Origin of the sequence: Janthinobacterium sp. BJB401 (assembly GCF_013372745.1) — a bacterium.
GTDB classification, from domain to species: domain Bacteria; phylum Pseudomonadota; class Gammaproteobacteria; order Burkholderiales; family Burkholderiaceae_D; genus Janthinobacterium; species Janthinobacterium rivuli.
Genome location: NZ_JABXFH010000006.1, coordinates 1 through 55,832 on the forward strand (window position 1 = coordinate 1; position 55,832 = coordinate 55,832).

Below are 55,832 nucleotides of genomic sequence, written 5' to 3' on the forward strand. Positions count from 1 at the left end.
CCTGGTCGAAGTCGACCACGACCTTGTCTGTGAGAGGAAAACTCTGGCAACTGAGGACGAAACCGCGCGCCACTTCGTAGTCTTCCAGCGCGTAGTTGACGTCCATTTCGACTTTGCCGTCGAGGATCTTGCAGCGGCAAGTCGAGCATACGCCGCCCTTGCACGAATAGCGCATGTCCAGCCCGGCGCGCAGGCCCGCGTCGAGGAGGGATTCCTTGTCCTTGTCCATCGTGAAGGTGGTGTGGTTGCCGTCCATGATGACGGTCACTTCCGTTTCCTGCACAGTATCGGCGGCCAGCTGGGCGCGCGGCTTGTGGGCATTTTTCGGGATGCTGGCGGCGAACAGTTCGATCTTGATATTCTGCTTGGGCATGCCGGCCGCCTGCAGGGCGGCGGAGACGCCCAGCATCATGTCTTCCGGGCCGCAGATGAAGGCGTTGTCGTAGTCTTCGACCTTGATCCAGTGCTGCAGGAATTGCTCGCATTTTTCCTGCGTGATGCGGCCGTTGAACAATTCGATATCCTGCTGCTCGCGGCTCATCACGTAGACGAGGTTCAAACGCTCCAGGTACACATCCTTCAAGTCCGTCAATTCTTCCTTGAAGATGACGGATGACGAGGCGCGGTTACCGTAGAACAGGGTGAAGCGGCTCAGTGGTTCCGTCAGCAATGTTGTCTTGATGATGGAGAGGATGGGCGTGATACCGCTGCCGGCCGCGAACGCCAGGTAGTGCTTGCGGTTGACGCAGTCGAGCGGCACATTGAAGTGGCCCATGGGTGGCATCACTTCGATGGTGGCGCCGGCCTTCAGGGTGTCGTTCGCCCAGGTCGAAAATGCTCCGCCCGGCGTGCGCTTGATGGCCACGCGCAGGGTGCCGTCCTGCACCGCGGAACAGATGGAATACGAGCGGCGCACGTCTTCCGCATTGATATTGGCGCGCAGGGTCAGGTGCTGGCCCTGCTGGAAGCGGAACTGCTGCTGCAGCTCGGCAGGCACGTCGAACGTGACGGCGATGGTGTCGCGCGTTTCGTTGCGCACGTTGGCCACGCACAGCGGATAAAATTTACTCATGCTTCATCTCCAGTTTCTTCGGAACGTGTGCCTGATTTTTTTAGTGGCACTTGAAGTAGTCAAACGGTTCGCGGCAATCGATGCATTTGTACAGGGCCTTGCACGGTGTGGAGCCGAACTGGCTGGTCAGCTGCGTATGCGTCGAGCCGCAGTTCGGGCAGATCACGTCCAGCTTCGGCATGGGCTGACGCTTGACGCCACCCGCTGTTCCTCTACCAAGGCCGCTGATGTCGATCACCTGCTGCTGCGGCGGGGCGATGCCATAGCCTTTCAGCTTGGCCTTGCCTTCTTCGCTCATCCAGTCCGTGGTCCACGCGGGCGCCAGCTGGTTCACCAGGGTCACCTTGGCCACACCGTGGCTGCGCAGGGCTTCCGTGACGGCGTCGGCGATCACCTGCATGGCCGGGCAGCCCGAATACGTGGGCGTGATCGTCACGATGCACTCTTCGCTGCTGACCACGTCGACGGCGCGCACGATGCCCAGGTCCACCACCGAAATGACGGGGATTTCCGGGTCCGGCACGTCGCCGAGCCAGGCCCAGACCTGGGCGGCGTCCAGCGCCGCGGCGCCAGCGGCCGTGTTCATTACCACTCCGCCCCGGGATAGGCGCGCTGCAGGAACTGCATCTCGGCCAGGATAAAACCCAGGTGCTCCGTGTGCGTGCCCTGCTTGCCGCCCTTTTGCATCCAGGCGTCGGGCGCCGGCATGGTCAAGGTGGCTTCGGCGAAAATCTCGGCCACGTGTTCCAGGAAAGCGCGGCGCAGCACGTCCGATGGCGGCGCGATGCCGGCGGCGACCATGGCCTGGTCGACGGCGTCATACGTGAACATCTCGCCCGTGTACATCCACAGCTGGTCGGCGGCGGCCTGCGCTTTCGCGTGGCTGTCCGCCGTGCCATCGCCGAGGCGCACGATCAGGTCGCCGCTGCGGCGCAAGTGATAGGTCACTTCCTTGATCGATTTTTGCGCCACTTCGACGATGCGCGCATCCGTCGATTTCGTCAGTTCCAGCAGCTGGAAGTAGTGCCAGCTGTCGAAGAAGAACTGGCGCATCATGGTGTCGGCGTAATTGCCGTTCGGCTGTTCGACCAGCAGGCAGTTCTTGAAGTCGTGGGCGTCGCGCAAAAAGGCGATGTCGTCCTCGTCGCGGCCCGCGTTTTCCAGTTCGGCCGCATAGCTGAACCACAAACGCGTCTGACCCAGCAAGTCCAGCGCCACGTTGGTCAGCGCCATGTCTTCTTCCAGCGCCGGCCCCTTGCCGCACAGCTGCGACAGCTGCTGGCTGAGGATCAGGGCGTTGTCGCCCAGGCGAAAAAGATAATTGACCTTGTCGTCCATTGCAGGCGCTCCCATCACAGGTTCTTGACTTCTTCCGGCATCGGGAAGAAGGTGGGATGGCGGTACACCTTGCTGTTCGACGGCTCGAACAGGGCGCCCTTGTCGCCGGGGCTGCTGGCGACGATGTCGGCCGCGCGCACCACCCAGATGCTCACGCCTTCATTGCGGCGCGTGTAGACGTCGCGCGCATGGTTGACCGCCATGGTGGCGTCGGAAGCGTGCAGGCTGCCCACATGCTTGTGCGCCAGGCCGTGCTGGCTGCGGATGAAAACTTCCCACAATGGCCATTCTTTGCTCATGTTGCTATCCCCTATCTGTCTTATGTATTTACGCTGCCGCTTTGTTAGCAGCTTGCTTGTCTGCATACGCGACCAAGGCATCGCGGAACCATGCGCCGTCTTCGTACGCTTTGACGCGCGTTTGCAGGCGTTCGCGGTTGCACGGGCCATTGCCCTTCAAGACGTTGTTGAACTCGGACCAGTCGATCTCGCCGAATTCATAGTGGCCCGTTTCCGCATTGAATTTCAGGTCGGGATCGGGCACGGTCAAGCCCAGGTATTCGATTTGCGGCACGGTCTGGTCGACCATGCGCTGGCGCAATTCATCGTTCGAGAACAGCTTGATGCGCCATTGCGCCGACTGGGCGCTGTTGACGGAGGCGGCGTCGGACGGGCCGAACATCATCAGCGAAGGCCACCACCAGCGGTTCAAGGCATCCTGCGCCATGGCTTTTTGCGCGGGCGTGCCCTTGCACAGCGACATCATGATGTCGTAGCCCTGGCGCGCATGGAACGACTCTTCCTTGCAGACGCGAATCATGGCGCGCGCATACGGACCGTAGGAGCAGCGGCACAGGGGAATCTGGTTGATGATGGCCGAACCGTCGACCAGCCAGCCGATGGCGCCCATGTCGGCCCACGACAGGGTCGGATAGTTAAAGATGCTGGAATACTTGGCTTTGCCCGAGTGCAAGGCGGCCAGCAAGTCGTCGCGCGACACGCCCAGGGTTTCCGCAGCGCTGTACAGGTACAGGCCATGCCCCGCTTCGTCCTGGATCTTCGCCAGCAGGATGGACTTGCGTTTCAGGGTCGGCGCGCGCGTGACCCAGTTACCTTCGGGCAATTGGCCGACGATTTCCGAGTGCGCGTGCTGCGAAATCTGGCGGATCAGGGTCTTGCGGTAGGCGTCCGGCATCCAGTCCTTGGCCTCGATCTTGATGCCTTCGTCGATGCGCGCCTGGAAAGCGCGCTCTTCCTGGCCCATGTCGTCGAGGGAACGGACGTTCTTGAGGCCGGTTTCAACCATTTGTGCGTACATGATCTGTCTCCCATGTCTTTGATTTTGCGCAGCAACGCGGTGCGATGAACAGATAATACGATACAAAAAACGATTTGCATACACTTGATATGAATCATTTTAAAATTTCGTATCTTGTGCGGGGTTTTTGTGCGTATGATATTGCTTATGAGAAAACATTACGAAGCGCCACCCGCGCTTCCGGCAAATTATTGCCGCGCTACCCGCGCAGCCAAGTAAACTGCTGCTTTTATTGATTCGACCGCAACACGGCCAGACCGGAACCACATGAAGAACACCCGCTGCACGGCATGGATAGCCGATTTCCTGGAAAGCGACCCACCGCGCTCGAAGTCCCTGGTGATGACCATCTTTGGCGACGCCATCGTGCCGCGCGGCGGCGCCATCTGGCTGGGCAGCCTGATCGAACTGCTGGCGCCATTCGGCGTCAATGACCGGCTATTGCGCACCAGCGTGTTCCGCTTGGCGCAGGAAGGCTGGCTCAGCTCGCAGCGCGACGGCCGCCGCAGTGCCTATACGATACGCCCGGAAGCGCTGGCCCGCTTCGAACGCGCCTACCGCCGCATCTATGCGCCGCTGATCGTGCACTGGGATGGCAGCTGGACCCTGGTGATCGGGCCGGCCGGCAGCATCGGCGCCGCCGAGCGGGGGGCACTGCGCAAGGAATTATTGTGGGCCGGCTATGGTTTGATTTCTCCCGGCATCTTTGGCCACCCGGCCAGCAATGCGGAGGCGCTGGAAGATATCCTCGTGCGCAACGAGGTGCAGGGCAAGCTGTATGTTTGCCACACCACGGAATTGCCGGGCGTCAGCACGCGTCCCCTGCGCGACATGGTGGGCGATTGCTGGGACTTGTCGGAAGTGATGGCCGGCTACGCAAAATTCATCGCCAGCTTCCAGCCCCTGCTGACCCTGCTGCAGGAAGAACCCGTGTTCGATGCGGAGCAGGCGTTCGTCATCCGCTCCCTGCTGACGCACGCCTACCGCCGCGTGCAATTGCACGACCCGCAACTGCCCGTCGAGCTGCTGCCCGAACCGTGGCCCGGCACGCAAGCCTATGCACTGGCACGCGACCTGTACCGCATCACGTATGCGGCTGCCGAGGAACATATACTGGCCACATTGCGGCGCGAGGATGAGCAGGCGGCATCTGTCGAGCCGTGGTTCTACGAACGATTTGGCGGTCTGAACACCTGACAAAACGTCCATGGCGGCGTTGCAGGGCCTGGGCGTACGTTCGTACTGCCTGCGACCCTGCGCCTTGCCCTGAACATTTTTCAGGCGTTCAGGAATAAGTTACTGTCTGCTCACTGTTTCACCACTACTTGCTTGGCACCAGCCAGCAAATCCTGCCCCAGCTTTTCCAGCGCATTGGCCTGCACCAGCATGGTGTCGAGGATGGCGACGTTGAAGGTGTATTCGGCCGGCGTCGTATAGCCGGGGAAACGTATGATGCGCAGCAATTCCTGCAAGGTCGTGCCCTTGCCCAGGTGCGCCAGGGCGTCGCTGAGGGCGCTAACTTTCTTTTCCAGTTCGCGTATGTGTTTGCCGTTGTCGTCCATGATGATCTCCCGTGTCGGAGCTTCCACGTTAGCAAAGCACGTCCGCCGTCGTTTGCGCCAGCACAAAGGCGCCGCTAAAACGGGTATCATCGCGCCATTGCACACGATGCAAAACCCATACGTTTTTATCAGGAACACACATGACCATTAAAATCAGCCAGCAATTCGACGCCGGCGCGATCGAGGTGCTGCGCGCCGACGATGCCCACTCCATCGAGCTGAACATCCGCAAGGATTCCCACGCCGACATCACGCAGTGGTTTTACTTCCGCCTGCAAGGCGCGCAAGGCGAGGCGTGCACGATCCGCTTCATGAATGCCGGCAAGTCGGCCTACCCGGACGGCTGGAAAGATTACCAGGCTGTCGCCAGCTACGACCGCGAAACCTGGTTCCGCGTACCGACCAGCTTTGACGGCACCGTGATGACGATCGAACATACACCCGAAGAAGAAAGCGTGTACTACGCCTACTTCGAACCGTATCCATGGGACCGCCACCTGGCCCTGATCGACAGCGCGCAAGCGTCGCCGCTGGTGCGCCTGATCGACCTGGGCAGCACCGTGGAAGGCCGCGACATGAACCTGCTGGTGGTCGGCGACGCCGATGCCGAGAAAAAAGTCTGGGTCATCGCGCGTCAGCATCCAGGCGAGACGATGGCCGAATGGTTTGTCGAAGGCATGCTCGAAGCCTTGCTGGACCAGGCCAATCCGTTTGCCCGCCAATGCCTGCAAGACGCCGTCTTCTACGTGGTGCCGAACATGAACCCGGACGGTTCCGTGCATGGCAACCTGCGCACCAACGCGGCCGGCGCCAACCTGAACCGCGAATGGATGACGCCAACGATGGAACGCAGCCCGGAAGTGTTCCTGGTGAAACAGAAAATGCATGAAATCGGCTGCGACCTGTTCCTCGACGTGCATGGCGACGAAGGTCTGCCGTATGTATTCGTGGCTGGCAGCGATGCGCTGGAAAATTTCACGCCAGCACAAAAAGCCGAGCAAGACCGCTTCATCGCCGACTTCAAGGTGGCCAGCCCCGACTTCCAGGATGAGCACGGCTACGAAGACGGCCCGTTCACGCCGGAAGTGCTGACCATGGGTTCGCCCCACATCACGCACGCCTTCGGCTGCCTGTCGCTGACCCTGGAACTGCCGTTCAAGGACAATGCCAACGATCCCGACCCGCAAACGGGCTGGAGCGGCGCCCGCAGCGCCGCCCTGGGCGCGGCCGTGCTGCAGCCTATCCTGTCCACCTTGCGCGCCTGAGCGCCAGGGCCGAGCCGGCCCGCTTGATCCCATGCCCCGCTCGCCGGGGCATTTTTTTGCCCGCGCGGCCAGCGTTTGGGAAGCGTGCCGAGGCAGCAGCTGCCGTCTGGCATCGAACCGCTTGCGCCTCAGCCGCCCGCCACCACCATGCTCTCGATAAGGATGGAACCCGTCTCTTTGGTACCGCGGCGCAAGGCGTCGGCACCCACGGCCACGATGTTGCGCAGCATGTCCTTCATGTTGCCGGCGATGGTAATTTCTTCCACCGGGTATTGGATGACGCCATTTTCCACCCAGAAACCGGAGGCGCCGCGCGAATAGTCGCCCGTCACGTAATTGGTTCCTTGCCCCATCAATTCCGTCACCAGCAAGCCCGTGCCCAGCTTTCTCAGCATGGCGCTAAAATCGTCGCTGGCGGCCGTCAGCTTCGAGGTCAGGTACAGATTGTGCGAACCGCCCGCGTTGCCCGTCGTCTGCATGCCCAGCTTGCGGGCCGTGTAAGTCGACAGGAAATAGCCTTGCACCACGCCATCCTTGACGACGTCGCGGCTGACGGTCTTGACGCCCTCTTCATCGAACGGGGCCGAACCAACGCCGCCGATCACGTGCGGGTCCTCAAATATCTGCACGTGCGAGGGCAGCACTTGCGTGCCCAAGGAATCGTTCAGGAACGTGGACTTGCGGTACAGGGCGCCGCCCGAAGTCGCTTGCACATAAGTACCGAGCAAACCGGCCGCCAGCGGCGCTTCGAACAGCACGGGGCAAGTACGCGTGCCCAGTTTGCGCGCGTTCAGGCGCGACAGGGCGCGCTCGGCGGCGTAGCGGCCGATGGCTTCCGGGCTAGCCATTTTGGCGGCGTCGCGCACGGATGAATACCAGTCGTCGCGCTGCATCTTGGCGCCCTTGCCGGCGATGGGCGCCACGGACAGGGTGTGGCGAGAGAATGGGTAGCCGCCGATGAAGCCGCGCGAATTGGCGGATACAAAGTGCGATTGCTGCACGTGCACGCTGGCGCCCTCGCTGTTGGTGATGCGCGGGTCGACGGCGAACGCGGCCGCTTCGGCCCGCTGGGCCAGCACGACGGCTTCCTCGGTGGAAATGCGCCAAGGATAGAATAGTTGCAAGTCGCGGGGGGACATTTCCAGCATGTCGGCGTCGGCCAGGCCGGCGCAATCGTCCTCGGCCGTGAAGCGAGCGATGTTATAGGCGGCGTCCACCGTGGCGCGCAGGGCGGACGGCGAAAAGTCGGAAGTGCTGGCATTGCCGCGCTTCTTGCCGACAAACACGGTCACGCCCATGCCCTTGTCCTTGTTTTTCTCGATCGTCTCGATCTTGCCTTTTCGTACAGAAACGGACAGGCCACCGCCTTCGCTGACTTCGACGGCAGCGTCGGTGCCGCCCGCTTCTCGCGCAAAAGACAACACATCACGGGCCAGTTGCTGCAATTGCTCTTGACTATGGGTAAATACGGAGTCGTTCATGCGCTGTTTTCTTCGGAAAGCCGCTAAAAAGGTTATCATAGCAGTCGTTTACAGTTTACAGGTGCGGCCTACGCGGCCAATCCCGCCTTATCATGCCAAATCCAAACCGGGGAGCTTGCGGCTTCCAATCGACCGAATTCGAACAGGAATATGAACGTCCTTCGAAGTCGGAACTCAAACGCCAGATGACCGTCCTGCAAAAGCTGGGCGAAGAACTCGTCAATGAGGCACGTGACCGCGTCAAGCGCGTCCCGATGCCGGAAGACGTGCGCGACGCCATTCTCGAATGCCAGCAAATCAAGGATCACGAAGGCCGCCGCCGCCAGCTGCAATACGTGGGCAAGAAGATGCGCACCCTGGATGAGGAAGAAGTTGCCGCCATCCAACGCACCATCGATAGCTGGAAAGGCTTGTCGAAAGCCGACACGGCCAATATGCACGCGATGGAACGCCGCCGCGACAAGCTGTTGACGGATGACAAGGCGTTGACCGTCTTGCTGTCGGAAAACCCGGAACTGGACGTGCAGCACCTGCGCACCCTGATTCGCAATGCCCGCAAGGAGCAGGCCGAGAACAAGCCGCCAAAAGCCTACCGTGAAATCTTCCAGATCTTGAAAGAGATCGCCAAGAAGAAAAACGGCGGCAAGAAAGATGCCGACGAAGATGACGTTGAAGGCGAAGACGACGAGTAAAAAAACTGGGGTCAGACCCGGCGGGTCTGACCCCGAAAGTAGCTAAAAACCGGGATCAGCCCGGTTTTTTTACGACATAAACAGGTGCCCCATGACCACGATAGAAGACGAATTGATTATCGGCCTCGTGTCGATCTCGGACCGCGCCAGCGGCGGCGTGTATGAAGACCTGGGCATCCCGGCCCTGGAAAGCTGGCTGTCCGCCGCCATCCGCACGCCATTCCGCCTGGAAAAGCGTTTGATCCCGGACGAGCGCTCGCAGATTGAAAACACCCTGATCGACATGGTCGACCTGAGCCACTGCCATTTGATACTGACGACGGGCGGCACGGGCCCGGCGCGGCGCGATGTGACGCCGGACGCCACCTTGTCCGTGGGAACCAAGGAAATGCCCGGTTTCGGCGAACAGATGCGCCAGATCAGCCTGCAATTCGTGCCGACGGCGATCCTGTCGCGCCAGGTGGCCGTGATCCGCGAGACGCCCGAGCGCGCCGCCCTGATCATGAACTTGCCGGGCCAGCCGAAAGCCATCAAGGAAACCCTGGAAGGCTTGAAAGATGCCGACGGCGTGCAACTGGTCAACGGCATCTTTGCCGCCGTGCCATATTGCATCGACCTCATCGGCGGTCCCTACATGGAAACCGATCCGGCCATCTGCAAGGCCTTCCGTCCCAAATCGGCGCTGCGTCCGGCGCAACCTTTACCTGAGGAAAACACATGAGCACCTTGCTGGAAACCATAGAACTTGACAGCGCACCGAATCCCACCGTCTCCATCATCTGGATGCACGGCCTGGGCGCCGACGGCAACGACTTCGTGCCCCTGGTGAAAGAACTCGATTTGCGCGGCTGTCCCGCCATCCGTTTCATTTTCCCCAGCGCGGGCACCATGCCCGTCACCATCAACAACGGCTACGTGATGCGCGCCTGGTATGACATCCGCGAAAACGACCTGGTGCGACGCGAAGATGAGGGTGGACTGCGCGCCTCGCAAGCCCAAATTGAAGCGCTGATCGCGCGCGAAAAGGCGCGCGGCATTCTCGCCAGCCGCATCATCCTGGCCGGTTTCTCGCAAGGCTGCGCCATGACCTTGCAAACGGGCTTGCGCCACGCGGAACCGCTGGCTGGCCTGATGTGCCTGTCCGGCTATCTGCCGCTGGCCGACAAGACGGCGGCCGAACGCACCCCGGCCAGCCTGGAAACGCCGATCTTCATGGCGCACGGCACGGCCGACCCCGTGGTACCGGTCGGCCGCGCACAGCAGTCGCGCGACTTGCTCACCGGCATGGGTTACAAGGTGGAATGGCACGAGTACATGATGCAGCACTCGCTGTGCCAGGAAGAGATCGACGCCATCGGCGCGTGGCTGAAAAAAGTGCTGGCATAAAATAAAACAGGCGCGGTGTGCGCCGCGCCTGTTGCCTTGCGAAACGCCGGGAACGATCAGTTCGCCGGCGTTTTTTCGTTCCAGATTTTCAGCATGTCGGGCGACGCTTCCGAACGGATGCCATTGTCCGTCAGTATCGATTCCGTCGCCGCCAGCATGTCCTTGCGCGGCACGACGACCATTTCCGCATCGCGCTGCTGGAAGCGGAACGTCAGCAGCTCATCCGTCTGGTCGCGCAGCAAGGCCACCAGGTGCGCCAGGCTGCGCACGTGCACGCCATTGACGGAATCGACGACCGAGAAGAAACGGGTACTGTAGCCATTCATCAGCTTGTGCGGGAAGAAGGGTGCGGCGATCACCACCAGTTCGTCGCGCTCGCTATCGGGCGCATCGCCGCGCCGCGTAGCCAGCGGATTGCCGGCAAACGCCATGCCGCCCAGGATCGCCGGGTTGCCATTCGGCGCCGCCATGAATTCCGTCGTGGCGCGCGAAAACACCATCGGGCCAAAGATGAAATAGGATGGGTAATTGCCCTGCAGGCCGGCGATCAGCATCGGATGCGCGGCCGAGACGGGCACCTTGATTTTCAGGGGCGCGCCCTGGCGCACCACCGTCAGCGGCAGTTCGCCGTCTTTCGCCAGCTGCTGCACCCGGTACTGGAAGCGCACACGGCTGTTGGCATTCAGCTTGACCATGCCCTGGTTGTCGATGGGAAAATCGCCGATATGCGTGATGACATCCCACTCCTTGAGCGGATAGGCCGCATCCTTGCTGGCCGGCGACATCACAACGGCGCCCTCAACACCCTTGGCCAGCTTCAGATAGGTGCGCAGCGCCGGGTTTTCCAGCGTTTGCGTCACGTCGCGCATGGCCGGCTTGCCCTTGGGCGCGCCACTGTCCTGGTCGCGCAGGAACAGCTCGATTTCCTCGTTGGGGATGATGTAGCCGATGTTTTGCGCATTGAGCATGCCGGCAAAGGCCAGGCCAATCATCTTGTCGCCGGCAATCACGGGGCCGCCGCTATTGCCCGGGTTGATGGCCGCATCGATCTGGATGCGCAGGCCGGAGACGGGGAAGTTGTAGCGCACGAATTCGATGCGCGAGACGATGCCCTTGGTGATCGACAATGAGGTGCCGCCCGTCGGATAGCCATATGCCAGCACGGCATCGCGCACGTCGGGCAACACATTGGCGCGTGGCACGGCTTTGTGGCTGGCGAAAAAACTGTCGTCGTCGATTTTCAGCAAGGCCAGATCCATGCCGCGCGAGATGGCCAGCACGGTCGCCGGGATCTTGTCGCCGGCGCCATTGGCCTGGATCTGCACCTGGCTGGCATAGCCGACCACGTGCGCATTGGTGAGGATGCGGCGGCCTTCGATGACGACGCCGGAACCCGTCACCTCTTGCGGCGCGGCCTTGCTCCAGGGTTTATAGGGGTCCGGCCCGCGCAGGGTGGAAAACACCTTGACGACGGAGTTTTCCAGGGCGGAAGCACTGGCGCTGGCGGCCGTCTCGGCGGCAAGTGCACGCACCGTCATCAAGGGGCAAAAAGAAAGGGCCAGCGCCAGGAAGGCGCGGCCCATCAGGGTGGAACACGGACGAGTTTTCATTGAGCTTGTTGGCAATGGAAGGGAAGTAAAATTATATATTGAATAATTTCAACTTCATTACACTTTGTCCATCTTTGCCGAAGAAGTCCTCTAAACTCCTCTCGTCATGCGGGCAAGGGCGTCACGTCCAAGGCCGGCACGGCCGTCTGCGCGCCATTCATCACCATGGCCAGGAAGGTGTAATAGCCGTTGATGCCCATCAAGTCGACCACGCCGTGTTCGCCGAACAGCGCCAGCGCCCGCGCATACGTGGCATCGCTGACCCTTTTGTTCTGCTGCAACTCGATGCAAAAGTCGTGCACGGCTTGCTCGTCTTCTTTGAGGGCAAGCGGCACGCGCCGTTCAGCGATGGCGTCCACGGCCGCTTGCGCGATGCCGTTCTGCACGGCGAGCGGCGCGTGGATGGCCCACTCGACTTGCTGGTCCCACTGGCGCGCCGTCACGAGGATCGCCAGTTCCGACAGGCGCGTGCCGATGGCGCTGCGGTAGCGCAAATACTCTCCCATGCGCTGCGCCGTTTCCATCAGCTCGGGGCTGCGGATCAGCGGCACGAAGGGGCCGTACAGCGCCCCGCGCGGACCATCGATGATGGCTTGCGCGGCCGCGCGCTGCTGCTGGTCAAGCTGGTTCAACGGTAGCGGCGGCAAGCGGTCGATATCGCTACCGGCCATCAGGCAGTCCAGGCGACCACGTCCTGCTGCTGTTCGCCCAGGCCGGGGATGCCCAGGCGCATGCTGTCGCCTTTTTTGAGGAAGCGCTGCGGCTTGCGGCCCTGGCCCACACCCGGCGGCGTGCCCGTGGCGATGACGTCGCCCGGTTCCAGTGTCATGAATTGCGACAGGTAGCTGACGATCTGCGCCACCGTGAAGATCATGGTTTGCGTATTGCCAGTCTGCATGCGCTTGCCATTGACTTCCAGGTACAGGTCCAGGTCCTGCTCATCGATGATTTCATCGCGCGTCACCAGCCACGGGCCGATGGGGCCAAAGGTGTCGCAGCCCTTGCCTTTATCCCATTGGCCGCCCCGTTCCAGCTGGAACGAGCGTTCGGAGATGTCGTTGACGACGCAATAGCCGGCCACGTATTTCAGGGCGTCTTCTTCGCTCACGTATTGCGCGCGTGTGCCGATGATCACGCCCAGTTCCACTTCCCAATCCGTTTTTTTCGAACCTTTTGGCAACACGACATTGTCGTCCGGGCCATTCAGGCAAGTAATGGCCTTCATGAAGACGATGGGTTCGGCCGGGATAGCCATGCCGGATTCGGCCGCGTGGTCCGCGTAGTTCAGGCCAATGCCGATGAACTTGCCGACTTTCGCCAGCGGCACGCCGAAGCGTGGATTGCCGCGCACCAAAGGCAAGGTCTTTTCGTCGAGCTTGGCCAGCTTGCGCAGGGCTTTGTCGGACAGTTGTGCGCCGTCAATATCGGCAATCACGCCGGACAGGTCGCGCAGTTTGCCTTCTTCATCGATCAGGCCCGGTTTTTCCTTGCCTGGACGTCCATAACGAACGAGTTTCATAGTCTTCCTTGGAGTTGATCATTGCCGCTGTGCAGGCTGTCATTTTACCGGATGGTCCGGCACGCCTGCAGCGGTGAATGAAAAACATCGCAAGTCCCGGCAGTTGCAAGGCCGCCAGCACGCCAAACGCCGCCTGGTAGGCCTGCGGCGGATACTGCTGCTGGCTGTTCAGGGGCCAGCAGCCGAGGATCAGGCCAAAGCCCGCCTGTACCAGGAAAGCGCCCGTGAAAATGAGCAAATTGAGGCAGGTGGCCGCCCTGCCAGTCAAGCTGGCCGGCCTGCTTTGCGCGACGATCGCATATTCGAGGCCCGTCACCGTGCCCAGCAAGGTAAACAGCACGGACAGCAACGGCAGGCTGGGCACCACATTGCATGCCATCGCCACTTGCACGGCGACAAACAGGACGATGCCGGCGCCCGCCACTTGCATCGGTTCAATCGCATGCCGGCCTGCCCATTCCGTCAGCATACCCATGCCGATGGCGCCGAAGATGACGGCCGCCATGCCCAGGTACAACAAATACGCCACGTTATCGTCGGACAAGCCGCCCACGTCGGCCAGCCAGCGGCCTATCCATAAACCCTGCACGCCAAAGAACACCGTGTGCGGCAGCAGGATCAGCGCGATGGTGCGGCGAAAACCGGGATCCCGGTACACGCTCCACACGCTGACCTTGTTCACCTTGCTCATGGTTACGGCAGGCGCGGGCATGGCCGGCGACAGCAGGCGGATCAGCAAGCCGATGGCCAGCGCCGCCAGCGCCAGGCCCAGAAACACGCCGCGCCAGTCCGTATAGTGCAGGGCCAGCTTGACGGGCATGGTAGCCGTGGCCGCGCCCAGTCCGCCCACGGCGATCAGATAGCCATGCACGGACGGCAGGCGGGCTGGCGCGATGGCGCACGAGATCGCTTTCACGGCGGCCATGAAACAGCCGCCCAGGCCCGCCCCCATCAAGGCGCGCGCCCACATCAGTTCGGCAAAGCTGTGGCCCCGGCTGAACAGCCACACGCCCAGGGCCGCCAGCGCCAGCAGCCACAGTTGCACCGTGCGGGGGCCGTAGCGATCGAGCGCCATGCCAACCGGCAATTGCACCAGCGCAAAGGCGAGAAAAAAAGCGCTGGTCAGCAGGCCCAGCTGGGCTGGCGTCAGGGCGATGGCCCCCAGCAACTCGGCCGTCAGCACGGCATTCACGCCGCGCAGCAGGCACGACAGGTAATGCCCGAGCGCGAACGGCAGGAACACGAGGCAAAACACGGCCACGCCGGAGCGGGAAGAAGCGCCGGCGCCGTGCATGCTCAGGCGGCCTTTGCCAGACGGATGATTTTATGCGGCACCTGCGGCACAGGCTCATCCGTTTCAAAGAAAAACTTGTCGTGGCCAAAGGCCGGCTTCAAATCGTCCATCCACGTCGCTTCCGCATCGAATTTCGCATAAAACGGCCGCCGCACCCAATCCGGATTACGCGCCTGCAAAAACTGCAGGGCAAACAGTTTTTCGTCATTGATGGTGACGATGCCGTCGATGACGATCTTGCCGGGAAACGCACTCATGGACGGCCCGCGCACCGTGCGCGACAGGCCCGACACCATCTGGTAGGCGGCCTGGAAAATCTCGTGCGCCTTCGCCAAGGGCAACTCGAAATAGCCGCGCGGCCCCGTGTCACGTTCGACGAACATGTAATACGGAATCGCTCCCAGGCGCGTGCCCGTCTGCCACAGCTCGGCCCAGCTTGCCGGATCTTCATTGATGTGGCGGATCAGCGGCCCCTGCATGCGCAAGGTGGCGCCCCTGGAGACGATGCGTTTCACGGCTTGCTGGGCGATGTCCTGGCGCAACTCGACGGCGTGGCTGTAATGGCCCATCACGGCCAGGTTCTTGCCCGCCTTGACGACGCGCTCGAACAGGCGCATCAAGTCATCCGCATCGCGGTCGGACACGAAGCGCTGCGGCCAATACGCCACCGCCTTGGTGCCGATGCGAATGTTCTGGATGTGTTCCAGACCCGGCGCCAGCAGCGGCTCCAGGTAGGCGGCCAGTTGCCGCGTGTTCATGATCATCGGGTCGCCGCCCGTGATCAGCACGTCCGTCACTTCCGGATGCAGTTTCAGGTAGGCGGCCAGCTCATGTGACTCGCGCGCATCGAACTTCATGTCGTCCATGCCGACGAACTGGGGCCAGCGGAAGCAGAAGGTGCAATACGCGTGGCAGGTCTGGCCCGCGCTGGGAAAAAACAGCACCGTCTGCGCATATTTATGCTGCAAGCCGCGCACGGGCGCATCGTTGACCTTCGGCACGTTATGCGTCATCTGGCCAGCCGGGTGGGGATTCATGCCCAGGCGCAAGCCATGCACATAGGCATCAATGGCAGCCTTGTCCTGCTTGACCAGCACCAGGTCGCGCAAGTGCGCGTACTGCTCGGGTGGCAGCATGTCGCGGTGGGGAAAGACGAGGCGATAGATGGGATCGTCAGGGATATTGTTCCAGTCGATCAGCTGATCGAGCACATATTCATTGGTGCGAAACGGCAAGACGTGCGACACCACTTGCACGGCTACACGCTGCTCTTCCGGCAGCCATTCCCACTGCCGCGCCTGTTGAATGGTTTGCCGCGTGTACGGCTTGAACTTGGGTGAAAACGGCTCGGTAATGGGTGCGGACACGATAAGCTCCTTGCCTGTAAATAGCGATAACTTGCATGAAATCAGCCCTACATCGTCCAATTCCAGCCTCTTCCCCCTCATACCAGACCCGCCCGGCATGCTGTGAAAGTCATCATAATTCTTGCCATTCGGAACCAAATTGCTACATATCAACAAGCCGTCGATACGTTGCATGCTGCCTACAAGCAACACCTTAGTTTGTTCCATCGCAATTTGAGGGAAGCGTCGGCGACGTAAATTACGACTTGGCAACATATCCCTCGATATCACAAGGAGCTTTCATGAAACGCTTATTCACGGGTAGCCTGCTGTGCCTGGCATTTGCCGGCGGCAGCGTCAGTGCCGCCGTCGAACCAACGGAAAAAGACGCCATCGCCATGGCCGAACGGGGCGCCGCCTTCATGAAGGCGCATGGCAAGGAAGAAATGATGAAGAAAATCACGGCGAAAGACCCGGACTTCGTGCAGGGCTCGCTATACGTGGACATGCGCGACATCAAGACGGGCATCGTGCTGGCCCACCCCATCAATCCTTCCATCGTGGGCAAGGATTTGACGGATGTACCCGATGCGAATGGCAAGAAATATCGCCGTGAAATCATTGAACTGGCGCAAAAACAGGGCAAGGGCTGGGTCGATTACCAGTACAAGAATCCCACCAGCGGCAAGATCGAACCGAAGACCACGTACATCCTGCGCGTCAACGATGTGGTGCTGGAAGCGGGCATCTACAAAAAATAAGGCAGGGGCGGCGCGCATACACACCGCGCGCCGCCTCCGGTGTGAACAGCCATAGCCAGGAGTCAAGCATGCTCAATCAATTACGCATCGGACCAAAATTATTGCTGGCGCCCATACTGGTCTTGCTGCTGCTGATACTCAGCTCGACCGGCGCATGGTATGGCATGGTGCGGCAAAATGCCTCGCTGGAAAACATGGTGCGGGTGCGCATCACGCACTTGAAGGCGGCCGCCGATGTACTCGGCGAGGCCAGGCAGGTGCATGGCAATATGTACCAGTTGCTGTCGTGGACGAATGGCAGCTTCGCCAAGGCCCGCCTTGATGCACTTGAACAACAGATCAAGGCGCGCCACGCGGCCATCGGCACCCAGCTGACCACGCTGCGCGCCACGGCCACGGGCGCCGAGCGCACTTTGGTCGATGCGGCCATCGCAGCGCTGGCCGGCTATCGCAAGGCCGTGCTGGAAACCATGGAAATGGCGCAGATGGACCAGTCGATCGCCACCAATTCCATGCTCAAGGCGGAAACCCAATTCGGCCAGTTCAATACGCAGCTGGCGCAACTGTCGGCCCTGGAAACAACGCTCAGCAGCCAGGCCCATGCGACGGCCAGCGCCGAGTTTCGCACCCTAGGCTGGAGCCTGCTGCTGACGGTGCTGCTGTCTATCCTCGTTTCCATCGTCGTGACCATGCTGGTGCGGCGCGCCATGCTGGTGGAAATCCGCGGCATTGCCGACGCCGTGCAAGACCTAGCGGCGGGCAAGCTGACGGCCGGCGCGCCCAAGCAGGGCAATGACGAAATCGCCGCCACCTCGCGCGTGCTGGACCAGACCATCGCCCACCTGAACCAGACCTTGCGCACCATCATGGACGCCGTGCAATCAATCGACACGGCCTCGCACGAAATTGCCACCGGCAACCTGGATTTATCGGCGCGCACGGAAATGCAGGCCAGTTCGCTGGAAGAAACATCGAGCGCCATGGAAGCGCTGACGCAAGCCGTCAATGACAACGCCGACAATGCCCAGCTGGCTTGCGAGCTGGCGGGACAAGCATCCACCCTGGCCGTGCAAGGGGGCGCGTCGATGCAGCAGGCGGTGACGACGATGGCGACGATACGCGCCAATTCGCGCCAGATCGTGGATATTATCGGCGTGATCGATGGTATTTCCTTCCAGACCAATATCCTCGCGCTGAATGCGGCGGTGGAAGCGGCGCGCGCGGGCGAACAAGGCCGCGGCTTTGCCGTGGTGGCATCCGAAGTGCGCACCCTGGCGCAGCGCTCGGCGCAGGCGGCCAAGGAAATCAAGACCCTGATCGCCACCTCGGTGACCACCATCGATGGCGGCAGCGTGGCCGTGCAGCAAGCGGGCGACAGCATGGGCGCCATCGTGGCCTCGGTGCAGCAAGTCAACGAGATCATCCAGCGCGTAAAAGAAGCCAGCGCGGAGCAGGCGTCCGGCATCACGGAAGTGAATCAGGCCGTCACGCAAATGGATGATGTCACCCAGCAAAATGCGGCCCTGGTGGAGCAGGCGGCGGCAGCGGCAGCCAGTTTGCAGGACCAGGCCGTCAAATTGTCGGCGGCAGTCAGCGTCTTCACCCTGGACCAGCGCCCCGCCGCGCCGAGCGGCCCTACCGAAGCAGAAGCATTCCAGCATCCGGCCAGTGCGCAGCAGGACAGGCGCGCACTGCACAGCCCGCTGCGCGGCAAGTCCGCCTTGCCCGGCACAAACACGACGCCGCAGCGCCGCCGCAGCTAGGCGGCTGGCGCGCGCATCGGTTTGCTGAGATAGCGCGAGCCGGCCAGCACGAAACGCCACGGCGTGTCCATCGCCTTGGAAATGCCGATGCGCAAACCCGCCTGCACCGTCACCTCTTGTTCGCGGGGCAACAGCATGAACGGCGGCGCATCGAGCGCCAGCCGGTTGTGCATATGCGTGACACCGAGCGCCTGGCACACCTTGCCCGGCCCCGAGCACAGCAGCCGCGCATCGTCGACGCCGCGCCGCTCGCGCATGATGTCGAGGCCCTCCAAGGGTTCGATGGCGCGGATCAGCACGCCCGCGCCATGGCCAGGCTCGCGGCACACAAAGTTCAGGCACCAGTGGATGCCATACGAGCGGTAGACATAGGCGTGCCCGGGCGGACCGAACATGGCCGCATTGCGCGGCGTCATGCCGCCATACGTGTGCGAAGCCGGGTCCAGCCGGTCATACGCTTCCGTTTCCACGATGCGCCCGCCCACGCCATCGACCAGCACCGTCACGCCGATCAGCTGGCGCGCCACGCTGCTGGAATCGTCCGCAAAATCGATACCCGCGAGGATTTTTTTCATCCAGCAATTGTACCGCCACGCATCCCGCCGCACGCCTTGTCCCACCTTGAAAACAAATGAAACTTGCTATTTTAATCATGAATGCCTTCATGGGCCGCGTCGTAAAATGACGAAAATCGCAGCCGGAGCAGGCCAAAACGAGGATTTTTGCGACAAAATATTGCAGAGATGAACTATTGCCGCGCATAAACAGCGATAATCGTCGGGCACTGCGCCAGACGCTCATGAAGCGGGCAGCGGCAGCGCGCGACAGACTAAGCACCGGACACAAAAATGATGATGAAAGCGTGATGATGAGAGCGGCAGCGCAAAAGCAGGTAGTGCAGGAAGATCCGGTTGACGCCCTGATGCGTTCCATCCGCATCCCGCCGCGTCCCAGCCTGCTGGTCGACTTGCAGCGCGAACTGGCGGAACAGGATCCGTCGCCGCGCCGCATCGCGCGCATCATCGCCGATGACGTCGGCATGTCCGGCGCCCTGCTGAAACTGGCCAACTCGCCGTTCTATGGCGCTGCGCGCAAGGCCAAGTCCGTCGAGCAAGGCATCAATTTTCTTGGCATCAACCAGTGCAGCGCCATGATGACGGGCTTGCTGGCACGCCAGGCGCTGGAAGCGGAAGGCGTGGAACTGACCAACTTCTGGGATGTATCGGCCAAACGCGCGCGCGCCCTGGTATTTACTTCGCGCAAGCTGCGCATCGCCCCGCCCGACATCGCCCACACCTTCGGCCTGTTCTGCGATATCGGCGTGCCCCTGCTGATGAACCGCTTTCCCGACTACGTCAACACGTATGCGGCGGCGGCCAACGATGCGAACAATTGTTTTACTGCACTGGAAGACGCGCGTCACCAGACCAACCACGCGGCCATCGGCTGCTTGCTGGCGCGCAACTGGGGCCTGTCCTCCGATGTCTCCTGGGCCATTTTGCACCACCACGACTACACGGTGCTGGCCGACCCGTCCACGGACGACGCTATCCGCTCGCTCGTCGCCCTGTCGCTGCTGGCCGAAAAGGGCATTCAGCGCTACCATGGCAACAGTACCTCGCTCGAGTGGGACAAGGGCGGCGAACTTGCCTGCCAGCATCTTGGCCTGTCGCAGGAAGAAGCCGCCGACCTCCTCGACGAATTGCACGAGATGTTCGATACCGACCATTGATGTATCAGGCGGCCGCGGCCGCCTGTATGATCTGTCCCGGCGCCTGGCAAAGCCTTGGCGCCTGTTTCCGTTTGCCTGACCCGTCTTTCTTAACCTGTTGATCGCCATGCCCAAAAATAAGCGCCCTGTCCCCCGTAAATCCGCCAACACGCCTGAAGACAAGGATGAATCCGTCACACGCATGTTGTGCACGATGGCCCTGAACCTGGCGGAACAGGAAGACAGCGAATCGCAGGGCACGGTGCTGGCCGAGCAAGCCGTGGAATTTGGCCGCCTGATCCGCAAGGCCCTGAATCAAAAGAAGGATGAAATCCTGTACGACGCCATCGAGCGTTCGAAATACGAAGACGTGGGCGCCTACCAGTATTTGCGCAGCCACATCGAGGAAGCGGCCTCCATTTCCGTGATCCGCCGCGAGAATGCCCCGGCCATGGAAATCAACGCCTTCGTCGTCCCCCTGCTGGTGCAAAGCACGGGTGGCCTGAAGGAAGCGGACAGTTTCCAGGACCAGGACGCTTTCGAAGCACTGGTGAAAAGTTTCCAGCAGGCAGAACTGGAAAGCGCCAAGGCCAAGGTGGTCCTGATGAGCCATGCCTACGACCTCGATGAAATCGACCGCATCACCTACAGCCATTTGCACGAAATGGTGCGCGATGCCTACAGCTCGATGACGGACAAGAAAATCGTTGCCACGCCGGGCCTGGAAAGCAGCATCGTCGGCTGGAGCGAAACGGCTTTCGGCCCGCAGGACACGGCCGTCGAACTGCGCTTCCTGCTGGGCTTTGCATTAAAACGCGTGGACGACCCTTTCTATGCGGAACCGAAGGACGAAGCGGCGCTCGACGCCTGGTTCGACGCACGCATGGCCCGCTATCAGCAATGGACGACGGAAGTGGGCGAGCTGGTGAAACGCTGCCTGGCGCCGGCCGGCAACGCCCTGGAAGTGAGCTTCCTCTATCAGGATCTGTTCCATGGCGGCAAGGAACAAGGCATGAGCGAATATGCGATGCTGCAGATGATGTCCGGCATCAACCATGCCTTGGCGGAAAACAAGGTAGACGCTGGCGATGTATCCGTCGTCGTCGGCCCGGCCGATGAGCACGGCGAAATGCTGCTGCGCGTCAATGTCAGCACGGCAAACGGCCAGCTGCTGCACAGCGCCGACAAGCCGCTGGACCTGGCTGCCGACCTGCAGGACGAAGTCGACGACATCTGCGACGCGCTGGCCACCATCGGCGTGACGCAATTGTCCGTGGCGCTGAAATTCGATGCCAAGGGACAGCCGCTGGAAGCGCAGCCGTACGCGCCCAGCTAGAATAGACTTTCCTTCATACACAAGTAAGCTACGATTTTAGATTCATATTGGTCAACCTGAGACACAATAGTGTAGGTTGATCAATATATGATTTTCTCATCGCGGGCGTGACTTCACTCATCGCCTTTAATCTTTACTAGCAGGCATTCTTAGCGTGCGCGCTAGTCTTTATTTGTCATTTCCCGCAATCTTCGCTCTGCCATCTCTGGATGCGCTATCCAATCAGAATATTCGTCTTCCCTTACAAAACTCACAAACCATGGTGAAAACAAAATTCCAGCACACAATAAAAACATAAAGTTAGGAATCCAATGCCACAAAATTGATTGTTTTTCATTCCACCCCAGCAACAATTGAGAAAAAGAATTATCGCCGGCCACTAAATTTATCAACAATAAAAGTGCGCACGAGAAAGATAATTTTGACAACATCACTTCCTCACTATCTCTCTTCCTTCTCTCCTCCTTCGCTGCCTCAATACGCCCAATCCAAAAGCTATCCTTCCCTTTGAGAGCTTCCTTTTCCGCATCATATAATCGGACGTAACCATAACTTAGTTTTTCACGGTATTCCCGATGCCAATCAGTATGGTCAAATATTGCAGGCCATATTTTTGAGTAACGAATTTGCCTAAGCAGCCACTTCAAAATACCCTCCATTAATGGCGAAAAAGCGCCCATGAAAAATACGTAGCAACCAAAAAAAACAATATAGGAACCAGTTGAAATTAATTTATTACCCACAACATCATTGGACAATTGAAAATCAAAATTAACAATTCCGATATTAAAAAAAACCACCAAGACATCATCCATTGCCAACATAACAGATGTAACGAGCAATGCCCATCGATATTGCACTACTCGATCTAACAGTGTTATTGCTTGTTCGGCTCGCCGACTGGAAGACGATTCATTGTCCGACATAAAATATTCCTTACATGGAAAATAATTGAAAGTGAATTCAATACGATCTTATAACTCATAAAAAAAATACAAGAACACTGGGCAGATATTCCAGGTCATTCATTCCGATAATAATTTCCATGATATTAGCTTTTGCGCATACGCAAGCGTATGCGCCGGACTGCTCGACGGCAAGCTGACGATGCGGCAGCGCTGCGCGTGCTCGCCCAGCACCTTGATGCCCAGCCTCGCAGCCGTGCCGCCGTTGAAGGCGATCATATGCGGCCGTGGCAGGCTGGCGGCCAAGGCCACCAGGTCATTGTCATCGCGGAAACGGATATTGCTGTCCAGGCTGCCCGCGCGCTACGCCTGCGCCACCGCGTCCCACAAGTCCACGCCAGCACCTCACCAAGCAGCATCCAGAATTTGTTGATGTTTTGAACAATTTGATACTTACTTAGGGCAGTTCAGCTAGCATGTGCAGTAACTGCTGGGTCATTACACTTGCCAGAAGTCGTTATCCCTAGACGCAATCTTCGATGCTGACTTTCTCATGTTCGCCTTGAGCTTTCATTGCTGCGCTTTCTCGCCACGCCAATACTCGATATCCAGATATACACGCAAAACCCCTTTGGCATCAGCCACAACCTGAGCATGTTTCTGAAAGCGCTCAGAATCAATGCTTGTAAGCTTGCTTACCCCGCTCCATCGAGGTAGTACTCCGCGTCCAGCGCCACTTTTAAGCTCTTTTATCACGTCCCCGTCCAGTGGCACCTCCAAATACCTTTCGATCCAAGTCAGATCGTACTCTTCGCATATAAACCGGCAATATAGGCAATCTCGCAAGAAATATTGAGAAATTTTCGTGCAGCTCCCCATGGCAGATTTGGCACGACTTCAATGTAAGAACTCGTAAGCGCATCGATAAGCGTGGCGAATTGTTCTTCATTACAAACGCCGACCTTTCTAAGATCAATAGTTTCCAAGAAGGCGCGTGCTGGATCAATCGTTCCTGCGGGCGCCATTCGACGGATGGTTGATGGACCAATGGCTGTGTTCGCGAGTCGGAGGCGTAGCTTGTTACGATATTCTTCTTTCAAATTCGCCTCTCTAAACTCTATTTGAGGCGGCACGAAGCCGCACATTGTTCCATCGTCCCAGATGCGTTTCTCTCAACAGTCCGGCTGACAAGAGATCGTCCAGCTCAAAGAGCCGTAAACTCGGTGACGACATACGTGTCTTGATCAGGGGCCCATTGACCAAACAAGTACATCGGGTCATTGAGCGGTAACGAATTTTGATGAATCATACTTCCGAGCTGCTCCACTAAATCAGTGCCAACATCGAAGTACCTTCGCACTTCGCCGTGATCCAGTTGCAAAGCCAGGTTATCGTGCACTATTCGATTGCGTAGGGCTACCAGTTCCAGGAAAGCCTTTTTTTGGTCGAGGGAAATTTCAGCTTTCAGAAGTCGCTCAAGCCGCTTAAGAACTGTTGCACTGCTACCTTGCATAGCAGTGCTGATTGCGCGCTCTACTATTGAGCGACGAAGCTCGTCCAAGCTCGACGAAGAAATTAGCTCCGTGACTGAGACTACGGCTTTAAATGATCTGTCAGAACTGTCGCCTTCCAAAGACTTGATTGTCTCTGGCCTAAAGGTGAAAAGGACATCAAATGCTTCACCAATTGCACCTTCGATAAGCGAAACGATCACCACTACTAATTGGCGACTGTAAGCGCGCAAAGCAATGCTGATTGACTCAGCCACGGGTTCAAGAAAACTCTCCGCATCAGCATCAGCAACGCCCTCTAGATCACCATCTTCGGAGCTCCGCTTCGGCCTGCCAGCCGACATGAGGTGGCTTCGAATTGCATCATCATTTGAGCAGTATGCGTAAAGCGTTCCATAGCAGCCAAGCGCTTCTATGAGCTCGTAATGCCACTTGCCATGATCAAATTGGATTATCTTCATTTTTTTTAGAAACAATTCGCTAGTCGATGGTTCCGCCGGAATGTCACTACAGTTGACGTACAGGTGAAATGGCAGCAAAAAAGAAGCGAAGTCGCGGCCTGTTCACGAAACCGCAATGAGCGATCGTAGCGCAAGCCAGCTCTCTGCCTTATTAGCATACGGCAAGGTATATGCAGGGCTGCTAGATGGCAGCGCCACGATGTTATAGGCCGCCGCCTTGGCGCCCAGCACCTTGATCCCCAAACGTCCTGCCGTCCCTCCATTGAAGGCGATTACCTTGATGTTGGGGAAGCGCGTCAACAGATTAGGCAGGTCATTGTCGTTGCGCTCGCGGATATTGCTATCGAGGCTGCCTTGGCGGCTCGCCTCCGCCACCACGTCCCACAACCCCACCCCATGGTGCAACAGCGCCTCAAGCTTGGACGCGTAGTCGAGCGGGACCAGTTCCACCCCGATCACCTCAGACATCAGCTCCCAGAATTTATTCTGCCGATTACCATAGTACTCCTGAAGCGCCAGCGACTTTTCACTGGGCAGACTTCCAAGTATAAGCAGACGAGTTTGAGCATCGACCACCGGATCGAAACATCGTTTCCGCGATGACTTCTCAAGAGCATCGTCCAAATTCACTAGCTTGGTCATCATTAAGTTCTTATTAATCTATTAGGTGCTCCAACTATTTTACGGATGCGCATAATACTGGCTGTGCGCCAGCGATTTTTCACCGGGCAAGCTGCCCAGTATCAGCAAGCACGTATTGGCGTCGACGACGGGATCGAAACAGCGCTTGCGCGGGTCCGGCATGGCCGGTGCAACAGACAATAAGCGGGGCAAAAGCGGCATCCTGCGGCAGTGGGGGGCGCCTATTTTAATCGGGCCATTGCACGGGCACGGACATGATGCCCTTGTCATCCCACACTAGCACCTGTGCCGTATGAAATCTGCCTTGCGGCGTGACGGACTCACCGACGCCATTGACATGGTATTGGTAGCCCGATCCATAGCGCTGCGCCACGATCATGCGCGCCTGCCGCGCCGTCTCGCCACGCAAGGTCGCCAGCCCGATGCCAACGCTGCTGATCCCCAGGATTAGCCCGAGAATGGCGGGTATGCGCAAATCGCGCCGCCGGTATCCCCTGGCATCGCAGGCGGCCATGACAGCAGGCATCCCCAGTTGACGGTACAAGTAATGCATGGTCCACAGCGACAGCACGGTTTCCAGCACCAGCCAGCCATGACGGACAGGCGCCAGCTTGAACTGCGTGACGGTCAGGGACAGCGGTTGCATGAACAGGAAATCGAGCACCAGAACGGTGGGGAGCACCAAGAGAACAATCAGCCCGCGCAGCCATCTCGCCGCGCGCAAGTTGCCACGCAACAAAAAGATGCCAAAGATCAGCAACTCGATGCCGCCAACAAAATAAATCCGGCTATCGGCCAGAGCGATTTCAGACCAGGCACTGACTGTCAACACGACCCACGTGACCAGCAACACATAGCCGGCTGACTGCAAGTGGGGCTTGGCCGCCTGCGCGAGTGCGGCGGTGGCCGGATCGAGCGGCTTGTCCTGCGGCCGCGCGGCCCATTGGCGCTGCTCCGCCGCATCGTCATCCTGCTGGCGCTGGGCAATTTCCGCTTCAATGCGCTGGCGTCGTGCCGCATCGGCGCCGTCGGTGCCGGACAGGGCTTGCTGCAGGGACGCCAAGGAATAGCGCTGGTAATCAGGGAGACTGGCGGGCGATGTCACGGATGTCTTTGAGATGAACGGAAATATTTCCAACGGGAAATAATAACGCAAAATTAGCAATTGAGCAATTGAGCAATTGAGCAATTGAGCAATTCCACCACAGAACGCTGCGGTCGGCGGCTGGTGTTCCGGTGTAGAATTTCCAGCCAGAACACCACACAAGAGACCGCCCATGCGCACCATCGACACCCTGCTGGCCCAGTATGGCGAAAGCCACCGCAACCACGTCAATGAATGGGTGCACATCGTGTGCGTGCCGCTGATCGTTTTTAGTCTGCTGGGGCTGCTGTGGAGCGTGCATCCCAGCGTGGCGCTGCTCGGCTGTATTCTGGCCTTATACTATTATTACAAGCTGTCGCGCCCGTTTGCTGCGGGCATGCTGGCGATGCTGGCCGCCATGCTGGGCCTGCTTCTGCTCATGCCGGCGCTGACCATCCTGCCCGTGTCGCTGGCACTGTTCGTGCTGGCCTGGATAGGCCAGTTCATCGGCCACCAGATCGAAGGCAAGAAACCGTCGTTCCTCGACGACTTGCGCTTTTTACTGGTGGGGCCGCTGTTCGTGCTGGGATTTTTATACCGGCGCCTGCGGCTGGCGTATTGAGCGGCAAGCGCTTACGCGAAGTTGGTAACAGATTTTTACCATTCGTAACTAGTTATCTGAGGCAAGTGTCCTTATGATAAGTCACCATCTGCCGGTCGACGCAATCGGCAAGCAACTTTTGTCCAAGGGAGTCCCATATGAAAGCACCAATTATTGCAGTGGCATTGCTTGCCACCCTGGCCGGCTGCGCCGTACAACCGAACTCGGCAAATGTCTACAATGCGCGCCAGGCGCAGAATGAACAATCGGTTCGCATGGGTACGGTTGAATCCGTGCGCCAGGTAACCATCGACAAGGGCGAAACGGGCACGGGCGTGCTGGCTGGCGCGGCGCTGGGCGGTGTGGCCGGCTCGACTATCGGCGGCGGCAAAGGCGCCATCGCGGCCAGCATCCTCGGCGCCGTCGCCGGCGGCATGGCCGGCAAGAGCATCGAAGCGAATGCCTCGAACAAGGCCGGCCTGGAAATCACAGTGCGCCTGGACAATGGCGACATGCGCGCCATCGTGCAGGACGCCGACGAGCTGTTCCGCCCGGGCGAGCGCGTGCGCCTGCTGTCCGATGGCCGCAAGACCCGCGTCACGCATTGATCCGCTTGCCGGCGCATGCGCTCAGCCGAATGCGCCGGCAGCGAGCAAGGCGGAGGGGTGCAGCCAGATGGCAATCACAGCCGTCACGACGACATACACAAGCACGCTCCATACTTTGATCTGCAGTGAGGCTGGCATGGCGGTCCCCTTCAAAAATGCAATTCAGAAAATATTTACTTGATAATAAAGTAAATATTTTCATAAATTCAACATTTTCCAGAAGCACTGCGCTGGCTCAATGCCTGCCTGCGCATTTGCCAAACTCGACCGGGACGCGCGATGCCCGTATACTTGCGCGATGTCCTCTCCTCTCCTGTTCATCATTGCCTGCCTGATCTGGGGCTCCACCTTCTGGGCCATCACCTTGCAGCTGGGCGATGTCGCCCCCGCCGTTTCCGTGGTCTACCGCTTCGGCCTCGCGTCCGCCACCCTGTTTGCCTGGTGCGCCGTGCGCGGCGACCGCCTGCGCCTGCCCTGGCGCGCGCAAAAATGGATGCTGCTGCAGGGACTGGCCTCGTTCGCCCTCAGCTATGTGTGCACCTACAGCTCGGAGCAATACCTGGTCTCGGCCCTTGTCAGCGTGCTGTTTGCGCTGATGGTGTTCTGGACGCCGTTGCTCAATCGCATCGCCTTCGGCACACCCATCACCTGGAGCACCTGCTGCGCCGCATTCGTCGCCATCTGCGGCATCGTGCTGCTGTTTTACCAGTCCATCGGCGCGGCGCTGCAAGATATTCTGGGCGGCGGCAATGGCCATTTTCTGCTCGGTTTTATCCTGGCGCTGGTGGCCACCGTGTCGAGCACGGCAGGCAACGCCCTCGTCATGAAAGTGCGCGAACACTCCGGCAACGTGATGCTGACCATGGCCTGGACCATGCTGTGGGGCACCTTGATGGTGGCCGTCTGGGCCGTCGCCACGGAACAGTCCTGGCAATTGCCCGCGCGCCCCAGTTACTGGATGGGATTGGTGTACCTGGCCATCTTCGGTTCGGTGATCGCCTTCAGCGCCTATTTCACCTTAATCGCCCGCATCGGCACGCAAAAGACCGTGTACATCGGCGTCGTCACGCCCGTCATTTCCGTCCTGCTGTCGGTGCAGTTCGAACACTACCGGCCCGCCGCCATCGAATGGGTGGGCATGGTGCTGTGCCTGTCCAGCGTGGCCTGGGCCCTGACGTCGGGGGCGCGCAAGACGAGTCCCATCGCTTCCCTTTCCACCACTCCATCAACAAAGGCAACATGAGCACCTCTTCCTCCTTCGCCATCCGTCCCGCGACCGCATCCGACGTGGCCGCCATCTTTGGCATGATCCACGAACTGGCCGTGTTTGAAAAACTCGAACACATGATGATCGCCAGGGAATCCATGTTGCACGACAGCCTGTTCGGCGCCCATCCCGCATGCGAAGCGCTGGTCGGCACGGAAAATGGCGAAGTGGTGACCTTCGCCCTGTTCTTCCATAATTTTTCCACTTTCCTGTGCCGCAAGGGCTTGTACCTGGAAGACCTGTATGTGAAGCAATCGGTGCGCGGCAAAGGTTATGGCAAGCAGATGCTGGTAGCGCTGGCGCAACTGGCCGTCGAACGCGATTGCGGCCGCTTCGAATGGTCGGTGCTGGACTGGAATGAAAACGCGATCAATTTCTACAAGGGCATGGGCGCGGACGTGATGCCGGACTGGCGCATCTGCCGGGTCGCTGGCGATGCCTTGACGCAACTGTCGGCGGGTACGCCGATATCTGCATAAACCAATTGCCCAAAAAAAATCCCCGCGGGCTAGCGGCACCGCGGGGTAGAACCCATTGTCAAGTGGGAGGGGGAGAATGCAATCAACGGTTATCAATATAAACGCTGTCGCTTGCGATAGCGCAGACCTTTACATTTGCTTACCGGGCCTTACATTTGACTTAAATCTGCTAACCAAGTTTCACCAAGTGTCGCTTGAAAGACACTGATTATTTCCGTGGTTCAATCAATGTGCCGTGCAAGCCGATATGTTGTTGCGCAACCCCACTGCCACCCTGCGCATTTTTATAGATTTGGTACACTGTCAGGCAGGCGATGCAGCCAGCAACCACGGCAAAAATAACCATGCGACGCTCCTTGAATATGCTTGAAGGAATCAGGGCCTGCGGCACCTGATGATGACCAGGCGAGCAGGGAAGATTCAGTGTGGCATCTTCGCCCTGGCGGGCATTGTGCAATGTCAAACACGCCAATTTGACGGGGTCATGGCATTTGATATGGCGCAAAGTGGCGGCATTCCGCTCACACAAAATGAACGCATCATTACGCACCTGGGAGCCACATCATGAATGTTTCTGCCAAACCGCTCGTCATGAAAATCTACCGCGCCTACCTGCGCTCCCGCCTGGAGCGCTATACGCGCGACTTGCAAGCCATCGCCGAACAGCGCGAGAACGACTTCCAGGCTGAACGCATCCTGCACCAGGCCGTCGTCTCGGTGCGCTCCAAACTGCATTCGCTGTAACCGTGATGCCGTCAGTGCTGCCGGCCGGCCACGGCCCAGCGCTCCACCAGCTCGAACAAGCCTTGCGTCAGCAGGGCCAGCACGGCTGCGGGGATCGCGCCGGCCAGCAGCATGTCGTTGTCGTTCAGCGCCAGGCCGATGGTGATGCGTTCGCCATAACCGCCCGCGCCGATGAAGGCGGCGATGGTGGCCGTGCCCACGCTCATCACGGCCGCCGTTTTCACGCCCGCCAGCATGACGGGCAAGGCCAGCGGCAAGTCCACGTGCAGCAGGCGGTCGCGCTTGCTCAAGCCCAGCGCCAGCGCCGCCATGCGCAAGCCTTGCGGCACCTGCAAGATGCCCGTGCACGTGTTGCGCACGATGGGCAGCAAGGCATACACGAATAGTGCCACCAGTGCCGGCACGGTGCCGATCATGCCCAGCACGGGGATCAATATCGCCAGCAGGGCCAGCGAGGGCACCGTCTGCAGCACGCCGACGAAGGCCAGCACCGTTTGCCGCAGCGGCGCCGAAAACGCCGCCAGCACGCCCAGCGGAATGCCGATCACGCACGCCAATGCCACCGACAGCAGCACCAGGGTCAGATGCTGGCGCGTCAGTGTCCACAAATCGTCGCCGATGATTTTATCGAGCAGCTTGCCGCGCGCGGCGGCCGGTTTGTTCGCCTGCGTGCCGGAGGCCAGCCACTGGCGCGCCACGTCGGAAAAAGTCTTGCCATCGATTTCCACGGCCGCATTCATGGCGATCATGTCGCTCTCGCTGATACGCCCCTGCAAGCCTTGCAGCGCCAGCCAGGCGGCGGGAAAGCGCTGCGGCACGTCGAGCCGGTACAGCAGCATGGCGTCGTAGCGGGGAAAATACTGCTGCGTGTCGGCCAGCACGCGCAAGCCGTACTGGCGTATCTTCGCGTCCGTCGAATAGATGTCGATCACGTCCACCTGGCGCTGCGCCAGCGCTTCATAAGCGATGCCGTGATCGAGCCCGCGCGGGCGCTGCGGCAAGCCATAGCGGGCGGCCAGGCCCGGCCAGCCATCGACCCTGCCGATGAATTCATGCGACAGGCCGAATGTCAGGGCCGGGTGCTGGGCCAGCTGCGCCAGGCTGGCGATGGTTTTTTCATCGCTGCGCACGGCCAGCGCATAGGTATTGTTAAAGCCCAGCGGCACGGCCACGCCCAAGCCCAGCGTCGCCAGCTCGCGCCGCATCTGCGCCAGGTCGATGGCTTTGTCGTGCTTGAGGATTTCGCTGCCGATGGTGCCCATGTATTCGGCATACACGTCGATGCTGCCCGCCTGCAGCGCAGCGAGCACGATGGCCGTGTTGCCCAGGCCCTGGCGGTGCTGCGCCTTGACGTGCGGCGCGGCGCTCTGCTGGATGATTTCGCCGAGGATGTACGATTCCGTGAAGCGCTTCGAGCCCACCTTCAGGGTGCCGCCATCCTGGGCAAGGGAGGACATGGGCGCGGCGGCAAAGACCAGCAACAACAACAGGTAAACAACACGCACGCGGCGCTCCAGGACGGATGATCAATCCGGCAAGCTTACCACCGGCGCGCGCCAGACACCGCCATGCACCACGCCCGCGCACGGGTTCAGGCCCAGCGCATACGCCAGGTCGGCCGGGCGCGCGATGCGCCACAGGGCAAAATCGGCGCGCTTGCCCACCGCCAGGCTGCCCGTTTCATGCTGCAAGCCCAGCGCGCGCGCCGCATGCAGCGTGCAGCCGGCCAGCGCTTCCTGCGGCGTCAGGCGCCACAGGGTGCACGCCATGTTCATCGCCAGCAGCAGGGACATCATCGGCGACGTGCCCGGGTTGCAATCGGTGGACACGGCCATCGGCACGCCGGCCGCGCGCAAAGCCGCCACCGGCGGCGGCTGCGTTTCGCGCAAAAAGTAATACGCGCCCGGCAGCAGCACAGCCACCGTGCCATGTTGCGCCATGGCGACCACACCCTCTTCCGACAGGAATTCCAGATGGTCGGCCGACAGGCCATCGTAACGGGCCACCAGCGCCGCGCCGCCCAGGTCCGACAGCTGCTCCGCATGCAGTTTCACGGGCAGATTCAAGGCGCGCGCCGCCTCGAACACCCTTTCAGTCTGCGCCGGCGTAAAGCCGATGCGCTCGCAAAACGCGTCGACGGCGTCGACCAGTCCAGCGCCCGCCAGCTTCGGCAGCATCTGCGCGCACAGCAGGTCGATATACGCGTCGGCCTGGCCCGCATATTCGGGCGGCAGCGCGTGCGCGCCGAGGAAGGTGGTGCGCACAGATACGGGCAGCTGTTGCCCTATCCTGCGCGCCACGCGCAGCATCTTCGCCTCGCTGTCCGCGTCGAGACCATAACCGGACTTGATCTCCAGGGTCGTCACGCCCTCGGCCAGCAGCGCCAGCACGCGGGGCAGGCTTTGCCGCAGCAACTCGTCATCGCTGGCCGCGCGGGTGGCGCGCACGGTGGACATGATGCCGCCGCCGGCGCGGCTGATGTCTTCATAGCTGGCGCCATTCAGGCGCGCCTCGAATTCGTCGCTGCGGTTGCCCGCATGGACGATGTGCGTATGGCAGTCGATCAGGCCGGGCGTCAGCCAGCAACCCTGACCATCGTGCAGCACGGCGCCGCTGGCCGGCAGCTCGTCGCCGGGGCCGAACCACGCGATGCGGCCATCCTTGACGGCGATGGCCGCGTCGAGCAATTCGCCATAACCGTGTACCATGGTGGCCAGGTGGACGTTGTGGATGACCATATCCCAGTCTTGCATGGCTTTTCTCTCCTAGATGAACAGGTCGACGCACAACACGGCCGAACGCTGCAAGGCGTCGAGCCGCCACTCCGACGCATCGTCGGCATCGAGCAGCAGCGCGTCATAACGGGCCAGCGCGAACTGCTGTTCCGCGCCGCGCGCCAGCACGTGGCCTTCTCCGGCGACAAACAGCAAGGTCGCCGCGCTGCGCCGTACCAGCCTGCACGGGGCCGTGATTTTTTCCAGCTGGTGGCGGCAGCGGTCGCGCCGCGTCATCACATTGAAATCCGTCGTCGTTCCCTTGACCTGCGCCTCCACGGCCGCCTCGCCGGGAAACCACAGCATCGGTTGCGCCGCGCTCAAGACCACCTTGCGCGCGCCGTCGAACGTCAGTTGCACGCTGTCGCCATCGACCAGCATCAGGCTGCGGTCGATACCGGGAAAGCTGGAAAACGGTCCGCTGGCCGTGATCGTCGCCAGGCTGATACGCCAGTCGAAATCATCGAAGCCGGCGCCGGGGGGAGCAATGGCGATTTCCGTCGTGCTGCCGCCGCCGTTTTTCCACGGCGCGGCGCGCAGGCATTCCTGCGGGATGAAGATCGCCATCAGAGCGCCCTCAGTTGCGTCAGGGTGCGCTTGTAGGCGGCGGCGATGGCATCCTGCGCCACGTGGCGCCCATCGCGCACCTGCCATCGGCCGCCGCACAGCACGTCGCGCACCAGCTTGTCGTTGCCGCAGAAAAGTACACTGCCCAGCACATCGGCGATGGCCACGCCGCACAGGTTCACATGCGCGTCGTCGAGCACCAGCAAGTCGGCGCGGCAGCCGGGCGCCAGGGCGCCGAGCTTGCGCCCGGACGCCTGCGCACCGCCCTGCAAGGCCGCCTGCCACAGGTAATCTCCCACGCGGCGTTCATCTGCCGTGGCGGCCACATTGCGTTGCTGCCGTTGCAGGCGCTGGCCATATTCAAGCCATCGCAATTCTTCCACCGGCGACTGCGACACGTGGCTGTCGCTGCCGACGCCGAAACGCCCGCCGGCGGCGATGAATTCGGCCAGCGGAAACAAGCCGTCGCCCAGGTTCGCTTCCGTCGTCGGACACAGGCCCGCCACGGCGCCGCTGGCCGCCATCAGCGCCACTTCATCGGGCTGCACATGCGTCGCATGCACGAGGCACCAGCGCGCATCGATGTCGATCTGATCGTACAAATACTGCACCGGGCGCCGGCCGCTGTAGTCCAGACACTGGCGCACCTCGCCCTGCTGCTCGGCGATGTGAATGTGGATGGGACGCTCCGCGGGCAGCGCTTGCGCCACTTCACGGATCTGCGCCACGCCGGCCGCGCGCAGCGAGTGGGGCGCAAAGCCCACCTCCACCTGCCCGCCGCGCTGCGGCGCCAGCGCCTCGACGATGCGCAGCACGTCATCCGCATTGGTGCGAAAGCGCGCCTGTTCCTCTTTCAAAGCTTGCTCGCCAAAGCCCGCATGGCCGTACAGCACGGGCAGCATGGTCATGCCGATGCCGCTGAGGCGCGCCGCGGCCAGCACCCGTTCCGCCGTTTCGGCAGGGCGCGGATACAGCGCACCGGCCATATCGCGCTGCAGATAGTGGAATTCGCAGACGGCCGTGTAGCCATGGCGCAGGCATTCGGCAAACAGCTGCGCGGCGATTGCCTCCATCTGCTCCGGCGTGATGTGGCGCGCAAAACGGTACATCAGGTCGCGCCAGGTCCAGAAACTGTCCAAGCCATCGCCGGCGACTTCCGTCATGCCGCCCAGCGCCCGCTGGAAGGCATGCGAATGCAGGTTGACCATGCCGGGCAAGACATATTCGGCCACTTCCGCGCCAAGAGGCGCTGCGGCGTTTTCCGTCACCGCCGTCAGATCGCCGGCCGCGTCCCACTCCAGCAGCACGTCGCGGCGCCAGCCTTGCGGCAGCAGTGCATGGCGCGCGAACAGACAGCCGCTCAACGCGCCACCCATGCCACGGCCGCTGCCATCATCTGGCGCAGCAGCGGCTGCACTTGCGCGGCCAGGTCGGGACGGTAGCCAAATGGCGCCGCGTCATCCATGCCAGGCTCATTCATGTACAGGCACTGGCACATCTCCAGCTGGATCGCATGCACGCGGCCGGCCGGCTGGCCGTAATGGCGGGTGATGTGGCCGCCCTTGAAGCGGCCATTCAAGGCCACGGTAAATGTCTCCTGCGCGCGCGCGATATCGACCACGGTCGACGTCAGGCCCGCATCGCAGCTGGCGCCATCGGCCGTGCCGAAGTTCAGGTCGGGCAGCTTGCCGTCAAAAAAACGCGGCACGCGCGAGGCGATGGAATGGGCATCCCACAGCACCACGGCGCCATGCACGCGCAGCAGGCGGTCCAGTTCCGCGCGCAGCTGCGCATGATACGGCGCCCAGTAGCGCCGCAGCCGCTGCTGTACGTCGGCCGCATCGGGTTCGCGGCCGACCAGGTACAGCGGCTCGCGGTGAAAGGTATCGTTGGGCAGCAAGCCCGTCGTATCCTGGCCCGGATACAGATTCGTGTCTTCCTGCGGGCGATTCAAGTCGATGGTGTAGCGCGACCAGCGCGCCGACAGCACGGACGCATCCATCTCCTGCAAAAAGCCATACAGCTCGCGCAAATGCCAGTCCGTGTCGGCCTTGATCAGGGCCTGCGGCGTCATGCGCGCGGCGATATCGTCGGGTATGTCGGTGCCCACGTGGGGCATCGACACCAGCAACGGGATGCTGCCTTCGTTGAAGCGGAATTCCATGCCTGTCTCCTTGCGCCTGCTCAGGCGTACAGCGGGGCGAACAAATTCTTGCACGTGCTGCTCAACTCACCCTGCAGCACCATCTGCTTGGCCGCTTCGATGTCCGGCGCGAAGAAGCGGTCGGCGTCGAAGAACGGCACTTTCTGGCGCAGCTGCTGGTGTACATGTTCGAGGTGCGGCGAGGTTTTCAGCGGACGGTGGAAGTCGATGCCCTGCGCGGCGGCCAGCAGCTCGATGCCGACGATGACGGCCGTGTTGTGCGCCATGTCGTCCAGGCGGCGCCCGGCGAACGTGGCCATGCTCACATGGTCTTCCTGGTTGGCGGACGTCGGCAGGCTGTCGACGCTGGCCGGATGCGCGAGCGACTTGTTTTCCGACGCCAGCGCGGCCGCCGTCACATGGGCGATCATGAAGCCGGAATTGACGCCCGGGTCGCGCACGAGGAACGGTGGCAGGCCGGACAGGGTCGCATCGATCAGCAGCGCGATGCGGCGCTCGGCCAGCGCGCCGATTTCAGAAATCGCCAGCGCCAGGGTGTCGGCCGCAAAAGCCACCGGCTCGGCATGGAAATTACCGCCCGAGACGATTTCCGCCTGGCCGTTGGGACCATCCTGGAAGATCAGCGGATTGTCCGTGACGGCATTGGCTTCGATCAGCAGGGTGCGGCCGACGTTACCAATCAGGTCCAGGCAGGCACCCATGACTTGTGGCTGGCAGCGCAGGCTGTACGGGTCTTGCACGCGCTCGTCGCCTTCCAGGTGCGAGGCGCGGATGGCGCTGTGCGCCACCAGCTGGCGGTACATCTGCGCGGCCAGGATTTGCCCTGGCTGTCCCCGCACGGCGTGCACGCGCGCGTCGAACGGCGAGTCGCTGCCCTTGGCCGCGTCGAGCGACAGTGCGCCCGTGACCATGGCCGCTTCCAGCAGGCGCTCGGCCATGAACAAGCCATGCAGCGTCAGCGCGTTCGACACTTGCGTGCCGTTGATCAGCGCCAGGCCCTCTTTCGCCGCCAGCACCACGGGCGCGATGCCCGCCTGCGCCAGCGCTTCGGGCGCAGCCATCAATTCACCGTTGACGCGCACGTCGCCCACGCCCAGCATGGCCAGGGTCATGTGCGACAGCGGCGCCAGGTCGCCCGAGGCACCGACGGAACCCTTGGCGGGAATGGCCGGCATGATGCCCGCGTTGTACAGGGCGATCAGGGTGTCGACGATCAACGGGCGCACGCCGGAATAGCCGCGCGCCAGGCTGCCGATCTTCATCAGCATGATCAGGCGCACGACGGCGTCCGACAGCAGTTCTCCCGTGCCGACCGAGTGCGACAGGATCAGGTTGCGCTGCAATTGCTCGAGTTTTTCATCGGGGATGCGCGTCTTGGCCAGCAGGCCGAAGCCCGTGTTGATGCCATACGCCGCATCGCCCTTGGCGACGATGGCTTGTACGGCGGCGGCCGACGCCTCGATGACGGGATAGGCCTCGGCGGCGAGGATCAGTTTCGCGGGCGCGGCCCACACGGCGCGCAGGTCGCCCAGGGTCATCGCGCCCGGTTTCAGGGTCCAACTTTTGGAGTGCTGTGTCATGTTTGCTTTCACTTCGTATTAAGCATCGGCAGGTTCAGATTGTTGCGCTTGGCGCAGGCGGCCGCTGTTTCGTAGCCGGCATCGGCATGGCGCATCACGCCCGAACCGCTGTCGTTGACCAGCACCCTGGCCAGGCGTTTCGCCGCCGCTTCACTGCCGTCGGCCACGATGACCATGCCGGCATGCTGAGAATACCCCATTCCCACGCCGCCGCCATGGTGCAGCGAGACCCAGGTGGCGCCGCCGGCCGTGTTCAGCATGGCGTTGAGCAGCGGCCAGTCGGAGACGGCATCGGTGCCATCCTTCATGCTTTCCGTCTCGCGGTTCGGGCTGGCGACGGAGCCCGTATCGAGGTGGTCGCGGCCGATGACGATGGGGGCCTTCAGTTCGCCCGTGCGCACCATCTCGTTGAAGGCCAGGCCGGCGATGTGGCGCTCGCCCAGTCCCAGCCAGCAGATGCGCGCCGGCAGGCCCTGGAAGGCGATGCGCTCGCGCGCCATGTCCAGCCAGTGGTGCACCTGCGTGTGGTGCGGGAACAGCTGCTTGATCTTCGCATCCGTTTTATAGATGTCTTCCGGATCGCCCGACAGGGCCACCCAGCGGAACGGCCCGCGTCCTTCGCAAAATTGCGGGCGGATATACGCGGGCACGAAGCCGGGGAAATCGAAGGCGTTCTGCACGCCCTGGTCGAACGCCACCTGGCGGATGTTATTGCCGTAATCGACGGTGTGCACGCCCATGGCGTGGAAATCGAGCATGGCTTGCACGTGGGCGGCGCAGGAATCGGCGGCCGCCACCGTCAGGCGCGCGTGGCGCTGCGGGTCTTGCTGCGCCGCCTTCCAGTCCGACACGCTCCAGCCACGCGGCAGGTAGCCGTTGACCAGGTCATGCGCGGAGGTCTGGTCCGTCACCAGGTCCGGCACCAGGCCGCCCGCTTTCGCGCGGCGCACCAGTTCCGGCAGCACTTCGGCCGCGTTGCCCAAGAGGCCAATGGAGATCGCTTCCTTGCGTTCGGTGTGGTACTTGACCAGCTCCAGGGCTTCATCCAGGCTGGCCGCCTGCTTGTCCAGGTAGCGCGTGCGCAGTCGGAAATCGATGCTGCTTTGCTGGCATTCGATATTGAGCGAGACGGCGCCCGCCATGGTGGCGGCCAGCGGCTGCGCGCCGCCCATGCCGCCCAGGCCCGCCGTCAGAATCCAGCGCCCGCCCCAGTCGCCGCCGAAATGCTGGCGGCCCGCTTCGGCAAAGGTTTCATACGTGCCCTGCACGATGCCCTGCGTGCCGATATAGATCCAGCTGCCGGCCGTCATCTGGCCGTACATGAACAGGCCTTGCCGATCGAGTTCGTTGAAGTGTTCCCAGTTGGCCCATTTCGGCACCAGGTTGGAGTTCGCGATCAGTACGCGCGGCGCATCCGCGTGGGTCTGGAACACGCCCACCGGCTTGCCGGACTGGATCAGCAAGGTCTGGTCGTCTTCCAGTTCGCGCAAGGAAGCGAGAATCTGGTCGAAGCAGGCCCAGTTGCGCGCCGCGCGGCCGATGCCGCCGTAGACGACGAGGTGCTGCGGATTTTCCGCCACTTCCGGGTCCAGGTTGTTTTGCAACATGCGGTAGGCCGCCTCGGCCTGCCAACTCTTGCAAGCCATGACCGTGCCGCGCGGGGCGCGGATGGTACGGCTGGCATCAAAGCGTGGATCGGTGTCCATTGTGCTGTTCATGCTGTCTCCTCGTAGGGTGCGAGCGGACATGCGTGGTCCGCTCTGGTGCTCCCAGCATAGGTTGTCTATACAACCAAGTCAACAGATTTTTGCAAGCGAAAACTGCCTATTTTTTCTCGTACACGCGCTTGCCCGCCACCCACGTCTGCAGTACCTGCGTCTTGCCGATGGCGGCCGGCGCGACGGTGAACAGGTCCTGGTCGACGACGATAAAGTCCGCCCATTTTCCCGCCTCCAGGGTGCCGATGACCTTTTCCTGGTGCGCTGCCCAGGCTGCGTCCAGGGTGAAGCAGCGCAGTGCCTCGGTGACCGTCATGGCTTGCTGGGGATACCAGCCGCCGGCCGGGAATCCTTCGCTGTTTTGCCGCGTGACGGCCGCGTGGATGCCTTCGAACGGGTTCGGCGACTCGATGGGGAAGTCCGATCCGCAGGCGATGCGCGAGCCTTGCGCAAGGAAGGTACGCCACGCATACGCGCCCTTGATGCGCTCGTGGCCCACGCGCTGCTCCGCCATGTTCTGGTCGGACGTGGCGTGCGTCGGCTGCATCGATGGCACGATGCCCAGCGCCTTGAAACGGGGGATGTCGCTCAATTGCACCACCTGCGCATGCTCCATGCGGTGGCGCAGGCCCACGCTGCGGTATTGCGCGGTCAAGGCTGCATAGCCGTCGAGGATTTGATGGTTGCCCGCGTCGCCGATGGCATGCACGTTCACTTGGTAGCCGGCCCGCATGGCTTTTTCCATCTTCGCGCGCATGGCGTCATCTTTGAAGAACAGCAGGCCGCTGGTGGTTGGATCGTCGCTGTACGGCGCCAGCAAGGCCGCGCCGCGGCTGCCCAGGGCGCCGTCGGACAGCAGTTTCACGGCACGCAGCGCGTACAGGTCGCGCGCATAGCTATTCAGGGGACCGTTTTTCGCCAGCGCGTCGAAGTCGTCCGTCGTATCGGCAATCATGCCGTACACGCGCACCGTCAGCTTGCCATGGTCCGCATAGTCGCGGAACAATCGGTCCTGCATCTGGCCGATGCCCGCATCGTGCACGCTGGTCAGGCCCACTTGCGACAGCTGCGCCAGCGCGCCATCGAGGGCGGCGCGATTTTCCACGTCGCCCGGCTTGGGCAGCACGGCGTCCATCAAGTCCATGGCGTTATCGACCAGCACGCCGGTGGCGTTGCCGTCCGCGTCGCGTTCGATCTTGCCGCCGGCCGGATCTGGCGTGGCGCGCGTGATGCCGGCCAGCGCCAGCGCGCGGCTGTTGGCCCAGCCCGCGTGGCCGTCGACCCGGCGCAGCCACACGGGCCGCGCGCTTTCCGCCGCATCGAGTTCCAAAGCCATGGGAAAGCGCCCCAGCTTCCAGATTTCCTGGTTCCAGCCATTGCCGACGACCCAGCTGCGATCCGGATGCGCGCGCGCGAAGTCGCCCACGGCTTGCACGGCGGCCGGCAGCGAGGACGAACCGTACAACATCACGCCGCTGGCAATCGTCCCCAGGCCGAACACGTGGCCATGCGCGTCGATCAGGCCCGGCAGCACGGTTTTTCCCTGCCCGTCGACGTGCAGGGCGCCCTTGGCCGCCTTGCGTTTCACCTGCGCGGCGCTGCCGACGGCGAGCAGTTTGCCCGCATCGTCAAAGGCCAGCGCCGTGAAGCGCACCACCTTGCCGGCAGCATTGAGCGTGTAGCCGTTGGCGTTGTCGATCACCGTGTCGGCATGCACGTGGCCAAGGGCGCCCAGGCAGGCGAGCGTGAGCAGGGTACGGCGCAAGGGCAGGGTCGGCATTTCCATCTCCAGGTCTTTTCGTGAATGAATGAAAAGACGAGTGTATAGAAATTGGCAAAATGGTCAATCAGGCAGACACAGGCGCGCATGCCTTGCGCCCAGTCAATACCTCCCCGCCGCCGCTGTCCTACGCTGGCGTTTTGTCGCGGAGCTCCCATGGCCAGGCACCATGTCATCAGCACCACCGCGTGCGACGTGTTCTTCAAGCTCGTGGCCCACCAGAAGAAAAGCCTGGGCGCGCGCTTCGACAGCATGATCGTCACCTTCAGCGCCGGTGGCCAGCCCGTGCTGGGCGCCACCCTGCGCAACGCGACAAGCGGCTGCGAACTGCACCGCCTGGCCGGCCAGCCCGACGAATGCTGGTGCTGCGGTTATGACGAGCAGCTGGAATTCGTCTCGCAAGCCGACGTGCCGCTGGCGCACGCCGACTACCGGCTCACCTTGAGCAATGGCGAAACGTGGACGGGCACGACGGATGCGAAGGGGCGCACGGGGCGCGTCACCAGCAAGCTTGAGGCGCAAATCATCCAGGCCGAATTCCTGCCGCACGCGGATAAATCACCATGCTGCGCCGCCGCGCCAAAACACGCTGCGCCTGCGGTCAAGGTCATTCAGCTGGAAGGCATCAAGACGACCGACAAGGATGTCGGTTCGTCCGTGAAACAGGTCAAAGTGAAGGACAAGGTTCGCCCGCTAACCAAGGGAGAGATCGACATGGCGTGGATGCTGTTCCAGGATGCGATCGACTACGACAAGGTCAAGGTGCATGGGGAGCCGTATCTATGGTTTGGCTTGCAGCCCAAAAATGTGGCCATGACACCGGATGGGGAGATGTATTTTCATGAGTCGGAATTCCGAAAGGACTTCTCAAAGGAGAAACCAAGGCCAAAAAACTGGTTCATGCATGAAATGGTGCATGTTTGGCAGCATCAATTGAATTATCCAGTAGCGATACGGGGACTTGTCAGGCTAGGTTTGGATTACAAGTATGTGCTACTTCCGAAGAAAAAATTATCAGACTACAACATGGAAGCCCAGGGTGATCTGCTCGCCGACTATCACACATTGAAGTACTTAAAAGATCCAGACGCAATGCGTCAACCTAAATATCAACACTCACTAAAACTTTATGAAGAGGTACTACATGAGTTTTTTAAAGATAGGAAAAGCAAGGCAAATCTGCCTGGCCGTAATGCTGAGCATGAGCCTTTGTTTGACATACCATGACGCTTTCGGCATGTCCCGCATGGCATACGCGGAAGTACAGCTAAAAAATGGCACTCCCTGTTTCTCTATTTCTGAAAAGGAAGAAGCGCGTAACGGGGTTCCGCAGATTAGTGCGGTCGTACTGACAGATGTATCCGTCAAGCCAGCAGTCAAAGTATGGTCCTTTCTTTTACCGGGCGCAGCGACTATTCCTGTGCATGCCAAGTCCTGTCTTCTGTATGGAGTTGCACCAGCAACAGCAGAGGTCAAACCACCCAAAGCCCCGCCACTGAAAACGGGGCGCATGTATGACGTCTTTCTGAACGGTGGGCCAGCCGATCCATCGGACCCTACTCGCGGTTACGTGGGGAAATTTTGCTTAATCACCGGCATCTCCGGGGAGCGAAAAATTCTCCGTATCGACAGCGATAGCCAAGCCTGGATAGATGAAATCTGTCCAGAACATTCGCTCATCAGATAGTGCGAGGGTCGCCATGCCATATCGTCACACGCTGCTATTCCTGCTTGCCACCCTGACGGCTATCGATGCCTCGGCGTGGTCGCGCATCGCTGATGCCCTCATTCACTCTGTCAACGGCATGCCCTGCTTCTCCATTACAAAAAAAGAAGAGGCACGCAATGGCCTGCCATTTCTTGGCGCACTCATGGTTTCTGACATGTCCGTGCAACCGGTAAAGGAAGTATGGGGGTTCTCCCTACCGCCAGACATGCCCTTATCCATCCGTGCCAGCACATGCATCCGCTATGGAAACGTGCCTACCGGTGCGACGGGCATACGCGCTGGAAAGCTGATACCCGGACATTTCTATAGCGTATTCCTGAATGGCCGCCCCAAAGATCCATCCGATCCAACCTATGGCTATCAAGGAAAATTCTGCGTGAAAGCTACGGCTGCTGACGGTCAGCAAGTCATTCCTATTAGCAGCGACATGCAGGAGTGGCGCACTGAAATCTGCCCACCCCATCCATCCCTCCCATAGTCCGACGTCATTTATCTTCCTCCCCCCGCTTCGCCGGCGCCCTGAACCATTCCTCCGGCGGCACCACCTGCGATTCTTTCGGATCATCGATGTAGTGCGGCGACGTGATCTGCACATCGAATTCATTGAAGACGTCGATGATGTTCTGGTGCAAGCGGTTCAACACTTCGGCGCGCTGGCGGGGGACTTCGGCGCTGGCGTAGGCGACGAGGCGGTATTGCACGTAGTAATCCTGCAGGGCCAGTTGCATCACGTACGGTTTTGGCGTGGTCGACAGTTCCGGCGTGCGCGAGGCGGCCAGTTCCAGCATGGCGTGCACTTGCCGCCACGGCGTGGCGTAGCCGATGGTGACGGTGGAGTCGAGCACGAAGCCGCCGCCGGGCTGGGCGCGCGAATAGTTCTTTGTCGTTTGCGACATGACCCAGGCGTTCGGCAAGGCGACTTCCTCACCGAGACCCGTGCGCAAGCGCGTCTCGAACATGCCGACGTCGACCACCGTGCCTTCGCTGTCGCCCACGCGCACATATTCGCCCTTGCGCAGGGCACGCGTGTACATGAGGATCAGGCCGCTGGCGCCCTGGCCGACGATGCTCGACGCGCCGATCGACACCATCAGGCCCACCAGCACGGACAGGCCCTGGAAGGCGGCCGTGTGCGAGCCTGGCAGGTAGGGATACGCCATGGCCAGCGCGAACAGCCAGATCACCACGCTGGCGATGCGGCGCGTCGGCAGGGCCGTGTCCTTGTCGAGCCAGCCGATTTGCAATTCGCCGCTTTCCACGCGCTTGAACAGCGAGGCGGCCGTGGCAGCGATCAGGCGCGCGATGGCGAAGATGACGCAGACCAGCACCAGCCCCGGCAAGGCGCCGATGATGGCGTGGAAGACGTCGGCCGCCACATCGAACAAATAGCCGCTCAGGCTTTCGCCCCACGAGCGCGTGTACGGCAAACGGCCCAGCACGAAGGCGGCCCACAGATAAGTGGCCATCAGGCGCAAGCCCCACAGCACGGCGCTCAGCAGTTGATACGCGAAAGCGATATAGTGTTCGGCGTCGAGCACGCGCACGTTTTTCAGGCGCACATCGCGCAGGCGCGAGGCCAGCAACACACCGCTGCGGCGCTTGGCCCAATGGTGCAAACGCGTCAGGCCCATCCACACGAGCCAGAACACGAGGGTGGCGACGGAGCACACGGCGGCGGCAATCGCCAGGTAGCGCCAGCTGCCCTGTTCGCGGTAGTCGAGCACAGCCTTGCTCAGCTCGCCGGCCGCCGTTTTCGCCACGCTTTCCGTCGTGTCGCCGGCCAGCTGGTTGACGTCGCCAGGCACGACGACGAACAGTTGCACGCCGTCGAGCAGCACTTGCGTGCCTTCGGGAATCATGCGCGTGCTCGTCTGCAAAGGACCATTCTTCGCCAGCACGCTGTCCAGGCGGCGCTGCGCACCGATGGCCCGCTCATCGGGCGGATAGCCGGCCAGCGCGGCGCGGAAGACGAAGACCTTGCGGTTGGCAAACATCAGCGGCGCCGTCCTGGCCGCCGCAAGCTGCGATGGCGCCACGACGGATGCGGCCTCCGCAACGAGCGCGGGCACGCCCTCGTCCGCATGGGCTGCGGGCAACAAAAACATGGTCAACAGGCATAACAGGCGGAGCAACGCGGACATGGCAGCAATGAAAAGTGACAGGGAGTAGCCATCATGCCATGTAATCCTGGAAACTCAAGCGCCGCAGCTAGCGTTCAGCTCGCATCATGAAAAATGATGCCCAAGGTGTGACGCAAGCCCGAACGCAGGCGCGACACGCCGTGGCGCATGTTCACGCGGTAAGTGCCACGCGTGCCATTCACGGGACGCTGCGCGACGGGAAAGAGGACGGCGTCGCCCTGCGCCAGCGGCACCACTTCGGCGCGCGACTGCATGCGCGGGCGCTGCTCCGTCAGCACGAACTCGCCGCCCGAGAAATCGTCTTGCGGGCGCGACAGCAGCACGGCCAGTTGCAGCGGAAACACGTGCTCGCCATACAGATCCTGGTGCAAACAGTTGTAATCGCCTTCACGGTAGCGCAGCAGCAAGGGCGTGGGCCGCGTCTGCCCCGCCGCATGGCAGCGCGCGAGGAAATCGGCGTGGCTGGACGGAAAGCGCGTCTCGATGCCCATGGCGGCGTGCCAGCGGTTGGCAATCGCCGCCAAGGGGGAATACAAGCCCGTGCGCAAGGCGGCCACCACATCCGGCAGCGGACGGGCGAAATACTGGTACTCGCCCTGGCCAAAACCATGGCGCTGCATCACCACCTTGCTGCGAAAGCGCGACGCGTCGTCATACTGCGCCGCCAGCGCCACGCAGGCATCCGCATCCAGCAAGCCCGGCACGACGGCGCAGCCGTATTGATTGAGATCATCCTCGATCTGGCGCCAGTCCAGCGCCCTCACCGTTCGCCCTCGCGTTCCAGCAGCGCCTGCTTGCGCTCCACGCCCCAGCGGTAGCCGGACAGCGCGCCATCGTTGCGCACCACGCGGTGGCAGGGAATAGCGACGGCCAGCGCATTCGCGGCGCAGGCACCGGCCACGGCGCGCGCGCCTTGCGGAGCGCCGATGCGCCGCGCCAGCTCGGCATAGCTGACGGTGCTGCCGGCGGGAATCTCGCGCAAGGCTTGCCACACGCGCTGCTGGAACACCGTGCCGCGCACGTCCAGCGGCAAGTCCAGTCCCAGGCCCGGCGCCTCGACCAGGCCGACCACTTGCGCCACCGTCTGTTCATACTCGGGCTCGGCGCCGCGCAACTCGGCTTGCGGAAAGCGGTCCTGCAAGTCGCGCAGCAGCACTTCCGGGTCGTCATCGATCAGAATGGCGCAAATGCCCTTGTCCGTGCTGGCCACGAGAATGGCGCCCAGCGAGCAGGCGCCGATGGCAAAGCGGATCACGGCGCCGCTGCCGCCGGCGCGAAAGGCGCCCGGCGTCATGCCCAGCAAGCCCGGCGTGGCGGCATACAGGCGGCCGCTGGAATTGAAGCCGGCCGCGTATAGCGTTTCCGTGACATTCGCTTCGCCCTGCAAGCCGGCCTTCAGGCGTTCGCCGCGCCGCGCCGCCGCGTACGCTTTCGGCGTGATGCCCGTGTGCGCCTTGAAGACACGGTGAAAGTGAAAGCGGCTCATGCCGGCAGCCTGCGCCAACGAGTCCAGGTCGGGCAGCTCGTCGCTGGCGTCGATCAGCCGGCAGATGTCGGCCACGATGGCCGCCTGGCGCTGGGCCAGCGGTGGCAAGTTCGGCTTGCAGCGCAGGCAAGGGCGAAAACCGGCCGCCTCCGCCTGCTCGCAACTGGCGTGGAAAGCCACGTTGCGGCGCAAGGCGGGACGCGCGGCGCAGGAAGGGCGGCAATACACACCCGTCGTGCGTACCGAGTAATAAAAGACGCCGTCGGCGTCGGGCGCGCGCCGCTGCAGGGCATCCCAGCGCTCATCATCGGTGGTGTAAGAGTGATCCATGTCGGACTCCGTGCTTGTCATTGGCAAGTAGCCAGCATAGCCAGCGCTGGCCGGCGCCACACTCCGGCGCTTGCTTTTGAATTCAAAAAAAGGCTGGCGGCAGGCATCGTGCTCGGTGCTAAAATCGGCCATCGCGCCTCCAGCCGGCGGCGCGCCCTGCCCGTGCCCCGGAGAAACCGCATTGGACGACCACACTACACAAGAAAATACGCCCATTTTCCAGCGCATCAAGGATTTTCTGCTGGCCGGCATCGCCGCCGGACGCTGGAAGGAAGGCGACGTAATTCCCTCCGAGCAAGCACTGGTAAAACAATTCGGCGTCTCGCGCATGACGGTCAACCGCGCCGTGCGCGAACTGACCAGCGAGCAAATACTGACGCGGCGCCAGGGTTCCGGTACCTATGTGGCGCAGCAAAAATACCAGGCGACCTTGTTGGAAATCAAGAGTATCGCCGATGAAGTGCGGACGCGCGGACATATCCATCGCAGCAGCTTGCAATTGCTGGAACGCACCAAGGCCTCCGATTTGCTGGCCAAGCAATTCGGCCTGCCGCCGGAACACCCGCTGTTTCATTCGCTGATCGTGCATTTTGAAAACGGCGTGCCGATCCAGGTGGAAGACCGCTGGGTCAATCCCGAATGCGCGCCCGACTACATGACGCAGGATTTTTCCAGCATCACGCCAAACGAATACCTGATGGCAGCGGCCCCCCTGCAAGGCGCCACCTACAGCATCGAAGCGCTGTCGGCGCCGCGCGACATCGCCGAAATGCTGGCCATCGACACCAAACAGCCTTGCCTGGTGCTGCGCCGCCAGACGCGTTCAGGCGGCAAGATCGCCTCGACCGCCACCATGTGGCATCCCGGACACCGCTATCAGTTCGCCGGCAGCTTTACCTGAGGCTATCACCGCGATTGAGTAGCACGATTTCGCGCAAACTTTCTCACGAATTCTCACTAAATCGCGAAAAAAACAGCCATTTCGGGGCAAAAAAAATCCCGTTTTGGCCGTTTCCGAACTTAAATACTCCGAGTAAATATTCGATGCTATAGTTGCCGCCAGAAAGCGCCGCAGGCGTTTATTTGAGCGCGCCTCATGTACTGCCAGCCTAGTCCAATCACGCCCCAGAAAGGGATGCATTTGTCGTATTGCAGCCACACGAGTTTCGGCGCACCACGCCCACGGCGCCCTGCGCTGCGCCGGCTCGCGCGTACGATGCTGGCGGCAGGCATGACGCTTTCGCTGCCGGTGCAGGCGGCGGCGCACGGCATGACGCCGGCATTGCTGTGGCCGTATGCCGCCGCCAGCGCCACCGCCCTGGCGGGACTGGCTTGCTGGCAAGCCTGGCGCCTGCGCCAGCAGTTGCGCCACCAGCCCCAGCCCACGCAGGCCCAGGCCGAACAGGATGCCGTGCAAGCCTTGCGCGGCGCCACCATGGCCGGCTGGACCTGGCGGCGCCAGTCCGACCGGCTGCAGTTCGCGCCCCAGTACCAGGACGTCCTGGGCGACAAACATGCCAGGCTCGAACATGCACTGGCCGACTGGCTGGCCGAAGTCCACCGCGATGACCGCGCGCGCCTGAGCCTGGCCTTTCGCCAGCATCTGGACGGCCAGGCGCCTGGCACCTTCAATTGCGAATTCCGTTTGCGCCACAGCGACGGCCACTGGCGCTGGCTGCTGGCACGCGGCGCCGTCCTGTCGCGCGCCTCGGATGGCAGCGCCACGCAGGCCAGCGGCATCGTCTGCGACATCAGCGAACGCAAGCAGGACGAGCAATCGCGCATGCGTTCGATGCTGGAAGCGGCGCCCGAAGCCATGCTGGTGGCCGATGTCGAGGGCAAGGTGCATTACGCCAACCAGATCGGCGCGCGCTGCTTCGGCTATCCGCTGGCCGAATTGATTGGCATGTCGCTGGAGCAATTGGTGCCGGAAAGCACGACCAGCCACTCCGCAGGCGACCCGCAAGGACGGCACAGCCTGCCTGGCCGGGTGATGATGGCGCGCCGCCGCGACGGCACGCACTTCCCCGCCAAGGTCAGCCTGTCGCCGCTGCGCATGGCCGGGCAAGTTTTTTCCATCGTCTCGCTGCGCGACATGACGCAGCGGCAACGCGCCGAGGAAGCGCTGCACGCCAGTTCGGAACGCTACCGCCTGATCGTGCAGACGGCCGCCGAAGGCATCTGGATGACGGATGCGAACGGCAAGACCACCTTCGTCAACCCGAAGATGGCGCACATGCTCGGCTACACGGTGCAGGAAATGCTGGGCCGTCCCCTGCTCGACTTCATGGACCGCGACAGCCAGCTGCTGATGCAGCGCCGCCTGGCCAGTCACGGCAGTCAGGCCAGCCAGCCGGACCAGGTCGATTTCCGCTTCTTCCGCAAGGATCAGTCCAGCCTGTGGGGTTTGCTGTCGAGCACCAGCATCCAGTCGGACAATGGCGAGCCGGGCGGCACCCTGGCGATGATCACCGACATCACCGAGCGGCGCCAGGCGTCGATCGCGCTGTCGAACTCGAGCCAGCGCATGGCGTCCGTGTTCGGCGCCGTGACGAATGGCCTGGTGGTGCAGGACAGCCACGGTCACATCCTGGAAAGCAATGCCGCCGCCGAGCGCATGCTGGCGGCCAGTCCGGCCGGCAACAGCCTGTGGCAAGCCATCCGCGAAGACGGCTCCGCCTTCGACCAGCGCAGCCATCCCGTGCACATCACCCTGTCGACGGGCGAAGCCATGCGCGACGTGCTGATGGGCGTGCTGCAGCCCGATGGCAGCCTGTCATGGCTGTCCGTAAATACCGAGGCCATCCGCGATGAGTACGGCAAGGTGGGCATGGTGGTGGCCAGCCTGACGGACATCACGTATCACAAGCGCAGCGAGAGCGCCTTGCGCGAGCTCAATGAACATCTGGAAGAGCGCGTGGCGCAGCGCACGGAACAGCTCGACCAGGCCAAGCAGGTGGCAGAGGAAGCGAGCCTGGCGAAGGGACAATTCCTGGCCAACATGAGCCATGAAATCCGCACGCCGATGAATGGCGTGATTGGCATGGCGTATCTGGCCCTCAAAACGGACCTGGAACCGCGCCAGCGCGATTACCTGGAGAAAATCCGCTTCGCCGGTGAACACTTGCTGGGCATCATCGACGATATCCTCGACATCTCGAAAATCGAGGCGGGCAAGCTGGAAATCGAGCACGTCAACTTCAGTTTCGACCATGTCGTGCAAACGCTGATGACGGTGGTGGCGCCGCGCGCCGCCGGCAAGAACCTGGAACTGCTGTTCGAGATCGACCCGCAATTGCCCGCCGTGCTCGTGGGCGACCCGCTGCGCCTGGGGCAGGTATTGATCAACTACGCCAATAACGCCATCAAGTTCAGCGAACAGGGCAGCATTACCGTGAAAGTGCGCAGGGTGGTGGCGGACGCGAAACACTGCCTCGTGCGCTTTGAAGTGTGCGACCACGGCATCGGCCTGTCGCAGGATGAAATGAGCAAACTCTTCCAGTCCTTCCAGCAAGCCGACACCTCCACCACGCGCGAATATGGCGGCACGGGCCTGGGCCTGGCCATCTGCAAGCAGCTGGCCCAGCTGATGGGCGGCGACGTGGGCGTCGACAGCCGTCCCGGCGCCGGCAGCACCTTCTGGTTCACGGCCAACCTGGGCATTTCCGACCAGGCCGCGCCCGCCATGCTCGACAGCATGGTGCAGACGGCGGCCGCCATGCGCGCCAGCGCCGACGCGGCCCTGGTGATGCGCACGCTCAAGCATGCACGCATCCTGCTGGTGGAAGACAACACCTTCAACCAGCAGGTGGCGCTGGAATTGCTGGAAGAAGCGGGCGCCTCCGTCTGTCTAGCCAACAATGGCGAAGAGGCGCTCGACCTGCTGCGCCAGACCCAATTCGACTGCGTGCTGATGGACGTGCAGATGCCGCTGATGGATGGCTTGCAGGCGACGCGCCACATCCGCGCCGACCCGCAGCTGGCGCACCTGCGCGTGCTGGCCATGACGGCCACGGCCACCAGCGAAGACCGCGTGCGCTGCCTGGAGGCGGGCATGGACGATTTCATTTCCAAGCCCATCCAGCCGGCCATGATGTACCAGACCATCGCCAGCTGGCTGCCGGCGCGCGAGACGCCGCCACCACCGGCGCGCAGCCGCGCCGCGCCCGCCTTCAAGACCACGCTGGCCGGCGACCCGCAAGTGATCGACCTGTCCATCCTGGCAAAGTTGCTGGGCTACAACCCGGAAAAGGTGCGCAAGTTCGCCTTCAAGTTCCTGCAGACCACGCAGGATGGCTTTGGCGACATCGATGCGGCCCTGGCGCGCGGCGACGTGCACCAGGTGCGCGAACTGGGGCACCGCATCAAGTCGTCGGCGCGCACCGTGGGCGCCCTGGGACTGGCCGAGCTGTGCCACAACCTGGAAACCCTGGCGCCGGGCGAACCGGCCGACGAGGCGGAGCGGGCGCGGCGCATCGTCACGCGCCTGTGGCCCCTGCTGGAACAGATTACCGAACAAATCATGAATAACACCAGCTTTGCCAATGACGATTAGCTACCGCCAAATTGGATTGCGGCAAGGTATCGGCATCGACAGCGATGCATATCAACAGAAAGACATGACGATGAACACTGTATCAAACCAAGCAAGCCAGGAACACAACGAAGCAGGCCTGGCGCCATTGCGCGTGCTGCTGCTGGACGACGACGTTTTCATGCTCGACGTGCTCAGCGACATGCTTGAGCAGATGGGCTCGTTCGACATCCGCTGCGAATCGCACAGCGAACAGGCGCTGTCGACCCTGAAGCAGCACCAGCCCGACCTGCTGATCTGCGACCTGTCCATGCCCGACATCGACGGCATCGAATTTTTGCGCATGGCGGCGGAAAACGGCTTCCGCGGCGGCGTGGTCCTGCTGTCGGGCCTGCATTCGGCCGTGCGCCTGGCGGCCGAACGCCTGGCCATGGCCAACGGCCTGCATATATTGGGCACCTTCCGCAAGCCGATGGAAAGCGCGGAATTGCAGCTGATGGTGAACTTGCAACTGCAGCACACGGCGCGTCAGGCCAGCGTACAAGCCTGAGCGCGCAGGCCGGCCGGGAGGGCGGACACGGCGCTGCAGGCCAGCAGGCATGCGGCTTTGCCGCCCTGCCGGCACCTGCGGCGACGATATGCCTCAAGTTTTTCTGCAATAATCGCCACGCTTTGAAAAAATGGGTTATTATTTCAGCCATCCCCGCCTGCATACCTCTGGTCGCACCTTCCAAGAACATTGAATTCGTGCCCATTGTCCCCATCTTCTCATTGCATTCCAGGAAGCATGGATGGCGAACCAGCGTATGGTTAATTCCAGGCATTATTGATCCCACCCTCATTTGAGGAAAATATGAGCGAAAATATCAAACACATTAGCGATGCATCTTTTGAAGCAGACGTCCTGCAATCCGAGTTGCCAGTACTGGTCGACTTCTGGGCGGAATGGTGCGGTCCCTGCAAGGCCATCGCCCCGATCCTGGAAGAAGTGGCCAAGGAATACGCTGGCCGCATCCTGATCGCCAAGATGGACGTGGACGCGAACCAGGCAGTGCCTGCCAAGTTCGGCATCCGCGGCATCCCGACCCTGATCCTGTTCAAGGATGGTGTTGCAGCTGCTCAAAAAGTGGGCGCCATGGCCAAGGGCCAGTTGACCACTTTCGTCGACAGCAACATTTAATGTATGATGGGCAGCGCTGCGCCCGCAGCGCCGCCTGACTGGAACCACCGGGAAGCGGCTTTGCCCTCATTCGTGCACAGCCTTCCCCAATAATTAATCAACGCCACGCAGTCCCCTCCCCTACCTTTACCTCCCGTCTCGGGACACTCAACATATATGCATTTATCCGAACTAAAGGCCCTACACGTATCCGCCCTGCTTGAGATGGCGATCGGTCTTGACATTGACAACGCAGCCCGCTTGCGCAAACAGGAGCTGATGTTCGCTATCCTGAAAAAACGCGCCAAGTCCGGCGAACAGATTTTTGGCGACGGCGCCCTGGAAGTGTTGCCTGACGGCTTCGGCTTCCTGCGCTCGCCCGACGCCAGCTACATGGCGTCCACCGACGACATTTACATCTCCCCTTCGCAAATCCGCCGCTTCAATCTGCACACCGGCGATTCGATCGAAGGCGAGGTACGGACCCCGAAAGATGGCGAACGCTATTTCGCATTGGTCAAAGTCGACAAGGTCAACGGCGAATCGCCGGAGATGTCGAAACACCGCATCCTGTTTGAAAACCTGACGCCGCTGCACCCGAACGAGCCGCTGCGCCTGGAACGTGAAATGAATGGCCAGGAAAACATCACCGGCCGCATCATCGACCTGATCGCCCCGATCGGCAAAGGCCAGCGCGGCTTGCTGGTGGCGTCGCCGAAATCCGGTAAATCCGTGATCCTGCAGCACATCGCCCATGCGATCACGGCCAACCACCCGGACATCACCCTGATCGTGCTGCTGATCGACGAACGTCCGGAAGAAGTGACCGAAATGCAACGCTCCGTGCGCGGCGAAGTCGTCGCCTCGACCTTCGACGAGCCGGCCACGCGCCACGTGCAAGTGGCCGAGATGGTGCTGGAAAAAGCCAAGCGCCTGGTCGAAATGAAAAAAGACGTGGTGATTCTGCTCGACTCGATCACCCGTCTGGCGCGCGCCTACAACACCGTCATCCCTGCTTCGGGCAAGGTCCTGACCGGTGGTGTCGACGCGAACGCGCTGCAACGTCCAAAACGCTTCTTCGGCGCCGCGCGCAATATCGAAGAAGGCGGCTCGCTGACCATCATCGCCACGGCGCTGATCGAAACGGGCTCGCGCATGGATGACGTGATCTTTGAAGAATTCAAGGGTACCGGCAACATGGAAGTGCATCTGGAACGCCGTCTGGCCGAAAAACGCGTCTACCCGGCAATCAACCTGAACAAATCGGGTACCCGCCGCGAAGAACTGCTGATCAAGCCGAACGAACTGCAAAAAATCTGGATCCTGCGCAAGTTGCTGTACTCGATGGACGAGATCGAGGCGATGGAGTTCATTCTCGACAAGATGAAAGCCACGAAGAATAACGCGGAGTTCTTCGACATGATGCGCCGCGGGGGATAAACCTACTGCGCGGCCGCATTTGCGATCTCCGTTGCTCACCGTACTTTTGTACGGTTGCGCTACTCAATCGCAACTGCGGCCTGCTCGCTACGGTTTCTCCCTCCCCGGTGGCAACATGCTGCCACCAAAGACGTAGGTCGGATTAGGCCTGCAGGGCCGTAATCCGACAACATTGTTGGCGAAGACGGTGGTGTTGTCGGATTACGCGCTTGCGCGCTAATCCGACCTACGTTGCGCCGCGCCGACCATACGCGATCATGCAAAGCCGCTCCCTGAGCGGCTTTTTTATTGCCGCCGGCCCGAAAGCGCTATATAATCGACGGTTGCATTATTTTAAACCCTGGCAAGTGATCGGCAATCGGGTCAAGAAGCTGGACGACCGACGAAGTGCTGTTTGGCTACCAAACTAGAGAGAAGACCATGAAAGTCGATACCCATCCAGAATACCGCGAAGTTGTTTTCCACGATCTGTCGTGCGATTTCAAATTCGTCACCCGCTCGACCATCCAGACCCGCGAAAAAATCACCCACGACGGTAAAGAATACCCACTGGTGAAGATCGAGGTTTCGGCTGAATCGCACCCATTCTTCACGGGCAAGCACAAAATCGTCGATACCGCTGGTCGCGTCGAGAAGTTCCGTCAGAAGTTCGGTTCGGTTGGTTCGAAAACCGCAGTCGCAGCAGGCTGATTTTTGCCGCTTTGCGGCAAAAAAGGGCAGCTTCGGCTGCCAGAGAAAAGGCAGCCACGGCTGCCTTTTTTGTCTTTGGCCGCTTTACTTTATACTCGCGCATACTCGACGCCATTCGTCGCGTCTTGCCACTATTCTGATACCGATTATCGATGAAGCCAGTCCGCCTTCCCGCCGCTGCCACACTCGCGCTGCCACGATGGGCCTTGTTTGCGCTCGGCCTGCTGTACATCCTGCCTGGCCTGATCGGCCGCGAACCGTGGAAGAACGATGATGCCGCCAGTTTCGGCATCATGTGGACCATGGCGCATGGCGGCCTGAACGACTGGCTGTGGCCCAACGTGGCCGGTCTGTCGCTGCCCGACGAAGGCCCGCTGGCCTTCTGGCTGGGCGCCATTTTCATCAAGCTGTTCGGCTGGATCGACGGCGACGTCTTCGGCGCGCGCATGTCGACCATCGGCATCTTCGTCGTCAGCACCCTGTCCGTCTGGTACACCGCCTTCAACCTGGGCCGCCGCAACGACGCCCAGCCGCTGCGCCTGGCCTTTGGCGGCCAGCCCGAGCCCGACGACTTCGGCCGCACCCTGGCCGATGCCGCCGTGCTCATCTACCTGGGCTGCCTGGGCCTGCTGCAGCACAGCCATGACATCACGGCCGAAGCGCTGTACGTGTCCCTGATGGCCTATTTGCTGTACCGCGCCGTGCGCTACATGGAAGGCCCGTCCGTGCGCAATGCGGCCCTGCTGGGCCTGGCGATGGGCGGCCTGACCCTGGCGCGCGGCTGGATCACGCCGGCGGCGCTGAGCATCGCCCTGCTGCTGTGCACCATCTTCCTGCGCCTGCCCTTGCTGCGCAGCATACGCCACCTGGCGCTGGCCATCCTGATCGGCGTCGCGCTGACCCTCGTCTGGCTGCTGCCGGGCGAGTGGCTGCAGCCGTACGGCCATTCGCCGCTGCAAGCGTGGATGGAATGGAATTGCCGCCAGTTCAGCGCCCCGAGCCTGAAGAGCCTGCAATATTTCTTGCGTGTCGGCATCTGGTTCTTCTGGCCCGCCTGGCCGTTCGCCGCCTGGGCCGTGTATGCCTGGCGCCGCCAGCACCACGTGCTGCACATCGTCGTGCCGCTGACTTTTGTCGCCATGCTGGCCATCCTGGGCCTGTGCCATCCCGATCCGGATCCGAGCCAGCTGCTGCCGCTGCTGCCGCCGCTGGCCGTGATGGCAGCGTTCGGCCTGCTGACCATGAAACGGGGCGCCATCAACGCCATCGACTGGTTCTCCGTGATGGTGCTGACCATCTGCGCCCTCGCGCTGTGGGTGTTCTGGTTCGCCATCCTGACGGGCTGGCCGCCAAAACTATCGCACAATGCGCTGAAACTCATGCCCGGCTTCAAGCCCGAACTGGACTTGCTGGCCTTTTTCGTGGCCGCCTGCGCCAGCGCGGGCTGGGTGGCGCTCGTGCACTGGCGCATCTCGCGCCAGCCGGCCGTGCTGTGGCGCGCCGTGGTGCTGTCGTCCGGTGGCCTGATCCTGATCTGGGTGCTGATCATGACCTTGTACCTGCCGCCGCTGAACTACAGCAAGAGCTACGCCAGCGTGGCGCACCAGATTTCCGTCCACCTGCCGCCAGGCAGCAAGTGCATCAACAGCAACGTCGGCGCTGCCCAGCGTGCCTCGTTCGCCTACTTCGGCCACTTGCCGTTCGCCAAGGTGGGGCAACAGCAATGCGATGTGTTCTTGTTGCAAGACAGCATCAAGGTGCCCGACAGCAAGGAACAATTGCCCGAGCACCATGGCGCGGACTGGATCAAGCTGTGGGAAGGACGCCGCCCCACGGATGACGTGGAACGTTTCCGCCTGTACCAGCGCGTCAGATAAACAGCAAAAAACCGGGCCAGTCCCGGTTTTTTCATGTCCGTCAGACAAACACTGGCGACAGAAAAAGTGTTGCTTTTAAATATAGTTAATTACCTAAATTGAACTAAA

The 55,832-nt window shown here is 61.4% G+C and carries 54 protein-coding genes and 2 pseudogenes; 24 read left to right on the plus strand and 32 right to left on the minus strand.

Going from position 1 to position 55,832, the window contains the following annotated elements:
* The 5 genes from paaE to paaA form a co-directional block, all read right to left on the minus strand.
* Positions 1 to 1,072 (minus strand): 1,2-phenylacetyl-CoA epoxidase subunit PaaE (gene paaE, locus HWE17_RS06010; protein WP_176388153.1); only part of this gene is annotated, 1,072 nt, incomplete at its 3' end.
* A gap of 40 nt (positions 1,073 to 1,112) precedes the next feature.
* Positions 1,113 to 1,658, minus strand: coding sequence for a 1,2-phenylacetyl-CoA epoxidase subunit PaaD (gene paaD / locus HWE17_RS06015; protein WP_176388154.1), 546 nt, complete (start codon positions 1,656 to 1,658; stop codon positions 1,113 to 1,115).
* Positions 1,658 to 2,425, minus strand: coding sequence for a 1,2-phenylacetyl-CoA epoxidase subunit PaaC (paaC, locus tag HWE17_RS06020; RefSeq protein WP_255206129.1), 768 nt, complete (start codon positions 2,423 to 2,425; stop codon positions 1,658 to 1,660). The genes paaD and paaC overlap by 1 nt, the downstream gene beginning before the upstream one ends.
* Positions 2,425 to 2,709: a 1,2-phenylacetyl-CoA epoxidase subunit PaaB gene (gene paaB / locus HWE17_RS06025; protein ID WP_034746356.1), complete on the minus strand. Its 285-nt coding sequence runs from the start codon at positions 2,707 to 2,709 to the stop codon at positions 2,425 to 2,427. Before paaB ends, paaC begins: the two co-directional genes overlap by 1 nt.
* Positions 2,710 to 2,737: 28 nt before the next feature.
* On the minus strand, positions 2,738 to 3,727 hold the full coding sequence (gene paaA / locus HWE17_RS06030) for a 1,2-phenylacetyl-CoA epoxidase subunit PaaA (protein WP_058048221.1): 990 nt from the start codon (positions 3,725 to 3,727) through the stop codon (positions 2,738 to 2,740).
* A 267-nt stretch (positions 3,728 to 3,994) separates the two neighbouring features.
* Between paaA and paaX the strand changes: the two genes are divergently transcribed.
* Positions 3,995 to 4,924, plus strand: coding sequence for a phenylacetic acid degradation operon negative regulatory protein PaaX (gene paaX, locus HWE17_RS06035; protein WP_176388155.1), 930 nt, complete (start codon positions 3,995 to 3,997; stop codon positions 4,922 to 4,924).
* A gap of 110 nt (positions 4,925 to 5,034) precedes the next feature.
* Here the strand turns inward: paaX and HWE17_RS06040 are convergent, their stop codons facing one another.
* On the minus strand, positions 5,035 to 5,289 hold the full coding sequence (locus HWE17_RS06040) for a hypothetical protein (protein WP_035822331.1): 255 nt from the start codon (positions 5,287 to 5,289) through the stop codon (positions 5,035 to 5,037).
* Between the two features lie 140 nt (positions 5,290 to 5,429).
* Here HWE17_RS06040 and HWE17_RS06045 point away from each other — a divergent pair, with 140 nt between their 5' ends.
* Positions 5,430 to 6,554, plus strand: coding sequence for a M14-type cytosolic carboxypeptidase (locus HWE17_RS06045; protein ID WP_035822333.1), 1,125 nt, complete (start codon positions 5,430 to 5,432; stop codon positions 6,552 to 6,554).
* A 128-nt stretch (positions 6,555 to 6,682) separates the two neighbouring features.
* Here HWE17_RS06045 and pmbA read toward each other — a convergent pair whose 3' ends face one another.
* Positions 6,683 to 8,035, minus strand: a complete 1,353-nt coding sequence (gene pmbA, locus HWE17_RS06050; protein WP_176388156.1) for a metalloprotease PmbA — start codon at positions 8,033 to 8,035, stop codon at positions 6,683 to 6,685.
* 92 nt (positions 8,036 to 8,127) lie between these two features.
* Here pmbA and yjgA point away from each other — a divergent pair, with 92 nt between their 5' ends.
* The 3 genes from yjgA to HWE17_RS06065 all read left to right on the plus strand — a co-directional run bounded on the left by yjgA (position 8,128) and on the right by HWE17_RS06065 (position 10,113).
* Complete coding sequence (yjgA, locus tag HWE17_RS06055) at positions 8,128 to 8,727, plus strand: ribosome biogenesis factor YjgA (RefSeq protein ID WP_034746337.1); 600 nt, start codon at positions 8,128 to 8,130, stop codon at positions 8,725 to 8,727.
* Between the two features lie 91 nt (positions 8,728 to 8,818).
* Positions 8,819 to 9,448 carry a molybdopterin adenylyltransferase gene (gene mog, locus HWE17_RS06060; RefSeq protein ID WP_035822340.1) on the plus strand — a complete coding sequence of 210 codons (630 nt, stop codon included), beginning with the start codon at positions 8,819 to 8,821 and terminating at the stop codon, positions 9,446 to 9,448.
* On the plus strand, positions 9,445 to 10,113 hold the full coding sequence (locus HWE17_RS06065) for an alpha/beta hydrolase (RefSeq protein ID WP_176388157.1): 669 nt from the start codon (positions 9,445 to 9,447) through the stop codon (positions 10,111 to 10,113). Before mog ends, HWE17_RS06065 begins: the two co-directional genes overlap by 4 nt.
* A 56-nt stretch (positions 10,114 to 10,169) precedes the next feature.
* Here the strand turns inward: HWE17_RS06065 and HWE17_RS06070 are convergent, their stop codons facing one another.
* From HWE17_RS06070 to HWE17_RS06090, 5 genes are all read right to left on the minus strand, one after another.
* Positions 10,170 to 11,723, minus strand: coding sequence for a S1C family serine protease (locus tag HWE17_RS06070; RefSeq protein WP_255206130.1), 1,554 nt, complete (start codon positions 11,721 to 11,723; stop codon positions 10,170 to 10,172).
* A 104-nt stretch (positions 11,724 to 11,827) separates the two neighbouring features.
* The gene (locus HWE17_RS06075; protein ID WP_176388158.1) at positions 11,828 to 12,394 is read right to left on the minus strand and encodes a carboxymuconolactone decarboxylase family protein; all 567 of its coding nucleotides are present in this window, start codon (positions 12,392 to 12,394) and stop codon (positions 11,828 to 11,830) included.
* Positions 12,394 to 13,242 carry a fumarylacetoacetate hydrolase family protein gene (locus HWE17_RS06080; protein WP_035822348.1) on the minus strand — a complete coding sequence of 283 codons (849 nt, stop codon included), beginning with the start codon at positions 13,240 to 13,242 and terminating at the stop codon, positions 12,394 to 12,396. The genes HWE17_RS06075 and HWE17_RS06080 overlap by 1 nt, the downstream gene beginning before the upstream one ends.
* On the minus strand, positions 13,187 to 14,536 hold the full coding sequence (locus tag HWE17_RS06085; protein ID WP_176388159.1) for a nitrate/nitrite transporter: 1,350 nt from the start codon (positions 14,534 to 14,536) through the stop codon (positions 13,187 to 13,189). Before HWE17_RS06085 ends, HWE17_RS06080 begins: the two co-directional genes overlap by 56 nt.
* Before the next feature lie 2 nt (positions 14,537 to 14,538).
* Positions 14,539 to 15,903: a KamA family radical SAM protein gene (locus tag HWE17_RS06090; RefSeq protein ID WP_369681708.1), complete on the minus strand. Its 1,365-nt coding sequence runs from the start codon at positions 15,901 to 15,903 to the stop codon at positions 14,539 to 14,541.
* A gap of 281 nt (positions 15,904 to 16,184) precedes the next feature.
* On the opposite strand from HWE17_RS06090, the gene HWE17_RS06095 reads away from it, so the two are divergent.
* The gene (locus HWE17_RS06095) at positions 16,185 to 16,643 is read left to right on the plus strand and encodes a cache domain-containing protein (RefSeq protein WP_034780434.1); all 459 of its coding nucleotides are present in this window, start codon (positions 16,185 to 16,187) and stop codon (positions 16,641 to 16,643) included.
* A 68-nt stretch (positions 16,644 to 16,711) separates the two neighbouring features.
* Complete coding sequence (locus tag HWE17_RS06100; protein ID WP_176388160.1) at positions 16,712 to 18,406, plus strand: methyl-accepting chemotaxis protein; 1,695 nt, start codon at positions 16,712 to 16,714, stop codon at positions 18,404 to 18,406.
* On the opposite strand, the gene HWE17_RS06105 is transcribed toward HWE17_RS06100, so the two are convergent.
* Positions 18,403 to 18,981 (minus strand): DNA-3-methyladenine glycosylase, encoded by a 579-nt coding sequence (locus HWE17_RS06105; RefSeq protein ID WP_176388161.1) that lies wholly within the window; start codon positions 18,979 to 18,981, stop codon positions 18,403 to 18,405. The two genes, HWE17_RS06100 and HWE17_RS06105, sit on opposite strands and share 4 nt — an antisense overlap.
* A 290-nt stretch (positions 18,982 to 19,271) precedes the next feature.
* Between HWE17_RS06105 and HWE17_RS06110 the strand changes: the two genes are divergently transcribed.
* Entirely contained in the window at positions 19,272 to 20,138 is an 867-nt protein-coding gene (locus HWE17_RS06110; RefSeq protein ID WP_035822356.1) for an HDOD domain-containing protein, read from the plus strand.
* 106 nt (positions 20,139 to 20,244) lie between these two features.
* A complete protein-coding gene (locus HWE17_RS06115; protein ID WP_255206131.1) occupies positions 20,245 to 21,453 on the plus strand; it encodes a hypothetical protein in 1,209 nt (402 codons plus the stop codon).
* Positions 21,454 to 21,614: 161 nt separating this feature from the next.
* Here the strand turns inward: HWE17_RS06115 and HWE17_RS06120 are convergent, their stop codons facing one another.
* The 7 genes and pseudogenes from HWE17_RS06120 to HWE17_RS06150 all read right to left on the minus strand — a co-directional run bounded on the left by HWE17_RS06120 (position 21,615) and on the right by HWE17_RS06150 (position 26,260).
* A complete protein-coding gene (locus HWE17_RS06120) occupies positions 21,615 to 22,379 on the minus strand; it encodes a hypothetical protein (protein WP_176388162.1) in 765 nt (254 codons plus the stop codon).
* A gap of 99 nt (positions 22,380 to 22,478) precedes the next feature.
* Positions 22,479 to 22,754: pseudogene (locus HWE17_RS28595) on the minus strand (DNA-deoxyinosine glycosylase); the annotation flags it as partial.
* A 401-nt stretch (positions 22,755 to 23,155) separates the two neighbouring features.
* Complete coding sequence (locus HWE17_RS06130) at positions 23,156 to 23,503, minus strand: hypothetical protein (protein ID WP_176388164.1); 348 nt, start codon at positions 23,501 to 23,503, stop codon at positions 23,156 to 23,158.
* A gap of 59 nt (positions 23,504 to 23,562) precedes the next feature.
* Complete coding sequence (locus HWE17_RS06135) at positions 23,563 to 24,330, minus strand: HEPN domain-containing protein (RefSeq protein ID WP_176388165.1); 768 nt, start codon at positions 24,328 to 24,330, stop codon at positions 23,563 to 23,565.
* A gap of 102 nt (positions 24,331 to 24,432) precedes the next feature.
* Positions 24,433 to 24,975 (minus strand): DNA-deoxyinosine glycosylase, encoded by a 543-nt coding sequence (locus HWE17_RS06140; RefSeq protein ID WP_255206132.1) that lies wholly within the window; start codon positions 24,973 to 24,975, stop codon positions 24,433 to 24,435.
* Between the two features lie 39 nt (positions 24,976 to 25,014).
* Positions 25,015 to 25,134: pseudogene (locus HWE17_RS06145) on the minus strand (DNA-deoxyinosine glycosylase); the annotation flags it as partial.
* A gap of 64 nt (positions 25,135 to 25,198) precedes the next feature.
* Positions 25,199 to 26,260, minus strand: coding sequence for a hypothetical protein (locus HWE17_RS06150; protein WP_176388166.1), 1,062 nt, complete (start codon positions 26,258 to 26,260; stop codon positions 25,199 to 25,201).
* On the opposite strand from HWE17_RS06150, the gene HWE17_RS06155 reads away from it, so the two are divergent.
* From HWE17_RS06155 to HWE17_RS06170, 4 genes are all read left to right on the plus strand, one after another.
* Positions 26,250 to 26,678 (plus strand): DUF962 domain-containing protein, encoded by a 429-nt coding sequence (locus HWE17_RS06155; protein ID WP_099401689.1) that lies wholly within the window; start codon positions 26,250 to 26,252, stop codon positions 26,676 to 26,678. The two genes, HWE17_RS06150 and HWE17_RS06155, sit on opposite strands and share 11 nt — an antisense overlap.
* Before the next feature lie 137 nt (positions 26,679 to 26,815).
* Positions 26,816 to 27,265, plus strand: a complete 450-nt coding sequence (locus HWE17_RS06160; RefSeq protein ID WP_035822363.1) for a glycine zipper 2TM domain-containing protein — start codon at positions 26,816 to 26,818, stop codon at positions 27,263 to 27,265.
* A gap of 298 nt (positions 27,266 to 27,563) precedes the next feature.
* On the plus strand, positions 27,564 to 28,508 hold the full coding sequence (locus HWE17_RS06165; RefSeq protein WP_176388167.1) for a DMT family transporter: 945 nt from the start codon (positions 27,564 to 27,566) through the stop codon (positions 28,506 to 28,508).
* A complete protein-coding gene (locus tag HWE17_RS06170; RefSeq protein ID WP_176388168.1) occupies positions 28,505 to 29,011 on the plus strand; it encodes a GNAT family N-acetyltransferase in 507 nt (168 codons plus the stop codon). The genes HWE17_RS06165 and HWE17_RS06170 overlap by 4 nt, the downstream gene beginning before the upstream one ends.
* 208 nt (positions 29,012 to 29,219) lie before the next feature.
* Here HWE17_RS06170 and HWE17_RS06175 read toward each other — a convergent pair whose 3' ends face one another.
* On the minus strand, positions 29,220 to 29,561 hold the full coding sequence (locus HWE17_RS06175) for a hypothetical protein (protein ID WP_176388169.1): 342 nt from the start codon (positions 29,559 to 29,561) through the stop codon (positions 29,220 to 29,222).
* A gap of 14 nt (positions 29,562 to 29,575) precedes the next feature.
* Here HWE17_RS06175 and HWE17_RS06180 point away from each other — a divergent pair, with 14 nt between their 5' ends.
* On the plus strand, positions 29,576 to 29,755 hold the full coding sequence (locus HWE17_RS06180) for a hypothetical protein (RefSeq protein WP_034746290.1): 180 nt from the start codon (positions 29,576 to 29,578) through the stop codon (positions 29,753 to 29,755).
* 11 nt (positions 29,756 to 29,766) lie between these two features.
* Here the strand turns inward: HWE17_RS06180 and HWE17_RS06185 are convergent, their stop codons facing one another.
* The 8 genes from HWE17_RS06185 to HWE17_RS06220 all read right to left on the minus strand — a co-directional run bounded on the left by HWE17_RS06185 (position 29,767) and on the right by HWE17_RS06220 (position 40,338).
* Positions 29,767 to 31,212 (minus strand): glycine betaine ABC transporter substrate-binding protein, encoded by a 1,446-nt coding sequence (locus HWE17_RS06185; RefSeq protein ID WP_255206140.1) that lies wholly within the window; start codon positions 31,210 to 31,212, stop codon positions 29,767 to 29,769.
* Between the two features lie 69 nt (positions 31,213 to 31,281).
* A complete protein-coding gene (gene hutI / locus HWE17_RS06190; RefSeq protein WP_176388170.1) occupies positions 31,282 to 32,508 on the minus strand; it encodes an imidazolonepropionase in 1,227 nt (408 codons plus the stop codon).
* 12 nt (positions 32,509 to 32,520) lie between these two features.
* Complete coding sequence (locus HWE17_RS06195) at positions 32,521 to 33,096, minus strand: HutD family protein (RefSeq protein WP_035822376.1); 576 nt, start codon at positions 33,094 to 33,096, stop codon at positions 32,521 to 32,523.
* Positions 33,096 to 34,472 (minus strand): formimidoylglutamate deiminase, encoded by a 1,377-nt coding sequence (locus HWE17_RS06200; RefSeq protein ID WP_176388171.1) that lies wholly within the window; start codon positions 34,470 to 34,472, stop codon positions 33,096 to 33,098. The genes HWE17_RS06195 and HWE17_RS06200 overlap by 1 nt, the downstream gene beginning before the upstream one ends.
* Positions 34,457 to 35,260: an N-formylglutamate deformylase gene (hutG, locus tag HWE17_RS06205; RefSeq protein ID WP_176388172.1), complete on the minus strand. Its 804-nt coding sequence runs from the start codon at positions 35,258 to 35,260 to the stop codon at positions 34,457 to 34,459. The genes HWE17_RS06200 and hutG overlap by 16 nt, the downstream gene beginning before the upstream one ends.
* Before the next feature lie 20 nt (positions 35,261 to 35,280).
* A complete protein-coding gene (hutH, locus tag HWE17_RS06210; RefSeq protein ID WP_176388173.1) occupies positions 35,281 to 36,840 on the minus strand; it encodes a histidine ammonia-lyase in 1,560 nt (519 codons plus the stop codon).
* A gap of 8 nt (positions 36,841 to 36,848) precedes the next feature.
* On the minus strand, positions 36,849 to 38,558 hold the full coding sequence (gene hutU / locus HWE17_RS06215; protein ID WP_176388174.1) for a urocanate hydratase: 1,710 nt from the start codon (positions 38,556 to 38,558) through the stop codon (positions 36,849 to 36,851).
* Positions 38,559 to 38,664: 106 nt separating this feature from the next.
* Positions 38,665 to 40,338, minus strand: coding sequence for an amidohydrolase (locus HWE17_RS06220; RefSeq protein WP_176388175.1), 1,674 nt, complete (start codon positions 40,336 to 40,338; stop codon positions 38,665 to 38,667).
* 156 nt (positions 40,339 to 40,494) lie between these two features.
* On the opposite strand from HWE17_RS06220, the gene HWE17_RS28600 reads away from it, so the two are divergent.
* From HWE17_RS28600 to HWE17_RS06235, 3 genes are read left to right on the plus strand one after another with little or no spacing between them, the layout of a single operon-like run.
* Entirely contained in the window at positions 40,495 to 41,565 is a 1,071-nt protein-coding gene (locus HWE17_RS28600; RefSeq protein ID WP_255206133.1) for a hypothetical protein, read from the plus strand.
* Between the two features lie 19 nt (positions 41,566 to 41,584).
* The gene (locus HWE17_RS06230) at positions 41,585 to 42,025 is read left to right on the plus strand and encodes a hypothetical protein (protein WP_152598784.1); all 441 of its coding nucleotides are present in this window, start codon (positions 41,585 to 41,587) and stop codon (positions 42,023 to 42,025) included.
* 13 nt (positions 42,026 to 42,038) lie between these two features.
* A complete protein-coding gene (locus HWE17_RS06235; protein WP_152598785.1) occupies positions 42,039 to 42,545 on the plus strand; it encodes a hypothetical protein in 507 nt (168 codons plus the stop codon).
* 7 nt (positions 42,546 to 42,552) lie between these two features.
* Here HWE17_RS06235 and HWE17_RS06240 read toward each other — a convergent pair whose 3' ends face one another.
* The 3 genes from HWE17_RS06240 to ada form a co-directional block, all read right to left on the minus strand.
* On the minus strand, positions 42,553 to 44,208 hold the full coding sequence (locus HWE17_RS06240; protein WP_176388176.1) for a mechanosensitive ion channel family protein: 1,656 nt from the start codon (positions 44,206 to 44,208) through the stop codon (positions 42,553 to 42,555).
* A gap of 74 nt (positions 44,209 to 44,282) precedes the next feature.
* Positions 44,283 to 44,972, minus strand: a complete 690-nt coding sequence (locus HWE17_RS06245) for a 2OG-Fe(II) oxygenase (RefSeq protein ID WP_176388177.1) — start codon at positions 44,970 to 44,972, stop codon at positions 44,283 to 44,285.
* Positions 44,969 to 46,024: a bifunctional DNA-binding transcriptional regulator/O6-methylguanine-DNA methyltransferase Ada gene (gene ada, locus HWE17_RS06250; protein WP_176388178.1), complete on the minus strand. Its 1,056-nt coding sequence runs from the start codon at positions 46,022 to 46,024 to the stop codon at positions 44,969 to 44,971. The genes HWE17_RS06245 and ada overlap by 4 nt, the downstream gene beginning before the upstream one ends.
* Positions 46,025 to 46,205: 181 nt before the next feature.
* Between ada and hutC the strand changes: the two genes are divergently transcribed.
* The 7 genes from hutC to HWE17_RS06285 all read left to right on the plus strand — a co-directional run bounded on the left by hutC (position 46,206) and on the right by HWE17_RS06285 (position 55,724).
* Positions 46,206 to 46,925: a histidine utilization repressor gene (gene hutC / locus HWE17_RS06255; protein WP_176388179.1), complete on the plus strand. Its 720-nt coding sequence runs from the start codon at positions 46,206 to 46,208 to the stop codon at positions 46,923 to 46,925.
* Positions 46,926 to 47,255: 330 nt separating this feature from the next.
* Positions 47,256 to 50,579, plus strand: coding sequence for a PAS domain-containing hybrid sensor histidine kinase/response regulator (locus HWE17_RS06260; protein ID WP_176388180.1), 3,324 nt, complete (start codon positions 47,256 to 47,258; stop codon positions 50,577 to 50,579).
* Between the two features lie 70 nt (positions 50,580 to 50,649).
* A complete protein-coding gene (locus tag HWE17_RS06265; protein WP_051959621.1) occupies positions 50,650 to 51,108 on the plus strand; it encodes a response regulator in 459 nt (152 codons plus the stop codon).
* Positions 51,109 to 51,411: 303 nt separating this feature from the next.
* The gene (gene trxA, locus HWE17_RS06270; RefSeq protein WP_035822396.1) at positions 51,412 to 51,738 is read left to right on the plus strand and encodes a thioredoxin TrxA; all 327 of its coding nucleotides are present in this window, start codon (positions 51,412 to 51,414) and stop codon (positions 51,736 to 51,738) included.
* Between the two features lie 156 nt (positions 51,739 to 51,894).
* The gene (rho, locus tag HWE17_RS06275) at positions 51,895 to 53,157 is read left to right on the plus strand and encodes a transcription termination factor Rho (protein WP_034746249.1); all 1,263 of its coding nucleotides are present in this window, start codon (positions 51,895 to 51,897) and stop codon (positions 53,155 to 53,157) included.
* A 420-nt stretch (positions 53,158 to 53,577) separates the two neighbouring features.
* Entirely contained in the window at positions 53,578 to 53,847 is a 270-nt protein-coding gene (locus tag HWE17_RS06280) for a type B 50S ribosomal protein L31 (protein WP_034746247.1), read from the plus strand.
* A 152-nt stretch (positions 53,848 to 53,999) separates the two neighbouring features.
* On the plus strand, positions 54,000 to 55,724 hold the full coding sequence (locus HWE17_RS06285) for a glycosyltransferase family 39 protein (RefSeq protein WP_176388181.1): 1,725 nt from the start codon (positions 54,000 to 54,002) through the stop codon (positions 55,722 to 55,724).
* The last annotated feature ends 108 nt before the right edge of the window (positions 55,725 to 55,832 follow it).

What these genes read in the sequence shown, in the direction of transcription:
- HWE17_RS06165 (WP_176388167.1), top strand. Translation starts at nt 27,564, where the DNA reads ATGTCCTCTCCTCTCCTGTTCATCATTGCCTGCCTGATCTGGGGCTCC.
- HWE17_RS06240 (WP_176388176.1), bottom strand. Translation starts at nt 44,208, where the DNA reads ATGTCCGCGTTGCTCCGCCTGTTATGCCTGTTGACCATGTTTTTGTTG.
- ada (WP_176388178.1), bottom strand. Translation starts at nt 46,024, where the DNA reads ATGGATCACTCTTACACCACCGATGATGAGCGCTGGGATGCCCTGCAG.
- hutG (WP_176388172.1), bottom strand. Translation starts at nt 35,260, where the DNA reads ATGGAATTCCGCTTCAACGAAGGCAGCATCCCGTTGCTGGTGTCGATG.
- trxA (WP_035822396.1), top strand. Translation starts at nt 51,412, where the DNA reads ATGAGCGAAAATATCAAACACATTAGCGATGCATCTTTTGAAGCAGAC.
- HWE17_RS06080 (WP_035822348.1), bottom strand. Translation starts at nt 13,242, where the DNA reads ATGAAACTCGTTCGTTATGGACGTCCAGGCAAGGAAAAACCGGGCCTG.
- HWE17_RS06100 (WP_176388160.1), top strand. Translation starts at nt 16,712, where the DNA reads ATGCTCAATCAATTACGCATCGGACCAAAATTATTGCTGGCGCCCATA.
- HWE17_RS06185 (WP_255206140.1), bottom strand. Translation starts at nt 31,212, where the DNA reads ATGTCCTCCCTTGCCCAGGATGGCGGCACCCTGAAGGTGGGCTCGAAG.
- rho (WP_034746249.1), top strand. Translation starts at nt 51,895, where the DNA reads ATGCATTTATCCGAACTAAAGGCCCTACACGTATCCGCCCTGCTTGAG.
- HWE17_RS06235 (WP_152598785.1), top strand. Translation starts at nt 42,039, where the DNA reads ATGCCATATCGTCACACGCTGCTATTCCTGCTTGCCACCCTGACGGCT.
- HWE17_RS06150 (WP_176388166.1), bottom strand. Translation starts at nt 26,260, where the DNA reads ATGGTGCGCATGGGCGGTCTCTTGTGTGGTGTTCTGGCTGGAAATTCT.
- HWE17_RS06120 (WP_176388162.1), bottom strand. Translation starts at nt 22,379, where the DNA reads ATGTCGGACAATGAATCGTCTTCCAGTCGGCGAGCCGAACAAGCAATA.
- mog (WP_035822340.1), top strand. Translation starts at nt 8,819, where the DNA reads ATGACCACGATAGAAGACGAATTGATTATCGGCCTCGTGTCGATCTCG.
- HWE17_RS06160 (WP_035822363.1), top strand. Translation starts at nt 26,816, where the DNA reads ATGAAAGCACCAATTATTGCAGTGGCATTGCTTGCCACCCTGGCCGGC.
- HWE17_RS06135 (WP_176388165.1), bottom strand. Translation starts at nt 24,330, where the DNA reads ATGAAGATAATCCAATTTGATCATGGCAAGTGGCATTACGAGCTCATA.
- HWE17_RS06170 (WP_176388168.1), top strand. Translation starts at nt 28,505, where the DNA reads ATGAGCACCTCTTCCTCCTTCGCCATCCGTCCCGCGACCGCATCCGAC.
- HWE17_RS06105 (WP_176388161.1), bottom strand. Translation starts at nt 18,981, where the DNA reads ATGAAAAAAATCCTCGCGGGTATCGATTTTGCGGACGATTCCAGCAGC.
- HWE17_RS06220 (WP_176388175.1), bottom strand. Translation starts at nt 40,338, where the DNA reads ATGCCGACCCTGCCCTTGCGCCGTACCCTGCTCACGCTCGCCTGCCTG.
- HWE17_RS06200 (WP_176388171.1), bottom strand. Translation starts at nt 34,472, where the DNA reads ATGGGTGGCGCGTTGAGCGGCTGTCTGTTCGCGCGCCATGCACTGCTG.
- HWE17_RS06040 (WP_035822331.1), bottom strand. Translation starts at nt 5,289, where the DNA reads ATGGACGACAACGGCAAACACATACGCGAACTGGAAAAGAAAGTTAGC.
- HWE17_RS06130 (WP_176388164.1), bottom strand. Translation starts at nt 23,503, where the DNA reads ATGTGCGGCTTCGTGCCGCCTCAAATAGAGTTTAGAGAGGCGAATTTG.
- HWE17_RS28600 (WP_255206133.1), top strand. Translation starts at nt 40,495, where the DNA reads ATGGCCAGGCACCATGTCATCAGCACCACCGCGTGCGACGTGTTCTTC.
- HWE17_RS06265 (WP_051959621.1), top strand. Translation starts at nt 50,650, where the DNA reads ATGAACACTGTATCAAACCAAGCAAGCCAGGAACACAACGAAGCAGGC.
- HWE17_RS06110 (WP_035822356.1), top strand. Translation starts at nt 19,272, where the DNA reads ATGATGAGAGCGGCAGCGCAAAAGCAGGTAGTGCAGGAAGATCCGGTT.
- paaA (WP_058048221.1), bottom strand. Translation starts at nt 3,727, where the DNA reads ATGTACGCACAAATGGTTGAAACCGGCCTCAAGAACGTCCGTTCCCTC.
- paaB (WP_034746356.1), bottom strand. Translation starts at nt 2,709, where the DNA reads ATGAGCAAAGAATGGCCATTGTGGGAAGTTTTCATCCGCAGCCAGCAC.
- HWE17_RS06095 (WP_034780434.1), top strand. Translation starts at nt 16,185, where the DNA reads ATGAAACGCTTATTCACGGGTAGCCTGCTGTGCCTGGCATTTGCCGGC.
- HWE17_RS06155 (WP_099401689.1), top strand. Translation starts at nt 26,250, where the DNA reads ATGCGCACCATCGACACCCTGCTGGCCCAGTATGGCGAAAGCCACCGC.
- paaX (WP_176388155.1), top strand. Translation starts at nt 3,995, where the DNA reads ATGAAGAACACCCGCTGCACGGCATGGATAGCCGATTTCCTGGAAAGC.
- paaD (WP_176388154.1), bottom strand. Translation starts at nt 1,658, where the DNA reads ATGAACACGGCCGCTGGCGCCGCGGCGCTGGACGCCGCCCAGGTCTGG.
- HWE17_RS06180 (WP_034746290.1), top strand. Translation starts at nt 29,576, where the DNA reads ATGAATGTTTCTGCCAAACCGCTCGTCATGAAAATCTACCGCGCCTAC.
- HWE17_RS06285 (WP_176388181.1), top strand. Translation starts at nt 54,000, where the DNA reads ATGAAGCCAGTCCGCCTTCCCGCCGCTGCCACACTCGCGCTGCCACGA.
- HWE17_RS06260 (WP_176388180.1), top strand. Translation starts at nt 47,256, where the DNA reads ATGACGCTTTCGCTGCCGGTGCAGGCGGCGGCGCACGGCATGACGCCG.
- HWE17_RS06140 (WP_255206132.1), bottom strand. Translation starts at nt 24,975, where the DNA reads ATGATGACCAAGCTAGTGAATTTGGACGATGCTCTTGAGAAGTCATCG.
- HWE17_RS06230 (WP_152598784.1), top strand. Translation starts at nt 41,585, where the DNA reads ATGGCATACGCGGAAGTACAGCTAAAAAATGGCACTCCCTGTTTCTCT.
- paaC (WP_255206129.1), bottom strand. Translation starts at nt 2,425, where the DNA reads ATGGGAGCGCCTGCAATGGACGACAAGGTCAATTATCTTTTTCGCCTG.
- hutU (WP_176388174.1), bottom strand. Translation starts at nt 38,558, where the DNA reads ATGAACAGCACAATGGACACCGATCCACGCTTTGATGCCAGCCGTACC.
- hutI (WP_176388170.1), bottom strand. Translation starts at nt 32,508, where the DNA reads ATGCAAGACTGGGATATGGTCATCCACAACGTCCACCTGGCCACCATG.
- HWE17_RS06045 (WP_035822333.1), top strand. Translation starts at nt 5,430, where the DNA reads ATGACCATTAAAATCAGCCAGCAATTCGACGCCGGCGCGATCGAGGTG.
- HWE17_RS06075 (WP_176388158.1), bottom strand. Translation starts at nt 12,394, where the DNA reads ATGGCCGGTAGCGATATCGACCGCTTGCCGCCGCTACCGTTGAACCAG.
- pmbA (WP_176388156.1), bottom strand. Translation starts at nt 8,035, where the DNA reads ATGAACGACTCCGTATTTACCCATAGTCAAGAGCAATTGCAGCAACTG.
- HWE17_RS06195 (WP_035822376.1), bottom strand. Translation starts at nt 33,096, where the DNA reads ATGGCGATCTTCATCCCGCAGGAATGCCTGCGCGCCGCGCCGTGGAAA.
- yjgA (WP_034746337.1), top strand. Translation starts at nt 8,128, where the DNA reads ATGCCAAATCCAAACCGGGGAGCTTGCGGCTTCCAATCGACCGAATTC.
- hutH (WP_176388173.1), bottom strand. Translation starts at nt 36,840, where the DNA reads ATGACACAGCACTCCAAAAGTTGGACCCTGAAACCGGGCGCGATGACC.
- HWE17_RS06115 (WP_255206131.1), top strand. Translation starts at nt 20,245, where the DNA reads ATGCCCAAAAATAAGCGCCCTGTCCCCCGTAAATCCGCCAACACGCCT.
- HWE17_RS06065 (WP_176388157.1), top strand. Translation starts at nt 9,445, where the DNA reads ATGAGCACCTTGCTGGAAACCATAGAACTTGACAGCGCACCGAATCCC.
- HWE17_RS06280 (WP_034746247.1), top strand. Translation starts at nt 53,578, where the DNA reads ATGAAAGTCGATACCCATCCAGAATACCGCGAAGTTGTTTTCCACGAT.
- HWE17_RS06085 (WP_176388159.1), bottom strand. Translation starts at nt 14,536, where the DNA reads ATGCACGGCGCCGGCGCTTCTTCCCGCTCCGGCGTGGCCGTGTTTTGC.
- HWE17_RS06070 (WP_255206130.1), bottom strand. Translation starts at nt 11,723, where the DNA reads ATGAAAACTCGTCCGTGTTCCACCCTGATGGGCCGCGCCTTCCTGGCG.